63 protein-coding genes, 1 tRNA gene and 1 riboswitch (1 of these 65 running past the window's edge) are annotated in these 54,986 nt (G+C 50.9%); of the genes, 58 read left to right on the plus strand and 6 right to left on the minus strand.

Annotated elements, in window-relative coordinates:
- The 54 genes from PsWM33_RS13700 to PsWM33_RS13965 form a co-directional block, all read left to right on the plus strand.
- The coding region (locus PsWM33_RS13700) for an EF-Tu C-terminal domain-related protein (protein ID WP_446737451.1) at positions 1 to 188 on the plus strand (188 nt) is incomplete at its 5' end.
- Positions 189 to 299: 111 nt separating this feature from the next.
- Positions 300 to 375: transfer RNA gene (locus tag PsWM33_RS13705), tRNA-Trp, on the plus strand.
- 119 nt (positions 376 to 494) lie between these two features.
- Positions 495 to 686 carry a preprotein translocase subunit SecE gene (secE, locus tag PsWM33_RS13710; RefSeq protein WP_057464836.1) on the plus strand — a complete coding sequence of 64 codons (192 nt, stop codon included), beginning with the start codon at positions 495 to 497 and terminating at the stop codon, positions 684 to 686.
- Between the two features lie 39 nt (positions 687 to 725).
- On the plus strand, positions 726 to 1,259 hold the full coding sequence (gene nusG, locus PsWM33_RS13715; protein WP_057464835.1) for a transcription termination/antitermination protein NusG: 534 nt from the start codon (positions 726 to 728) through the stop codon (positions 1,257 to 1,259).
- Positions 1,260 to 1,380: 121 nt separating this feature from the next.
- Entirely contained in the window at positions 1,381 to 1,809 is a 429-nt protein-coding gene (gene rplK / locus PsWM33_RS13720) for a 50S ribosomal protein L11 (RefSeq protein ID WP_057464834.1), read from the plus strand.
- Between the two features lie 6 nt (positions 1,810 to 1,815).
- A complete protein-coding gene (gene rplA / locus PsWM33_RS13725) occupies positions 1,816 to 2,511 on the plus strand; it encodes a 50S ribosomal protein L1 (RefSeq protein ID WP_063297947.1) in 696 nt (231 codons plus the stop codon).
- 341 nt (positions 2,512 to 2,852) lie between these two features.
- Complete coding sequence (gene rplJ / locus PsWM33_RS13730; RefSeq protein ID WP_063289485.1) at positions 2,853 to 3,371, plus strand: 50S ribosomal protein L10; 519 nt, start codon at positions 2,853 to 2,855, stop codon at positions 3,369 to 3,371.
- Between the two features lie 60 nt (positions 3,372 to 3,431).
- Complete coding sequence (gene rplL, locus PsWM33_RS13735; RefSeq protein ID WP_063289484.1) at positions 3,432 to 3,800, plus strand: 50S ribosomal protein L7/L12; 369 nt, start codon at positions 3,432 to 3,434, stop codon at positions 3,798 to 3,800.
- 202 nt (positions 3,801 to 4,002) lie between these two features.
- A complete protein-coding gene (gene rpoB / locus PsWM33_RS13740; RefSeq protein WP_057464830.1) occupies positions 4,003 to 8,145 on the plus strand; it encodes a DNA-directed RNA polymerase subunit beta in 4,143 nt (1,380 codons plus the stop codon).
- Between the two features lie 101 nt (positions 8,146 to 8,246).
- Positions 8,247 to 12,449: a DNA-directed RNA polymerase subunit beta' gene (rpoC, locus tag PsWM33_RS13745; RefSeq protein WP_063289483.1), complete on the plus strand. Its 4,203-nt coding sequence runs from the start codon at positions 8,247 to 8,249 to the stop codon at positions 12,447 to 12,449.
- Between the two features lie 222 nt (positions 12,450 to 12,671).
- Positions 12,672 to 12,974 carry a hypothetical protein gene (locus tag PsWM33_RS13750; RefSeq protein ID WP_057464828.1) on the plus strand — a complete coding sequence of 101 codons (303 nt, stop codon included), beginning with the start codon at positions 12,672 to 12,674 and terminating at the stop codon, positions 12,972 to 12,974.
- Positions 12,975 to 13,184: 210 nt separating this feature from the next.
- Positions 13,185 to 13,934 carry an SDR family oxidoreductase gene (locus tag PsWM33_RS13755; RefSeq protein ID WP_206599005.1) on the plus strand — a complete coding sequence of 250 codons (750 nt, stop codon included), beginning with the start codon at positions 13,185 to 13,187 and terminating at the stop codon, positions 13,932 to 13,934.
- Positions 13,935 to 14,515: 581 nt separating this feature from the next.
- Positions 14,516 to 14,887, plus strand: coding sequence for a 30S ribosomal protein S12 (gene rpsL, locus PsWM33_RS13760; protein ID WP_057464826.1), 372 nt, complete (start codon positions 14,516 to 14,518; stop codon positions 14,885 to 14,887).
- Between the two features lie 16 nt (positions 14,888 to 14,903).
- Complete coding sequence (gene rpsG / locus PsWM33_RS13765; RefSeq protein WP_057464825.1) at positions 14,904 to 15,374, plus strand: 30S ribosomal protein S7; 471 nt, start codon at positions 14,904 to 14,906, stop codon at positions 15,372 to 15,374.
- 24 nt (positions 15,375 to 15,398) lie between these two features.
- Positions 15,399 to 17,474: an elongation factor G gene (fusA, locus tag PsWM33_RS13770; protein ID WP_063300622.1), complete on the plus strand. Its 2,076-nt coding sequence runs from the start codon at positions 15,399 to 15,401 to the stop codon at positions 17,472 to 17,474.
- 48 nt (positions 17,475 to 17,522) lie between these two features.
- A complete protein-coding gene (gene tuf, locus PsWM33_RS13775; protein WP_063289481.1) occupies positions 17,523 to 18,698 on the plus strand; it encodes an elongation factor Tu in 1,176 nt (391 codons plus the stop codon).
- Positions 18,699 to 18,767: 69 nt separating this feature from the next.
- A complete protein-coding gene (gene rpsJ / locus PsWM33_RS13780) occupies positions 18,768 to 19,076 on the plus strand; it encodes a 30S ribosomal protein S10 (RefSeq protein ID WP_008547405.1) in 309 nt (102 codons plus the stop codon).
- 21 nt (positions 19,077 to 19,097) lie between these two features.
- A complete protein-coding gene (gene rplC / locus PsWM33_RS13785) occupies positions 19,098 to 19,814 on the plus strand; it encodes a 50S ribosomal protein L3 (protein ID WP_057463439.1) in 717 nt (238 codons plus the stop codon).
- Complete coding sequence (gene rplD / locus PsWM33_RS13790; RefSeq protein ID WP_057463438.1) at positions 19,814 to 20,431, plus strand: 50S ribosomal protein L4; 618 nt, start codon at positions 19,814 to 19,816, stop codon at positions 20,429 to 20,431. Before rplC ends, rplD begins: the two co-directional genes overlap by 1 nt.
- Positions 20,431 to 20,724 (plus strand): 50S ribosomal protein L23, encoded by a 294-nt coding sequence (locus PsWM33_RS13795; RefSeq protein ID WP_057463437.1) that lies wholly within the window; start codon positions 20,431 to 20,433, stop codon positions 20,722 to 20,724. The genes rplD and PsWM33_RS13795 overlap by 1 nt, the downstream gene beginning before the upstream one ends.
- Positions 20,725 to 20,737: 13 nt before the next feature.
- Positions 20,738 to 21,571, plus strand: a complete 834-nt coding sequence (gene rplB / locus PsWM33_RS13800; protein WP_057463436.1) for a 50S ribosomal protein L2 — start codon at positions 20,738 to 20,740, stop codon at positions 21,569 to 21,571.
- Positions 21,572 to 21,583: 12 nt separating this feature from the next.
- A complete protein-coding gene (gene rpsS, locus PsWM33_RS13805) occupies positions 21,584 to 21,862 on the plus strand; it encodes a 30S ribosomal protein S19 (protein WP_057463435.1) in 279 nt (92 codons plus the stop codon).
- 2 nt (positions 21,863 to 21,864) lie between these two features.
- Positions 21,865 to 22,245 (plus strand): 50S ribosomal protein L22, encoded by a 381-nt coding sequence (gene rplV, locus PsWM33_RS13810; RefSeq protein WP_057463434.1) that lies wholly within the window; start codon positions 21,865 to 21,867, stop codon positions 22,243 to 22,245.
- Positions 22,245 to 22,961: a 30S ribosomal protein S3 gene (gene rpsC / locus PsWM33_RS13815; RefSeq protein WP_057463433.1), complete on the plus strand. Its 717-nt coding sequence runs from the start codon at positions 22,245 to 22,247 to the stop codon at positions 22,959 to 22,961. Before rplV ends, rpsC begins: the two co-directional genes overlap by 1 nt.
- Before the next feature lie 43 nt (positions 22,962 to 23,004).
- Positions 23,005 to 23,418: a 50S ribosomal protein L16 gene (gene rplP, locus PsWM33_RS13820; RefSeq protein WP_057463432.1), complete on the plus strand. Its 414-nt coding sequence runs from the start codon at positions 23,005 to 23,007 to the stop codon at positions 23,416 to 23,418.
- A gap of 23 nt (positions 23,419 to 23,441) precedes the next feature.
- Positions 23,442 to 23,642 (plus strand): 50S ribosomal protein L29, encoded by a 201-nt coding sequence (gene rpmC / locus PsWM33_RS13825; protein WP_063289479.1) that lies wholly within the window; start codon positions 23,442 to 23,444, stop codon positions 23,640 to 23,642.
- A gap of 10 nt (positions 23,643 to 23,652) precedes the next feature.
- Complete coding sequence (gene rpsQ / locus PsWM33_RS13830) at positions 23,653 to 23,895, plus strand: 30S ribosomal protein S17 (RefSeq protein WP_057463454.1); 243 nt, start codon at positions 23,653 to 23,655, stop codon at positions 23,893 to 23,895.
- A 58-nt stretch (positions 23,896 to 23,953) separates the two neighbouring features.
- Positions 23,954 to 24,322, plus strand: coding sequence for a 50S ribosomal protein L14 (gene rplN, locus PsWM33_RS13835; protein WP_057463430.1), 369 nt, complete (start codon positions 23,954 to 23,956; stop codon positions 24,320 to 24,322).
- Entirely contained in the window at positions 24,322 to 24,639 is a 318-nt protein-coding gene (gene rplX, locus PsWM33_RS13840; RefSeq protein WP_057463429.1) for a 50S ribosomal protein L24, read from the plus strand. The genes rplN and rplX overlap by 1 nt, the downstream gene beginning before the upstream one ends.
- Positions 24,632 to 25,189, plus strand: coding sequence for a 50S ribosomal protein L5 (gene rplE / locus PsWM33_RS13845; protein ID WP_057463428.1), 558 nt, complete (start codon positions 24,632 to 24,634; stop codon positions 25,187 to 25,189). The genes rplX and rplE overlap by 8 nt, the downstream gene beginning before the upstream one ends.
- Positions 25,190 to 25,222: 33 nt before the next feature.
- Positions 25,223 to 25,528, plus strand: coding sequence for a 30S ribosomal protein S14 (rpsN, locus tag PsWM33_RS13850; protein ID WP_057463427.1), 306 nt, complete (start codon positions 25,223 to 25,225; stop codon positions 25,526 to 25,528).
- Positions 25,529 to 25,540: 12 nt separating this feature from the next.
- The gene (rpsH, locus tag PsWM33_RS13855) at positions 25,541 to 25,939 is read left to right on the plus strand and encodes a 30S ribosomal protein S8 (protein ID WP_057463426.1); all 399 of its coding nucleotides are present in this window, start codon (positions 25,541 to 25,543) and stop codon (positions 25,937 to 25,939) included.
- A gap of 44 nt (positions 25,940 to 25,983) precedes the next feature.
- On the plus strand, positions 25,984 to 26,517 hold the full coding sequence (rplF, locus tag PsWM33_RS13860; protein ID WP_063289478.1) for a 50S ribosomal protein L6: 534 nt from the start codon (positions 25,984 to 25,986) through the stop codon (positions 26,515 to 26,517).
- Positions 26,518 to 26,528: 11 nt separating this feature from the next.
- Entirely contained in the window at positions 26,529 to 26,882 is a 354-nt protein-coding gene (gene rplR, locus PsWM33_RS13865; RefSeq protein ID WP_057463424.1) for a 50S ribosomal protein L18, read from the plus strand.
- A gap of 41 nt (positions 26,883 to 26,923) precedes the next feature.
- Positions 26,924 to 27,487 (plus strand): 30S ribosomal protein S5, encoded by a 564-nt coding sequence (gene rpsE, locus PsWM33_RS13870; protein ID WP_063292674.1) that lies wholly within the window; start codon positions 26,924 to 26,926, stop codon positions 27,485 to 27,487.
- A 37-nt stretch (positions 27,488 to 27,524) separates the two neighbouring features.
- On the plus strand, positions 27,525 to 27,719 hold the full coding sequence (gene rpmD, locus PsWM33_RS13875; protein WP_057463423.1) for a 50S ribosomal protein L30: 195 nt from the start codon (positions 27,525 to 27,527) through the stop codon (positions 27,717 to 27,719).
- A gap of 19 nt (positions 27,720 to 27,738) precedes the next feature.
- The gene (gene rplO, locus PsWM33_RS13880; protein WP_063300623.1) at positions 27,739 to 28,206 is read left to right on the plus strand and encodes a 50S ribosomal protein L15; all 468 of its coding nucleotides are present in this window, start codon (positions 27,739 to 27,741) and stop codon (positions 28,204 to 28,206) included.
- Between the two features lie 48 nt (positions 28,207 to 28,254).
- Positions 28,255 to 29,595: a preprotein translocase subunit SecY gene (gene secY, locus PsWM33_RS13885; protein ID WP_063292673.1), complete on the plus strand. Its 1,341-nt coding sequence runs from the start codon at positions 28,255 to 28,257 to the stop codon at positions 29,593 to 29,595.
- Positions 29,592 to 30,164 (plus strand): adenylate kinase, encoded by a 573-nt coding sequence (locus PsWM33_RS13890; protein ID WP_063300624.1) that lies wholly within the window; start codon positions 29,592 to 29,594, stop codon positions 30,162 to 30,164. Before secY ends, PsWM33_RS13890 begins: the two co-directional genes overlap by 4 nt.
- A 221-nt stretch (positions 30,165 to 30,385) precedes the next feature.
- On the plus strand, positions 30,386 to 30,754 hold the full coding sequence (rpsM, locus tag PsWM33_RS13895) for a 30S ribosomal protein S13 (RefSeq protein WP_063289475.1): 369 nt from the start codon (positions 30,386 to 30,388) through the stop codon (positions 30,752 to 30,754).
- A 65-nt stretch (positions 30,755 to 30,819) separates the two neighbouring features.
- Positions 30,820 to 31,209, plus strand: a complete 390-nt coding sequence (gene rpsK, locus PsWM33_RS13900) for a 30S ribosomal protein S11 (RefSeq protein ID WP_054664941.1) — start codon at positions 30,820 to 30,822, stop codon at positions 31,207 to 31,209.
- A 74-nt stretch (positions 31,210 to 31,283) separates the two neighbouring features.
- Positions 31,284 to 32,312, plus strand: a complete 1,029-nt coding sequence (locus tag PsWM33_RS13905; RefSeq protein WP_057463419.1) for a DNA-directed RNA polymerase subunit alpha — start codon at positions 31,284 to 31,286, stop codon at positions 32,310 to 32,312.
- A gap of 82 nt (positions 32,313 to 32,394) precedes the next feature.
- Complete coding sequence (rplQ, locus tag PsWM33_RS13910; RefSeq protein WP_057463418.1) at positions 32,395 to 32,829, plus strand: 50S ribosomal protein L17; 435 nt, start codon at positions 32,395 to 32,397, stop codon at positions 32,827 to 32,829.
- A gap of 336 nt (positions 32,830 to 33,165) precedes the next feature.
- The gene (locus PsWM33_RS13915; RefSeq protein WP_063300625.1) at positions 33,166 to 35,364 is read left to right on the plus strand and encodes a methyl-accepting chemotaxis protein; all 2,199 of its coding nucleotides are present in this window, start codon (positions 33,166 to 33,168) and stop codon (positions 35,362 to 35,364) included.
- A gap of 264 nt (positions 35,365 to 35,628) precedes the next feature.
- Positions 35,629 to 37,074, plus strand: coding sequence for a DegQ family serine endoprotease (locus tag PsWM33_RS13920; protein ID WP_063297929.1), 1,446 nt, complete (start codon positions 35,629 to 35,631; stop codon positions 37,072 to 37,074).
- Positions 37,075 to 37,128: 54 nt separating this feature from the next.
- The gene (locus tag PsWM33_RS13925) at positions 37,129 to 38,439 is read left to right on the plus strand and encodes a replication-associated recombination protein A (RefSeq protein ID WP_063300626.1); all 1,311 of its coding nucleotides are present in this window, start codon (positions 37,129 to 37,131) and stop codon (positions 38,437 to 38,439) included.
- A gap of 233 nt (positions 38,440 to 38,672) precedes the next feature.
- Positions 38,673 to 41,069, plus strand: coding sequence for a patatin-like protein (locus PsWM33_RS13930; RefSeq protein ID WP_063297928.1), 2,397 nt, complete (start codon positions 38,673 to 38,675; stop codon positions 41,067 to 41,069).
- 53 nt (positions 41,070 to 41,122) lie between these two features.
- A complete protein-coding gene (crcB, locus tag PsWM33_RS13935) occupies positions 41,123 to 41,503 on the plus strand; it encodes a fluoride efflux transporter CrcB (RefSeq protein ID WP_063297927.1) in 381 nt (126 codons plus the stop codon).
- A gap of 180 nt (positions 41,504 to 41,683) precedes the next feature.
- Entirely contained in the window at positions 41,684 to 42,733 is a 1,050-nt protein-coding gene (locus tag PsWM33_RS13940) for an RluA family pseudouridine synthase (protein ID WP_063292669.1), read from the plus strand.
- A gap of 28 nt (positions 42,734 to 42,761) precedes the next feature.
- Complete coding sequence (locus PsWM33_RS13945; protein WP_063300627.1) at positions 42,762 to 43,442, plus strand: HAD-IA family hydrolase; 681 nt, start codon at positions 42,762 to 42,764, stop codon at positions 43,440 to 43,442.
- Positions 43,442 to 44,236: an ATP12 family chaperone protein gene (locus PsWM33_RS13950; protein ID WP_063300628.1), complete on the plus strand. Its 795-nt coding sequence runs from the start codon at positions 43,442 to 43,444 to the stop codon at positions 44,234 to 44,236. The genes PsWM33_RS13945 and PsWM33_RS13950 overlap by 1 nt, the downstream gene beginning before the upstream one ends.
- A gap of 253 nt (positions 44,237 to 44,489) precedes the next feature.
- A complete protein-coding gene (gene bfr / locus PsWM33_RS13955) occupies positions 44,490 to 44,975 on the plus strand; it encodes a bacterioferritin (protein WP_063300629.1) in 486 nt (161 codons plus the stop codon).
- Positions 44,976 to 45,210: 235 nt separating this feature from the next.
- Positions 45,211 to 45,696 carry a bacterioferritin gene (bfr, locus tag PsWM33_RS13960; protein WP_063300630.1) on the plus strand — a complete coding sequence of 162 codons (486 nt, stop codon included), beginning with the start codon at positions 45,211 to 45,213 and terminating at the stop codon, positions 45,694 to 45,696.
- A 174-nt stretch (positions 45,697 to 45,870) separates the two neighbouring features.
- Complete coding sequence (locus PsWM33_RS13965; protein WP_063300631.1) at positions 45,871 to 47,403, plus strand: acyl-CoA carboxylase subunit beta; 1,533 nt, start codon at positions 45,871 to 45,873, stop codon at positions 47,401 to 47,403.
- Between the two features lie 102 nt (positions 47,404 to 47,505).
- Here PsWM33_RS13965 and PsWM33_RS13970 read toward each other — a convergent pair whose 3' ends face one another.
- The 6 genes from PsWM33_RS13970 to folB form a co-directional block, all read right to left on the minus strand.
- Positions 47,506 to 47,805, minus strand: a complete 300-nt coding sequence (locus tag PsWM33_RS13970) for a hypothetical protein (protein WP_063300632.1) — start codon at positions 47,803 to 47,805, stop codon at positions 47,506 to 47,508.
- Positions 47,806 to 47,926: 121 nt separating this feature from the next.
- Positions 47,927 to 48,217 (minus strand): hypothetical protein, encoded by a 291-nt coding sequence (locus tag PsWM33_RS13975; RefSeq protein ID WP_057463405.1) that lies wholly within the window; start codon positions 48,215 to 48,217, stop codon positions 47,927 to 47,929.
- A gap of 116 nt (positions 48,218 to 48,333) precedes the next feature.
- Positions 48,334 to 48,624, minus strand: coding sequence for a hypothetical protein (locus PsWM33_RS13980; protein ID WP_063297921.1), 291 nt, complete (start codon positions 48,622 to 48,624; stop codon positions 48,334 to 48,336).
- Between the two features lie 551 nt (positions 48,625 to 49,175).
- Positions 49,176 to 49,496: a hypothetical protein gene (locus PsWM33_RS13985; RefSeq protein WP_153039843.1), complete on the minus strand. Its 321-nt coding sequence runs from the start codon at positions 49,494 to 49,496 to the stop codon at positions 49,176 to 49,178.
- Positions 49,497 to 49,510: 14 nt separating this feature from the next.
- The gene (locus PsWM33_RS13990; protein ID WP_063297942.1) at positions 49,511 to 49,813 is read right to left on the minus strand and encodes a hypothetical protein; all 303 of its coding nucleotides are present in this window, start codon (positions 49,811 to 49,813) and stop codon (positions 49,511 to 49,513) included.
- A gap of 137 nt (positions 49,814 to 49,950) precedes the next feature.
- Positions 49,951 to 50,331 carry a dihydroneopterin aldolase gene (folB, locus tag PsWM33_RS13995; RefSeq protein WP_063297920.1) on the minus strand — a complete coding sequence of 127 codons (381 nt, stop codon included), beginning with the start codon at positions 50,329 to 50,331 and terminating at the stop codon, positions 49,951 to 49,953.
- Between the two features lie 248 nt (positions 50,332 to 50,579).
- Between folB and PsWM33_RS14000 the strand changes: the two genes are divergently transcribed.
- From PsWM33_RS14000 to PsWM33_RS14015, 4 genes are all read left to right on the plus strand, one after another.
- Positions 50,580 to 52,592, plus strand: coding sequence for an acetyl-CoA carboxylase biotin carboxylase subunit (locus tag PsWM33_RS14000; protein WP_063297941.1), 2,013 nt, complete (start codon positions 50,580 to 50,582; stop codon positions 52,590 to 52,592).
- Positions 52,593 to 52,633: 41 nt separating this feature from the next.
- Complete coding sequence (locus PsWM33_RS14005) at positions 52,634 to 53,290, plus strand: HAD hydrolase-like protein (protein WP_063297919.1); 657 nt, start codon at positions 52,634 to 52,636, stop codon at positions 53,288 to 53,290.
- Between the two features lie 24 nt (positions 53,291 to 53,314).
- Positions 53,315 to 53,737, plus strand: coding sequence for a gamma-glutamylcyclotransferase family protein (locus PsWM33_RS14010; protein ID WP_063300633.1), 423 nt, complete (start codon positions 53,315 to 53,317; stop codon positions 53,735 to 53,737).
- Between the two features lie 133 nt (positions 53,738 to 53,870).
- Positions 53,871 to 54,020, plus strand: a riboswitch (FMN riboswitch).
- A 133-nt stretch (positions 54,021 to 54,153) separates the two neighbouring features.
- Positions 54,154 to 54,986, plus strand: partial view of a DMT family transporter gene (locus tag PsWM33_RS14015; protein ID WP_057463399.1) — the 5' portion only. Its footprint extends 67 nt past the window's final position; 833 of the gene's 900 nt are visible here — the first part of the coding sequence; its start codon is at positions 54,154 to 54,156; the stop codon falls past the right edge of the window.

The raw sequence follows: 54,986 nt of genomic DNA on the forward strand, positions 1-54,986 counted from the left end.
TCCGTACGACTGACGTGACTGGTGTTGTTTCTCTGCCAGAGGGCACAGAAATGGTGATGCCTGGTGATAACGTTGCAGTCTCTGTTGAGCTGATCGTTCCGATCGCTATGGAAGATGGTCTTCGTTTCGCTATCCGTGAAGGCGGTCGTACCGTCGGCGCTGGTGTGGTAGCAGAAATCATCGAATAAAGGCTTTTAAAGTCTTTACATATCGTACCGCGGTGGTTATTGCGGTACGGTTCCTTCCAGTGAGTTGATTATTGGTCGGAAAAAGGTTTTGTCCCATGCTTGGGACTTTGTAGGGGTATAGCTCAGTTGGTAGAGCGACGGTCTCCAAAACCGTAGGTCGCGGGTTCGAGCCCTGCTGCCCCTGCCATCTCTTTGGTTGAGAAAAATCTTGATTAATCGAAGTTGGTGGCATATGAAGAGTTTTTCAGGGATAGGGTGCGTGGAAGAATCTACGCGCCCACCTGTCGTGTAATGGGCCGGGACCGGATGGCAAAAACCAATCCTTTTACATTTATCCAGCAAGTTCGTTCTGAAACTGCGAAGGTAACTTGGCCGACGCGTAAGGAAACTGGCGTGACCACCTTGATGGTCTTCGTGATGGTTTTCCTGGCGGCGATGTTCTTTCTTGCTGCTGACCAGCTGATGAGCTGGGGTATCAGTTTACTGCTTGGCTTCTAAATAGCCTTACAGGCATTTCTAGTAGGAACAGGATTTAAGATGGCTAAGCGCTGGTATATTGTGCACGCTTATTCGAACTTCGAGCGTAAAGTTGCTGAAGCGATTAAAGAAAGAGCTCAGCAGCAGGGTCTTGAAGATTCATTTGACGAAGTTCTGGTTCCGACCGAGAAATTCGTAGAGGTACGTCGCGGTCGCAAAGTTGATGCTGAGCGTAAGTTCTTCCCAGGATACGTTCTGGTGAAGATGGAGATGAGCGACGATGCTTATCACCTGATCAACGATACGCCGAAAGTTTCTGGCTTCCTCGGTAACGACAAGAAGCCGATGCCGATCTCTGAGGCTGAAGCGCAGCGTATTCTTAATCAGGTTCAGGAAGGTGTCGAAGCTCCGAAACCTTCTGTCAGCTTTGAAGTTGGTGAACAGGTTCGCGTCAGCGATGGCCCGTTTGCTTCCTTCTCTGGTCTCGTCGAGGAAGTCGATGAGGAACGGGCACGTCTGAAAGTGACAGTGTCCATCTTCGGCCGGGCTACCCCGGTTGAACTTGAATACGGACAGGTCGACAAAGTCGGTTAAGTCCGGGATGGGGCGGCAGGTGAAGCGCACTTTCGTCGGTGTGCTGGAAGCCAGACCGCCCGCTCTCTTATCCAGTGAAATGCGCTAAGCGTGATTTCACAGATCCATTCTGGAGAGAATTATGGCGAAAAAGATTGACGGCTACTTAAAGCTTCAGGTGCCAGCAGGTTCTGCTACACCATCCCCACCAATTGGTCCTGCGCTGGGTCAGCGCGGGCTGAACATCATGGAATTCTGTAAGGCGTTTAACGCTAAGACCCAGGATGTTGAGAAAGGTGCTCCTTGCCCAACCATCATTACTTATTACTCCGATAAGTCTTTCACTTTTGAAGTTAAGACAGCTCCGGCTTCTTTCTTCCTTAAGAAAGCTGCGAAAGTCAAATCTGGCTCAGCAACTGCTGGTCGCGGTACCATCGCGTCCGTGACTAAAGCTCAGGTTCGTGAAATCGCAGAAGCTAAGATGAAAGATCTCAACGCTAACGACATCGAAGCAGCAATGCTGATGATCGAAGGCTCCGCCCGTTCCATGGGTCTGGAAGTTACGGAGTAAAGTATCATGGCTAAAGTAGGTAAGCGCATTAAAGCTGCTCGCGAAGGTATTGATCGTAACAAAGAGTACGCAGTAAGCGAAGCTCTTGGTGTTGTTAAGTCTGGCTCCACTGCCAAGTTTGACGAAACCATCGAAGTTGCAATCAACCTTGGTGTTGACCCACGTCACGCAGACCAGATGGTTCGTGGTGCATGTGTTCTTCCAAACGGTACCGGTAAAACTGTACGCGTTGCTGTATTTGCTCGTGATGCGAAAGCTGATGAAGCAAAAGCTGCTGGCGCAGACATTGTTGGTGCTGAAGAGCTGGTTAAAGAAGTTCAGGGCGGTACCATCAACTTCGATACCGTCATCGCAACTCCTGACATGATGCCACTCGTTGGTCGTCTTGGTAAAGTTCTCGGTCCTCGCGGCATGATGCCTAACCCTAAGGTTGGCACTGTGACCCCTGACGTGACCAAGGCTGTTAAAGACGCCAAAGGTGGTTCTGTACAGTTCCGCGTTGAAAAAGCTGGTATCATTCACGCTGGCGTTGGCAAAGCTTCTTTTGAAGCTTCCAAGCTGGAAGAGAACGTGAAAGCGTTCGTTGATGCAGTGATCAAAGCTAAGCCATCAGGTGCAAAAGGTACGTACGTTAAGCGCGTAGCCCTTTCATCCACGATGGGACCTGGCGTGAAGGTTGATCTTGGTTCTATTACCGAGTAAACACCTCGCCTATAAGAGTTACCTCCCGCTTTCATGTGGGAGGTTTTACCGCTGAAAGACTGTTATGGTCCTTCGGCATCCCTGTCCGAGACTGCAGGTGCCAACGTTTGTTGGTTTAAGTTTTTGATAAGAAAGGCCTGCATAGATGGAGAAGAACTGATTTGGTTGATATGCAAAATGCAATTCAACCTTGCGGTTCGAACCAAATTGCCTTGCTGCGTCTCTCCGGCGCGTAAGGGGACAGGACCCTAATCGTCGTTGTCGAGGTTGGGTTAGCCCAACTTTGATGCGGCAAAGGCAAACCGGCGGCAATGAGAATTGCTGCCAACTGGAGAAGGCAAGTGGAAAGAGCGGATAAGCAAAAGTTCGTCAGCGATTTCAACGAAGTGTTGTCGAACACTGGCGTTGCAGTTGTTGCGCACTATGCGGGCCTTTCAGTTTCTCAGATGACTCAGCTGCGTGCTGATGCTCGTGAAGCTGGTGGTACCGTAAAGGTTGCTAAAAACCGCCTTGTCAAGCTTGCCCTTCAAGGCACTGAACTAGAGCATATCAGCGACCTGTTCACAGGCCCAACTGTCATCGTCTACTCTGACGATCCAGTTGCTGCGCCTAAGGCTGCTGCTAATTTCGCTAAGGCTAACGAAAATTTCGTAATCCTTGGTGGTGCTCTTGGTTCAACTAACCTGGATACTGCTGGTGTTAAAGCACTGGCAGCGATGCCGTCTCTGGACGAGCTTCGTGGCAAGCTGGTGGGTATGCTTCAGACCCCAGCGACCCGTATGGCCATGGTTACGAGCGCACCGGCCGGGCAACTTGCTCGCGTCTTCAATGCGTACGCCGAGAAGGACCAAGCCGCGTAAGGCGGAACCACATAATTTTTGTCAAAACCGAAAACGGTTCGAACAACAAGGTACTGAAAAATGGCTGATCTCTCAAAGATCGTAGAAGAACTCTCCGCACTGACCGTTATGGAAGCTGCTGAGCTTTCCAAGCTGCTCGAAGAAGAGTGGGGCGTATCTGCTGCTGCTCCTGTAGCTGTTGCTGCTGCTGGTCCAGCTGCTGAAGCTGCTGAAGAACAGACTGAATTCGACGTGATCCTGGCTGATGCTGGCGCGAAGAAAATCAACGTGATCAAAGAAGTGCGTGCGATCACGGGTCTTGGCCTGAAAGAAGCTAAAGAGCTCGTAGAAGGCGCTCCAAAAGCTGTTAAAGAAGCAGTTTCTAAAGACGAAGCTGCTGAGCTGAAAAAGAAGCTCGAAGAAGCTGGTGCAAAAGTAGAACTCAAGTAATCCTGAGTTCTTCAGATATTGGTCCCGGAGTAATCCGGGACCTTTTCCGTACCCTGGCGGGTTTCCCGGCCGGGGTAAACGTCCCAACGGGGGAGGGTGCCTGAACAGCGCCCTATTGTGGACGGTTCTGAGAAGCTACGTTTTCTGCCATGCAGGGCGTCGTTTTTCTGAACCGTCACCTTGAGTGATACGAGGAGCGACAATGACGCAGACGTTCAACGGTCGCAAGCGGGTCCGTAAATACTTCGGATCCATCCGCGATGTAGCGGCTATGCCAAACCTTATCGAAGTGCAGAAGGCGTCTTATGACCAATTCTTGCAAGTTGATAAGGTTGAAGATAACCGCGTTGACGAAGGCCTAGAGGCCGTATTTAAGTCCGTATTCCCCATTTCGGATTTTGCAGGCAATTCCCTTCTTGAATTCGTAGATTACGAATTCGAAGCACCAAAGTATGATGTGGAAGAGTGCCGCCAGCGTGATATGACTTACGCTGCGCCACTGAAGCTTACGCTTCGCCTCATCGTGTTTGATGTGGATGAAGATACTGGCGCAAAATCGGTTAAAGACATCAAAGAACAAGATGTCTACATGGGCGATATTCCGTTCATGACCGATAACGGTACCTTTGTGATCAATGGTACAGAACGCGTTATCGTGTCTCAGATGCACCGTTCCCCGGGTGTATTCTTTGACCATGACAAAGGTAAGACCCACTCTTCCGGTAAACTTCTGTTTGCTGCACGTGTGATCCCTTACCGTGGTTCATGGCTCGATATCGAATTCGATGCTAAGGACATTGTCCACGCACGTATCGACCGCCGTCGTAAGATCCCTGTGACATCTTTGTTGATGGCGCTTGGTCTTGATAGCGAAGAGATTCTCAATACCTTCTATAACCGTATCGACTACGTACGTAACGGCGAAAACAGCTGGTCCGTACCGTTCGATGGTGCTCGACTTAAGGGTACTAAAGCAACTGCCGATATGGTTGATGCTGCCAGCGGTGAAGTGGTTGTTGAAGCTGGTAAGAAAATTACCGCTCGCACAATCCGTCAGTTGACTGAAAAGGGTGTTAAATCTCTTAAGGGTACTGATGATGATCTGTTTGGCCAGTACCTTGCCGAAGACATTGTTGATACGCGTACTGGTGAGATATATGCTGAAGCTGGTGAAGAGCTGACTGAAAAGCTTCTTCATGAGTTGATCGAGCGTGGCTACCACGATCTGCCTGTTCTGGATATCGACTACGTTAACGTTGGTCCTTTCATCCGCAACACGCTGGCTGCTGACAAGAATGACGGCCGCGAAGGTGCTCTGTTTGACATCTACCGCGTTATGCGTCCTGGTGAGCCGCCAACCATTGAGACTGCAGAGGCTATGTTCCAGTCTCTGTTCTTCGATGCTGAGCGCTACGACCTTTCCGCGGTTGGCCGCGTGAAGATGAACATGCGTCTTGACCTTGAGTGTGAAGATACTGTTCGTGTTCTGCGTAAAGACGATATCCTATCAGTGATCAGCCTGCTGCTTAATCTTCGTGATGGCCGCGGCGAAATCGATGACATCGATAACCTTGGTAACCGTCGTGTTCGCTCCGTTGGCGAACTGATGGAAAACCAGTACCGTGTTGGCCTGCTGCGCATGGAACGTGCGATCAAGGAGCGTATGAGCTCCGTTGAGATCGACACTGTGATGCCTCAGGATCTGATCAACGCAAAACCTGCTGCAGCAGCTGTACGTGAGTTCTTCGGTTCTTCCCAGCTGTCTCAGTTTATGGATCAGACCAACCCACTCTCTGAAGTGACGCATAAGCGTCGTCTTTCAGCGCTTGGGCCTGGTGGTTTGACCCGTGAGCGCGCAGGCTTTGAGGTTCGTGACGTTCACCCAACACACTATGGTCGTATCTGCCCGATTGAAACACCGGAAGGTCCGAACATTGGTCTGATCAACTCACTGGCAACTTTTGCACGTGTGAACAAGTATGGCTTTATTGAAAGCCCATACCGCCGTGTTATTGATGGCCTTGTGACGAAAGACGTTGTCTATCTCTCCGCTATGGAAGAGAGCAAGTACTACGTTTCTCAGGCGAACGCTGAGATGAACGAAGATGGTAGCTTCGTGAACGACCTGGTTCAGTGTCGTCATGCGGGTGAAAACATCTTGGTCACCTCTGATCGCGTTGATCTGATGGATGTGTCTCCTAAACAGCTGGTTTCCGTTGCAGCCTCGCTCATTCCGTTCCTTGAGAACGATGATGCGAACCGCGCACTGATGGGTTCCAACATGATGCGTCAGGCTGTGCCGCTCGTTCGTGCACAGGCTCCATTTGTTGGCACCGGTATGGAACCAATCGTTGCTCGTGACTCTGGCGCTGCTATTGGCGCACGTCGCGGCGGTGTGGTTGACCAGGTTGATGCAACACGTATCGTTATTCGTGCGACTGAAGATCTGGATCCTTCCAAATCTGGCGTAGATATCTACCGCCTGATGAAGTTCCAGCGTTCCAACCAGGATACCTGTATCAACCAGCGTCCGCTGGTGAACGTAGGTGACCGGGTTCGTAAAGGCGATATCATTGCAGACGGTCCTTCGACTGATCTGGGTGATCTGGCGCTTGGCCGTAACGTTATGGTCGCGTTCATGCCTTGGAACGGCTACAACTTTGAGGATTCCATCCTGCTGTCCGAGCGCATCGTTCGCGATGACGTCTTCACCTCCATCCACCTCGAAGAATTCGAAGTGATGGCGCGTGATACGAAGCTTGGCCCTGAGGAAATCACTCGCGATATTCCTAACGTTTCTGAAGAAGCGCTGAAGAACCTTGATGAAGCCGGCATTGTTTATGTTGGTGCTGAGGTGAAACCAGGCGACATTCTTGTTGGTAAGATCACTCCAAAGGGCGAGAGCCCAATGACACCAGAAGAAAAACTTCTGCGTGCGATCTTCGGTGAGAAAGCTTCTGACGTTCGCGACACATCCATGCGTCTGTCTCCAGGTGTATCCGGTACTGTTGTTGAAGTTCGTGTATTCAACCGCCACGGCGTTGAAAAAGACGAACGCGCAATGGCTATCGAGCGCGAAGAGATTGAACGTCTTGCGAAAGACCGCGACGACGAACAGGCAATTCTTGACCGTAACGTCTATGGCCGTCTGGCTGAGATGATCATGGGTCATGTGACTGTTGGTGGTCCGAAGAACTTCCGCAAGGGTGTTGAGATCGACGGAAACGTTCTGAACGAATTCCCACGTTCTCAGTGGTGGCAGTTTGCTGTCGAAGACGAGCAGCTGATGAGCGAGCTGGAAGCGCTTCGTGGTTCTTATGATGAGAGCCGTAAGCGTCTGGAACAGCGCTTCATCGACAAGGTTGAGAAGCTGCAGCGTGGTGATGAGTTGCCACCTGGCGTGATGAAGATGGTTAAGGTCTTCGTTGCGGTTAAGCGTAAGATTCAGCCTGGTGATAAGATGGCTGGTCGTCACGGTAACAAGGGTGTGGTTTCCAAAATCAACCCATGTGAAGACATGCCATTCCTGGATGACGGTCAACACGTTGATATCGTTCTGAACCCACTCGGCGTTCCATCCCGTATGAATGTTGGTCAGATTCTTGAAACACACCTTGGCTGGGCTTGTGCCGGCATGGGGCAGAAGATCGGCGAGCTTTACGACGAATATCGTAAGTCTGGCGAGATCGAGCAGCTTCGTGGCAAGGTCGTTGAGATCTATGGCGACAACATCAAGGGTGAGCCGGTTCAGGAATACGACGACGAAGGTATTGCTAAACTTGGTGAGCAGCTGCGTCATGGCGTTTCCATCGCGACTCCGGTCTTTGATGGTGCACGTGAACCTGACGTTGTTGACATGCTGAACATTGCTGAGATGAAACCATCCGGTCAGTCTACATTGTATGACGGACGTACCGGTGAACAGTTCGACCGTCAGGTCACTGTGGGTTACATCTACATGCTCAAGCTTCACCACTTGGTTGACGATAAGATCCACGCGCGTTCTATCGGACCTTACTCTCTTGTTACTCAGCAGCCGCTGGGTGGTAAGGCGCAGTTCGGTGGTCAGCGCTTCGGTGAGATGGAAGTGTGGGCGCTTGAAGCTTATGGCGCAGCGTACACCTTGCAGGAAATGCTCACTGTTAAGTCTGATGACGTGGCAGGTCGTACCAAGGTTTATGAAGCTATCGTCCGGGGTGACGACACATTTGAGGCGGGTATTCCTGAGAGCTTTAACGTTCTCGTCAAGGAAATGCGTTCCCTGGGCCTCAATGTCGAGTTGCAGGATAAGGAACCGCGTCAGAAAGCCAATGATGACGCTGAAGCAATCGATGCCGCGGAATAAGACCTTTCAAGGTATTTCGCTGTAAGTCATGTATTCATGCCGGAAGAGGGGAGCCTGCTTATTAGCACGCTCCCCGACCTGCGCATTTTAGGAGAGAGCTGATGTCGCAAGAGGTCATGAACCTGTTCAATCAACAGGCTCCCGCACAGACCTTCGATCATATCCGCATCTCGATCGCCAGCCCGGAGAAAATTCTGTCCTGGTCGTTCGGTGAGATCAAAAAGCCGGAGACGATCAACTACAGAACTTTCAAGCCAGAGCGCGACGGGCTGTTCTGTGCTCGGATTTTCGGTCCTATCAAGGACTATGAGTGCTTGTGCGGTAAGTATAAGCGCATGAAATATAAAGGCGTTATCTGTGAGAAGTGTGGCGTTGAAGTCACCTTGTCCCGTGTACGCCGTGAACGTATGGGCCACATTGAGCTTGCTGCTCCTGTTGCGCATATCTGGTTCCTGAAGTCGCTGCCATCCCGTATCGGCATGCTGTTGGATATGACGCTTAAGGATCTTGAGCGCATCCTGTACTTTGAGAACTACGTTGTTATTGAGCCGGGCCTTACTCCTATGAAGCTGCGTCAGCTGCTTTCGGAAGAAGAGTTTGTTGCCGCTCAGGACGAATATGGTGAAGACAGCTTCACTGCTATGATTGGTGCTGAAGCGATTCGTGAGATCCTTGCCAGCATGGATCTGCAGCGTGAATCTGAAAAGATCCGTCAGGAAATTGCAGAAGCAACCACAGAGCTGAAGCCTAAGAAACTGGCGAAGCGCTTGAAGGTTGTTGAGGCGTTCATCGAGTCCGGAAACCGTCCTGAATGGATGATCCTGACCGTTGTTCCTGTGATCCCACCAGATCTGCGTCCGCTGGTTCCATTGGATGGTGGCCGTTTTGCTACGTCTGACCTCAACGATCTTTATCGTCGTGTGATCAACCGTAACAACCGTCTGAAGCGTCTGATCGAGCTTAAAGCGCCTGACATCATTATTCGTAACGAAAAACGTATGCTGCAGGAATCTGTAGATGCGCTGTTCGATAATGGTCGTCGTGGTCGTGTGATCCAGGGTGCTAACAAACGTCCTTTGAAGTCCCTTTCAGATATGCTGAAGGGTAAGCAGGGTCGTTTCCGTCAGAACCTTCTCGGTAAGCGCGTGGATTACTCCGGTCGCTCCGTTATTACTGTGGGTCCTGAACTGAAGCTGCACCAATGTGGTCTGCCGAAGAAGATGGCGCTTGAGCTGTTCAAGCCGTTCATCTACTCCCGCCTCGATGCAAAGGGTTATTCTTCCACTGTTAAACAGGCGAAGAAGCTCGTTGAAAAAGAGCGTCCGGAAGTTTGGGATATCCTTGATGAAGTGATCCGCGAGCACCCGGTTCTTCTGAACCGTGCGCCTACGCTTCACCGTCTTGGTATCCAGGCTTTTGAGCCTACCCTGATTGAAGGTAAGGCTATCCAGCTGCACCCACTCGTTTGTTCCGCGTTTAACGCTGACTTCGATGGTGACCAGATGGCTGTTCACGTTCCGCTTTCTCTGGAAGCGCAGCTTGAAGCCCGTACTCTCATGATGTCCACCAACAACATCCTGCACCCGGCGAACGGTGGTCCGATCATCGTACCGTCCCAGGATATTGTTCTTGGTCTCTACTACCTGTCCATTATGGCAGATGGTGAGCCAGGTGAAGGCATGGCCTTCGGTAACATGGGTGAGTTGCACCACGCGCTGGAAAACGGTGTTATTACTGTTCACTCCAAGATCCGTGGCCGCTTCAAGTCTGTTGATGAGCTGGGCAATCCAACCTCTGAAATCCATGAGACCACTCCTGGTCGTCTGATGATTGCAGAGCTGCTGCCGAAGCACTTCGAAGTACCGTTCGACGCCTGTAACAAGCTGATGACCAAAAAAGACATCTCCAAGATGATCGATACGGTTTATCGTGCTTGTGGCCAGAAAGAGACCGTTATCTTCTGTGACCGCGTTATGCAGCTTGGCTTCAAAAACGCATGTCGTGCTGGTATCTCCTTCGGTAAGGATGACATGGTTATCCCTGATGCCAAGGCGACACTCGTTGAAAGCACCACCACTTTGGTGACTGAATACGAACAGCAGTACAACGACGGTCTGATCACTCAGGGCGAGAAGTACAACAAGGTTGTTGACGCCTGGGCGAAGTGTACTGACAAAGTCGCTGATGAAATGATGGGCCGCATCTCTGCGACCGAGTTCGAAGAGGACACAGGTCGTCAGAAACAGATGAACTCTGTTTACATGATGGCTCACTCCGGTGCGCGTGGTTCTCCAGCGCAGATGAAGCAGCTCGGCGGTATGCGCGGTTTGATGGCGAAACCAGATGGTTCCATCATCGAAAACCCGATTATCGCGAACTTTAAAGAAGGTTTGTCGGTTCTCGAGTACTTCAACTCCACCCACGGTGCCCGTAAGGGTCTTGCCGATACGGCGTTGAAAACTGCGAACTCCGGTTACCTGACACGTCGTCTCGTGGACGTTGCACAGGACAGCATCATTCTTGAAGTTGACTGTGGTTCCACTGGTGGCATTACCGTTCAGCCAATCGTTGATGCTGGTAACGTGATCGCGACCCTTGGTATGCGTGTGCTTGGCCGTACTGCGGCTGAAGACATCCGCAACAACAAGACTGGCGAAGTGCTCGTTCCTAAGGGACGTATGATTGACGAGAAGGACGTGGAGCTTCTTGAAGCTGCCAAGGTCCAGATGGTCAAGATCCGCTCCGTGCTGACTTGTGAAACCAAGACTGGTGTATGTGCGACCTGTTATGGCCGTGACCTTGCACGTGGTACTCCGGTGAACATCGGTGAGGCTGTTGGTGTTATTGCTGCGCAGTCTATTGGTGAGCCTGGTACTCAGTTGACCATGCGTACGTTCCACATTGGTGGTACGGCACAGGTTGTTGATAGCTCCTTCATTGAATCCAACTTTGAAGGCACCGTGAAGATGCGCAACCGCAATGTGGTTCGCGACTCCGATGGCAACAACATTGTTATGGCACGTAACATGTCCATCATTATCGTAGATAGTGACGGTAATGAGCGTTCTACGCATCGTCTGACTTACGGTGGTAAAATCTTCGTTGACGAAGGTGACGTCATTAAGCGCGGTGATCGTATTTCTGAATGGGATCCGTACACTCGTCCGATCCTGACAGAACTTTCCGGTCGTGTTGGCTTTGAAGATCTGGTGGATGGTTCTTCCATGCAGGAAACTGCTGATGAAGCGACCGGTATCACCAAGCGTGTTGTTATCGACTGGCGTTCTTCTCAACGTGGTGCTGATCTGAAGCCTGCGATGGTTATTCAGGACGATAGCGGTAAGATCAAGAAACTGGCTCGCGGTGGCGATGCTCGTTCCCTGCTTTCCGTTGACGCTATTCTGTCCGTACAGCCAGGTGACATGGTTTCTGCTGGTGACGTTCTTGCACGTATTCCTCTGGAATCTGCAAAAACGAAAGACATCACCGGTGGTCTGCCTCGTGTTGCAGAACTGTTCGAAGCACGTCGTCCGAAAGATCACGCGATTATCGCTGAGCTTGACGGTACGATCCGCTTTGGCCGAGATTACAAAAACAAGCGCCGCATCATCATCGATCCTACCGATGAGAGCCTGGAGCCTGTTGAGTACCTCATCCAGAAGAACAAGCACTTCCACCTGCAGGAAGGGGACACTATCGAGAAGGGTGAATACCTTGTTGATGGTAACCCGGCACCGCATGACATTCTTGCGATTAAGGGCGTAGAGGCACTGGCTGCCTTCCTCGTTAACGAGATCCAGGAAGTTTATCGTCTGCAGGGCGTGGGCATTAACGACAAGCACATCGAAGTGATTGTTCGTCAGATGCTCCAGAAGGTTGAGATAACTGATCCGGGCGAAACAGAGTACTTCTCTGGTGAGCAGGTCGATAAGATCGAATTTGATGCAGCTAACCAGCGTGCGATTGATAATGCACGTGATCCTGCCAAGGGTGTTCCAGTTCTTCTGGGTATCACGAAGGCAAGCTTGCAGACTCGTTCGTTCTTCTCTGCTGCATCGTTCCAGGAAACAACGCGTGTTCTGACTGAAGCAGCTGTCTTCGGCAAGATCGATCCACTGGACGGTCTGAAAGAGAACGTGATTGTTGGTCGTCTGATCCCAGCGGGTACAGGCGGGGCGATGAACCGCACTCGTAAGATTGCGACACTGCGTGATGATCTCATCCAGGACGCTCGCCGTTCAGCTTCTACTGCTGGCACTGCGGACTCCATGCTTGAAGATTTCAGCCGTGACGGTCAGTTCTAGTGAGCTGCAAAATCTAAATTGAGGTCAAGCCGCCCTTCGGGGCGGCTTTTCCGTTTATGGCGGATGGTTGCTTGTGGGTGACCTGCTGACCTGCCACTAACAAGAAAGACGCGTATCTGACTTTGGAAGCTGAGGCCCCTTGGCGGATACGTCTGGTGTTTGAATTGAAACGCATCCTTTCGGTCGGGCTGGACTGAGTGGGTGCGTGATGAAGGAAATAAAATGTCTGATCAGATTGAAGAAGAAAATGGTGATGACACCCCTCCAGTTGTCTACCTGATTATGGGCCGTGCCTGGAAAGAGGAAGACGGTGAAGAAGAAGATGGTCTTCCGTTCCACGTAATGGTGACCGCGCCTGATGACGATGGTGCAGTTCGCCGTGCCGTTGAAGCGTTGGGCGAACAAGGTTTCGTGGATGCAGCTCTTGATCAGCTGGGATACATCACGGAAACACCGGAGGAAGAGTTCTTCGTTCAGCCTTATAAAGACGCACTGGCAGGCAATGTTTCAGTGATCACGTTCTAAAAATTGAACTGATGATCCGATTTTGGATTTTGGAAAGGAGAGGGTGACCTCTCCTTTTTTGCGTTTGGGGAGAGGGGAGGTGTAAATGCCTCTCTGCTGGGACGCTTCAAATATGTAGCGACCTTTGCCCGACTTGTGAGTACAGTGATCTGTCGGCTTTGCACTTGAAGCCAGAGTTAAATGGAGCGAACGTTCTTGGGGAATGCTACTTTGAAGACTGTATTGGTAACAGGTGCCAGCAAGGGCATTGGTCAAGCCACCGCCGTTGCTTTTGCCAAGGCCGGATATGATGTCTGTGTGAACTATCATTTTGATGAGGCTGGAGCTGGTGAGACTGTCCGGCGATGCAAGGAGGTTGGCGTTCGCTCGATTGCTGTTGCTGCGGATGTTGCTGATCTTGAAGCCGTGCGTCAGATGTTTGTCATTTGTGATGATAGCCTCGGGCCGATCACTTGCCTCGTGAACAATGCTGGCATCATAGGAGGGGCGTCTTCCTTGGTAGACTTGGATAGCTCGGCGTTGGTTTCGACTTTTCAAACCAATGTGTTCGGCATGATCTATTGCATGCAAGAAGCAGCTAAACGCATGAGGACTGACCAAGGTGGTTCTGGTGGTGCGATTGTAAATATGTCTTCGATTGCCGCCATGATGGGGAGCCCAGGGGAGTATGTTCACTATGCCGCTTCAAAAGGTGCAGTGGAAACATTGACGGTTGGTGCGGGTAAAGAGTTTGGGCCCCTCGGTATTCGGGTGAATGCGATCCGTGTGGGAACAACTGCGACCGACATGCACCAGCGGGAGGGAAATCCTGATCGCCCGGCACTTGTTGCTGCTGCAACACCTCTTGGTCGTATAGCCGAGCCTTCAGATATTGCAGAGGCTGCTGTCTGGCTGGGATCATCCGGGGCAGGATTCGTGAGTGGGACGACACTGACGGTTGCCGGCGGCCTTGCTCCCTAACTGGGTGTGTTGGGTGCTTGAGACTTGAGGCGACGACGTGCCTTCGCCCTGTGGCAGTATTTGCACTTAAGGGGCGTAATTGAATTTGAGTTAAAGCTGTAAGAATCAAATGACCTGCGGAAATGACGATGAGTCAGAGTAGGGATGTGCTTAACTTCCTTTTAATCTTCAGAGTCAAACTGCAATGAACACTTAAGCGCCTCCAAATTTTGACGTCTTCCGCGAGGAAATTGCTGAATCTACGCGAATCTTGGGATACACCGTATGAATCTAAGAGTCTGGGGCCAAGAATCTCTTGGAAGGGACTTGACGAACAGTGTCCTGATGAGTAGGTTCCGGCAACCTTATGGCAAGCAGTAAGCAATGTCCTTCTCCTGAGGCGCCTCGCCTCGGAGTACTGAAGCTTAAACGTTGTCGGGTTCAAAGGCGAATACAAGTCGAATGCAAGACCGCGGATCCGTCCGTGGTCCTCTGGTTTCGCGGTGCCCTTCACGAATAATCGTTCGTGGATTTGGTGCGCATGCGTATGTCTACCAGAAACTGCGTCCGGTCGAAGAGCAAAAGTAGTTAAAGGGCAAATTATGCCAACGATCAACCAGTTGATCCGTAAGCCGCGTACAGTGCCGGCGAAGCGGAACAAAGTTCCAGCGATGGAAGCGTGCCCGCAGAAGCGCGGCGTGTGTACTCGCGTATATACAACCACTCCTAAGAAGCCTAACTCAGCGCTTCGTAAAGTGGCAAAAATCCGTTTGACCAATGGCTTTGAAGTTATTGGTTATATCCCGGGTGAAGGTCATAACCTCCAAGAGCACTCCGTTGTCATGATCCGTGGTGGTCGTGTAAAGGATTTGCCTGGTGTTCGTTACCACATCATCCGTGGCGTTCTTGACACCCAGGGTGTTAAAGATCGTAAACAGCGTCGTTCCAAGTATGGCGCTAAGCGTCCGAAATAATAGGATATAGACCGATATGTCCCGCCGTCACGCCGCTGAAAAGCGTCAAGTTATTCCGGATCCTAAGTTCGGAGATATCGTCGTTACTAAGTTCATGAACGCAGTAATGCTCGATGGTAAAAAATCCACCGCAGAACGCATCGTATACGGTGCATTCGATGCGATCGAATCTAAGGCTAAGGCTAGCCCACTCGAGATGTTCCATCAGGCGCTCGAAAACGTTATGCCACAGGTTGAAGTTCGCTCCCGTCGTGTTGGTGGTGCAACTTATCAGGTTCCAGTCGAAGTTCGTACAGAGCGTCGTCAGGCACTTGCTATCCGCTGGCTGATTTCTGCAGCTCGCGGTCGTAACGAAACCACAATGGTTGGTCGTCTGTCCGGTGAACTGCTGGATGCTGCGAATGGCCGTGGTAACTCCGTTAAGAAGCGCGAAGATACTCACCGGATGGCTGAAGCTAACCGTGCATTCTCGCACTACCGTTGGTAATCACCCTGGATAGAGGCTGACGCTATGTCACGTACGCACAAAATCGAGGACTACCGTAACTTCGGTATCATGGCTCACATCGATGCTGGTAAGACGACCACTACAGAACGTATTCTGTATTACACTGGTAAGTCCCATAAAATCGGTGAAGTTCATGATGGTGCAGCTACCATGGACTGGATGGAGCAGGAACAGGAGCGTGGTATTACCATTACTTCAGCTGCTACGACTGCCCACTGGAACGGTAAGCGTCTGAACATCATTGACACTCCAGGTCACGTTGACTTCACGATTGAAGTTGAACGCTCCCTGCGTGTTCTTGATGGTGCAGTTGCACTTCTCGATGCGAATGCTGGTGTTGAACCTCAGACTGAGACCGTATGGCGTCAGGCTGATAAGTACAACGTTCCACGCATGATCTTCGTCAACAAGATGGACAAACTCGGTGCTGATTTCTTCCGCTGTGTAGAAATGATCGAGAAACGTCTTGGCGCAACCCCAGCTTGTGTTCAGCTGCCTATCGGCGCTGAAAGCGAATTTGCTGGTGTTATCGATCTGCTGAAGATGAAAGCATTGGTTTGGAACGGTGAGGCTCTTGGAGCAAGCTGGGATGAGCTGGATATTCCAGAAGATCTCGCTGACCAAGCTGCTGAATACCGCGAAAAATTGATCGAGATCGCTGTAGAAGTAGAAGAAGAAGCTACTGAAGCATACTTGGAAGGCGAAATGCCATCCAACGAAAAGCTTCAAGAGCTTATTCGTAAGGGTACCATTGCTGGCAACTTCGTTCCAGTATTGTGCGGTACAGCATTCAAGAACAAAGGCGTTCAGCCTCTTCTTGACGCTGTTGTAGATTACCTTCCTAACCCGGTTGAAGTGCCGGCGATTAAAGGTATCGACGCTAAGACTGAAGAAGAAACCACTCGCGAATCTTCTGATGAAGAGCCGCTTGGTATGCTCGCATTTAAAATCATGAACGATCCGTTCGTTGGTTCTTTGACCTTCGCACGTATTTACTCTGGTGTGCTGTCTAAAGGTTCATCCGTGCTGAATACTGTTAAGGGCAAGCGCGAACGCGTTGGTCGCATGATGCAGATGCACTCAAATTCCCGCGATGACATTGATGTAGCCTATGCAGGCGACATTGTGGCTATCGCAGGCCTGAAGGACACGACCACTGGTGATACGCTTTGTGATCCTCTGAAGCCTGTTATTCTGGAACGCATGGAGTTCCCGGATCCGGTTATCGAGATCGCTGTTGAGCCTAAAACCAAAGGTGACCAGGAAAAGATGGGCCTTGCCCTGAACCGCCTGGCTGCTGAGGATCCGTCCTTCCGCGTGAAGACAGATGAAGAGTCCGGCCAGACAATCATTGCTGGTATGGGCGAACTTCACCTGGACATCCTTGTTGATCGCATGAAGCGTGAATTCAAGGTTGAAGCAAACATCGGTGCACCTCAGGTTGCTTACCGTGAAACCATTACCAAGTCTGCTGACGTGGATTATACCCACAAGAAGCAGTCCGGTGGTACTGGTCAGTTTGCTCGCATCAAACTCTCTATCGAGCCAAATGTTGTTGGTGAAGGTTTTGAGTTTGCTAACACGATTGTTGGCGGTAACGTTCCTAAGGAATACATCCCTGGTGTATCCAAAGGTATCGAATCCGTCATGTCCTCTGGTCCACTTGCTGGCTTCCCGATGGTCGACATTAAAGCTACCCTCACTGACGGTGCTTACCATGATGTTGACTCGTCTGTGCTCGCATTTGAGATCGCAGGTCGTGCTGGTTTCCGCGAAGCTGTGGCTAAAGCAGGTCCAAAGCTTCTGGAACCTATCATGAAGGTTGAGGTTGTCACTCCAGAAGACTATATGGGTGACGTGATTGGTGATTTGAATTCCCGTCGTGGACAAATCGCCGGTACCGAAAACCGCGGTGTCGTGACCGTTATCACTGCTATGGTTCCGCTGGCCAACATGTTTGGTTACGTGAACAACTTGCGTTCCATGTCCCAAGGACGTGCGCAGTATTCCATGGTGTTCGATCATTACGACCAAGTCCCGCAGGCTGTTGCTGACGAGGTTATGGCGAAATACGCCTAAACCTCATTAGACCAGTCAAAGGGATTCAAGAGAGAACGGAGAGATCCGATGGCTAAAGAAAAATTTGAACGTAATAAGCCGCACGTCAACATCGGCACAATTGGCCACGTTGACCACGGTAAAACTACACTGACCGCAGCGATTACTAAATCCTTCGGTGATTTTAAAGCATACGACGAAATCGATGGTGCTCCTGAAGAGCGTGCTCGCGGTATCACTATTTCAACAGCACACGTTGAATATGAAACCGAAGCTCGTCACTACGCACACGTTGACTGTCCAGGCCACGCTGATTATGTGAAAAACATGATCACTGGTGCTGCGCAGATGGACGGCGCGATCCTCGTTGTTAACGCTGCAGACGGCCCAATGCCTCAGACTCGTGAGCACATCCTGCTCGCTCGTCAGGTTGGTGTGCCTGCTCTGGTTGTCTTCATGAACAAAGTTGACCAGGTTGACGACGAAGAACTGCTTGAACTCGTAGAAATGGAAGTTCGTGAACTTCTGTCTTCCTACGAATTCCCAGGCGATGATATTCCAATCATTGCTGGTTCTGCACTTGCTGCTCTTGAAGACCGCGATGACGCGATCGGCAAAGACAAAATTGTAGAGCTGATGGCTGCAGTTGACGACTATATCCCAACTCCTGACCGTCCACGCGATCTGCCATTCTTGATGCCGATCGAGGACGTGTTCTCTATCTCTGGCCGTGGTACTGTTGTAACCGGTCGTGTAGAGCGTGGCATCGTTCACGTTGGTGACGAAGTTGAGATCGTTGGCGTTAAAGACACATCTAAGACCACTGTTACTGGTGTTGAAATGTTCCGCAAGCTGCTCGATCAGGGTGAAGCTGGCGACAACATCGGTGCATTGATCCGTGGTGTTGGTCGTGAAGATGTTGAGCGTGGCCAGGTTCTTTGTAAACCAGGTTCCGTTACTCCTCACACCAAGTTTAAGGCTGAGGCATACATCCTCACCAAGGAAGAGGGTGGACGTCACACTCCATTCTTCACCAACTACCGTCCACAGTTCTACTTCCGTACGACTGACGTGACTGGTGTTGTTTCTCTGCCAGAAGGCACAGAAATGGTGATGCCTGGTGATAACGTTGCTGTTTCAGTTGAACTTATCGTACCAATCGCTATGGAAGATGGTCTGCGCTTCGCTATCCGTGAAGGCGGTCGTACCGTCGGCGCTGGTGTTGTAGCTGAAATCATCGAATAAGAATTGAGTTCGAACTGCGGTTTGATCTTGTGTTAAACCGCAGTTGCCTTGCTCAGTTAAGGATTAGTCATGAACGGTCAGAATATACGGATCCGCCTGAAGGCGTTTGATCACCGTGTTCTTGACGCTTCCACTAAGGAAATCGTGAACACGGCGAAACGGACCGGCGCACAAGTGCGTGGACCAGTTCCGTTGCCGACGCGGATTGAGAAGTACACAGTACTTCGCGGACCGCATGTTGATAAAAAGAGCCGTGATCAGTTCGAAATGCGCACTCATAAGCGTCTTTTGGACATCGTCGACCCAACACCACAGACAGTAGATGCTTTGATGAAGCTCGACCTGGCTGCTGGCGTTGATGTCGAGATCAAGCTCTAAGTGCGGCAAGGGGACACAGTAATGCGTTCTGGAGTGATCGCACAGAAGGTGGGTATGACCCGTATCTATAACGCGGCAGGCGAACATGTGCCCGTTACAGTACTGCGTCTAGACAACTGTCAAGTTGTTGCTCACCGGACGGCAGACAAGAACGGCTACACTGCGCTTCAGTTGGGCGTAGGTGCGGCAAAAGTTAAGAACACGAACCGCGCGATGCGTGGCCACTTTGCAGTTGCAAAAGTTGAGCCTAAGCGCAAACTCGCTGAGTTCCGTGTTTCTGAAGAGAACTTGATCGAAGTTGGTGCTGAGCTTACAGCTGACCACTTCCTTAACGGTCAGTTCGTGGATGTAACCGGCACCTCTATCGGTAAGGGCTTTGCTGGTGCGATGAAGCGTCACAACTTCGGTGGTGGTCGCGCTTCTCATGGTGTGTCTGTTTCACACCGTGCGCACGGCTCTACCGGTCAGTGTCAGGATCCAGGTAAGGTGTTTAAAGGCAAGAAAATGGCCGGACACCTCGGTGCTGAACGCGTAACCACTCAGAATCTGAAAGTTGTACGTACTGACGTAGAACGTGGTCTGATCATGGTTGAAGGTTCTGTACCTGGCTCTAAAGGCGGTTGGATCCTGGTTCGTGATGCAATTAAGAAGGCTCTGCCAGAGAACGTTCCTGTACCAGGTGCATTCCGTCAGAACTCTGCTATTGCAGCGGCTGAAGCCGGGAAGGAAGGTGAGTGATGGAACTCGAGGTTAAAACCCTCGGCGGTAACGCAGCGGGTTCGATCACAGTGTCTGACGAGATCTTTGGTCTCGAGCCACGTATCGACCTAATCCAGCGTGTTGTTCGCTGGCAGCTTGCAAAGCGCCAGGCTGGTACACATAAAACTTTGGGTCGTTCCGAAGTTAATGGTACCACCAAAAAATTCGTACGCCAGAAAGGTTCTGGCGGCGCACGTCACGGTAACCGTAAAGCACCTCAGTTCCGTGGTGGTGGTAGGGCATTTGGTCCAGTTGTGCGTGAGCACGCTCATGAGCTTCCTAAAAAAGTTCGTGTTCTGGGTCTGAAGCATGCTCTGTCTGCAAAAGCAGCTTCTGGCAACCTTGTTGTTGTTGAAGACGCGAAATCAGCAGAAGCCAAAACCAAGGCTCTGAAGGATCAGCTCGGTTCTCTCGGATTGAACAGTGCGTTGTTCGTGGACGGTTCTGAAGTAGATGCAAACTTCGGTTTGGCTACTCGTAACATTCCACTCGTAGATGTACTGCCGGTACAGGGTATCAACGTTTACGACATTCTTCGTCGTGATACGCTGGTCCTGACCAAAGCGGCAGTTGCAGCTTTGGAGGAGCGCTTCTAATGAGCAAGCTCGTTCACTACGACAAAATCGTATCTCCGGTGATCACCGAGAAAGCTACTTTTGCCTCTGAAGAGAATAAGGTTGTTTTCAAGGTTGCTCTCACTGCAACAAAACCGGAAATCAAAGCAGCTGTTGAAGCGCTGTTTGGCGTAAAAGTCAAAGCAGTCAACACACTGGTTCGCAAGGGTAAAACCAAGCGCTTCAAAGGTGTTGTCGGCAAACAGAACGACTTCAAAAAAGCTGTGGTCACTCTGGAAGATGGTCAGTCCATCGACGTGACGACCGGTCTGTAAGGGGTAGGACAAAATGGCACTTAAGACATTTAATCCGACATCTCCTGGCCGTCGTCAGCTGGTCCAGGTAGACCGTTCTGATCTTTGGAAAGGCAAGCCAGTCAAGAAATTGACTGAAGGTCTGTCCAAGTCCGGTGGTCGTAACAACCACGGTCGTAAGACTGCGAACAACATTGGTGGTGGTCACAAACGTACCTACCGCCTGATCGACTTCAAGCGTCGTAAATTCGACGTTGTCGGTACTGTTGAGCGTCTGGAATACGATCCAAACCGCACCGCTTTCATCGCTCTCATCACTTATGATGATGGCGAGCAGGCATACATCCTTGCACCACAGCGTCTTGCTGCTGGCGATAAGGTTGTAGCTGGTGAAGCTGTGGATATTAAGCCAGGCAACGCTATGCCTCTGGCTTCTATTCCAGTGGGTACCATCATCCACAACATCGAGATGAAGCCAGGTAAAGGCGCGCAGATTGCTCGCTCAGCTGGTGCTTACGCTCAGATCGTTGGTCGTGATGCTGGTTACACAGTCATCCGTCTGCTTTCCGGTGAACAGCGTCGCGTTCTTGGCACCTGTATGGCTACCGTTGGTGCGGTATCCAACCAGGACCACGCGAACATCAACCTTGGTAAGGCTGGTCGTTCCCGTTGGCTGGGTCGTCGCCCACACGTTCGTGGTGTTGCGATGAACCCTGTCGATCACCCACATGGTGGTGGTGAAGGTCGCACCTCCGGTGGACGTCATCCGGTTACCCCTTGGGGCAAGCCGACCAAAGGCAAGCGCACACGCAGTAACAAGTCCAGCGATAAGTTTATCGTTCGGTCTCGTCACGCGCGTAAGAAGTAAGAGGAACGGATCGTGGCACGTTCGATCTGGAAAGGGCCGTTTATTGACGGTTACCTCCTGAAGAAAGCGGATAAGGTTCGTGAATCCGGCCGGAATGAGGTCATTAAGACCTGGAGCCGACGTTCTACCGTTCTGCCGCACTTTGTGGGGTTGACTTTTGGCGTCTATAACGGTCAAAAGCACATTCCTGTTTTGATCAGTGAAGACATGGTTGGGCACAAGTTGGGCGAATTCGCTCCTTCTCGTACCTACTACGGCCATGGCGCTGACAAAAAGTCAAAGAGGAAGTAGCGATGGGCAAGCAGAAGCATGAGCGGATGCTCCCAGACAACGAGGCAAAGGCGGTTTGCCGCATGCTGCGGGTTTCCCCGCAGAAGTTGAACCTCGTTGCTGCATCCATTCGCGGTAAGAAGGTTGGTACAGCACTTGCTGATCTTACCTTCTCCCGTAAGCGCATTTCAGGCGACGTCAAGAAGACCTTGATGTCTGCTATTGCTAATGCGGAAAACAACCATGATCTCGACGTCGACAATCTTGTCGTCGCCGAGGCTTATGTTGGCAAAGCGCTTGTCATGAAGCGTTTCCAGCCGCGAGCTCGTGGTCGTGTTGGACGGATCCTAAAGCCGTTTTCCAACCTGACTATCGTGGTTCGGGAAGTTGAGGAGACTGCCTGATGGGTCAGAAGATTAATCCAATCGGTTTTCGTCTTGGCATCAACCGTACCTGGGACTCTCGCTGGTTTGCTAGCAAGAACGAATACGGCGATCTTCTTCATGAAGATTTTCGCATCCGCGAATATCTGCTTAAAGAACTTAAGCAGGCTGCTGTATCCAAGGTCGTCATTGAACGTCCGCACAAAAAGTGCCGTGTAACTATTCACTCTGGTCGTCCAGGTGTTGTTATCGGTAAAAAAGGTGCAGACATCGAACGCCTTCGCAAGAAGCTGTCCGAGATGACAAATTCGGAAGTGCACCTCAACATCGTTGAAGTGCGCAAGCCGGAGACCGATGCAGCGCTTGTTGCAGCATCTATCGCTCAGCAGCTCGAGCGTCGTGTTGCTTTCCGCCGTGCCATGAAGCGTGCAGTTCAGTCTGCAATGCGTCTTGGCGCCCAGGGCATCCGTATTAACTGCGGTGGTCGTCTTGGTGGTGCGGAAATCGCACGTATCGAATGGTACCGTGAAGGTCGCGTGCCTCTGCACACTCTTCGTGCAGACATCGACTACGGCACTGCTACAGCACACACCGCTTACGGCGCGTGTGGCGTTAAAGTCTGGATCTTCAAGGGCGAAATCCTTGAGCATGACCCAATGGCTTCTGAACGTCGTGCGACTGAAGGTGGTGGCAAGAGCGAACGCCAAGGTGGCGGTCGGCGTGAGCGCGCTGCGTAAGCAGCGCCTTCACACGGCTTAACTATTAAAGCGAGAGAAAACGATGCTGCAACCAAAGCGTACTAAGTTCCGCAAGCAGCACAAGGGCCGCATCCATGGTAATGCCAAGGGTGGTACGGACCTCAATTTTGGTGCCTTTGGCCTGAAAGCCATGGAACCAGAGCGGATCACCGCTCGTCAGATTGAGGCTGCCCGTCGTGCAATGACCCGTTACATGAAGCGTGCGGGTCGCGTGTGGATCAGAATCTTCCCGGACGTTCCTGTGTCCTCCAAGCCGGCTGAAGTCCGCATGGGTAAGGGTAAAGGTTCTCCTGAGTACTGGGCGTGCCGGGTGAAACCTGGTCGCATCATGTTCGAAATGGACGGTGTGTCTGAAGATATTGCTCGTGAAGCAATGCGTCTGGCCGCTGCTAAACTCCCAATCAAGTGCCGGTTCGTCCAGCGCATTGGTGAGTAATCGGACATCGAAAGGAAAAGGCCATGAAGGCTAGCGACGTAAGAGCTAAGACCTCAGATGAGCTCAAGGCAAACCTGGAAGAACTGAAAAAAGAACAGTTCAACTTGCGTTTCCAGAGAGCAACTGGTCAGCTCGAAAACACCGCTCGTGTCCGTCAGGTTCGCCGGGACATTGCGCGGATCCAGACAGTCTTGCGCGACAAGCGCGTGTCTGACAACGCATAAGGAGCTAATGATGCCAAAGCGTATTTTGCAGGGTGTCGTTGTTAGCGATGCGAACGAAAAGACAGTAACGGTGAAGGTAGAGCGTCGCTTTACCCACCCTTTGCTGAAAAAAGTTGTGCGCCGTACGAAGAAGTATCGTGCACATGACGAAAATAATTCTTACAAGGTTGGCGACACCGTTCAAATTGAAGAGTGTGCTCCAATCTCTAAGAATAAGAAATGGACCGTTGTTTCTACGGAAGCAGCGAGCTAGTGAACGCATCCAGCATTTCTAACTTTTAGAGTGCTGAGAAAGAACAAGGCGACGAGTCATGATTCAGATGCAAACTAACCTCGACGTAGCCGATAATTCCGGCGCACGTCGTGTCATGTGCATCAAAGTGCTCGGCGGCTCCAAACGGAAGTATGCTGGCGTTGGCGACATCATTGTTGTCTCCGTCAAAGAAGCAATTCCTCGGGGTCGTGTAAAGAAGGGCGACGTGATGAAAGCGGTCGTCGTACGCACGGCTAAAGACATCCGTCGTGCTGACGGCAGTGTGATCCGGTTCGACAGCAATGCTGCCGTCCTGATCAACAACAACAAAGAACCGATCGGAACACGTATTTTTGGCCCAGTTCCTCGTGAACTGCGTGGCAAGAATCACATGAAGATCATTTCGCTTGCGCCGGAGGTGCTCTGATGCCCGCGAAGATCAAAAAGGGCGACAAAGTCGTCGTAATTGCCGGTCGTGACAAAGGAAAGACTGGGGAAGTTCTCCAGATGATTCCATCTGACAACCGCGCTGTCGTGCGTGGCGTTAACTTGGTGAAACGTCACCAGCGCCAGACCCAACAGAGCGAAGGTGGTATCATCACAAAGGAAGCTCCTATTCAGCTTTCCAATATTGCCATTGCTGATCCTAAGGATGGCAAGCCGACCCGCGTCGGTTTCACGACTAATGATGCAGGCGCCACTGTTCGTGTCGCTAAGCGTTCAGGAGACGTGATTGATGGCTGACGCTACTTACACTCCACGGCTCAAGGCGCACTACAATGATGTAGTGCGTGGTGAGCTTCAGGAGAAGTTTAACTACACCAATCCAATGATGATTCCTTCGGTCGAAAAGATCGTTTTGAACATGGGTGTTGGTGAAGCTGTTGGTGACAGCAAGAAGGCTCGTATCGCTGCTGAAGATCTTAGCTTGATTGCTGGTCAAAAGGCGGTTATTACCCGTGCTAGAAAATCTATCGCGACCTTCAAGGTTCGTGAAGATATGCCGCTGGGTACTAAAGTTACACTTCGTCGTAACCAGATGTTCGAATTCATGGATCGTTTGATCACAATCGCGCTTCCGCGTGTACGTGACTTTCGTGGCTTGAATCCGAAAAGCTTCGACGGACGTGGCAACTACGCTATGGGACTTAAAGAACACATTGTTTTCCCTGAAATTGACTACGATAAAGTAGATCAAATGTGGGGTATGGACATTGTTGTTTGTACCAATGCTAAAACCGATGACGAAGCGCGTGAACTGCTGCGCGCGTTCAACTTCCCGTTCCGCAAATAAAAGCGGTATACGGGAAAGGAACGAGGACAGACGATGGCGAAGAAAAGCGCGGTCGAGAAAAACAAGCGGCGCGTAGCTCTTGTTAGTAAATATGCTGACAAGCGTGCTGCCCTGAAGGCCATGGCCAAGGACGAGAGCTTGTCCCTGGAGGAGCGTTTCAATGCACGGCTGAAGCTTTCAAAGCTGCCGCGCAATTCCGCGCCTACACGGGTACGCAACCGGTGTGAAGTCACAGGTCGCCCACGCGGTTACTACCGCAAACTTAAGATGTCGCGTATTGCGCTTCGTGAGTTGGGTTCCCTGGGCAAGATCCCGGGTCTCGTGAAGTCGAGCTGGTAAGGAGTTACTGCTATGTCGATTTCCGATCCAGTCGGGGATATGATCACGCGCATCCGTAATGCGCAGATGCGTCGCAAATCTAAAGTAAGCACACCTGCTTCTAAGTTGCGCGCACACATCTTGGACGTTCTGATTTCTGAAGGTTACATCCGCGGTTATACCGCTGTTGACTTCGGTGCAGGCAAGTCTGAGCTTGAAATTGAGTTGAAGTATTTCGACGGTGAACCAGTGATTCGCACGATTGAGCGCGTATCTAAGCCTGGTCGTCGCGTATATTCTTCGGTCAAGAACATCCCACACGTTGCAAACGGCTTGGGTGTATCTATTCTGTCTACTCCTCAGGGCGTAATGGCAGACCACGATGCACGTGAGAAAAATGTGGGTGGTGAAGTACTTTGTCGCGTCTTCTGACGCGGCATTGCACGATTAACTAAAATAACAGACAGGTTGATCTTATGTCTCGAATTGGCAAGAAGCCAGTCCCCGTGCCAAGCGGGGTAACGGCAACGATCAACGGCCAGAATGTTATCGTTAAAGGCCCGAAGGGGGAACTCTCCTTCGTGGTCAACGATCTCGTTTCGGTCGATATGGCGGATGATGGTATCCGTCTTGATCCGCGCAACCAGTCAAAGACTGCGCGTTCTATGTGGGGTATGTCCCGCACCATGGTCGCTAACCTTATCACAGGTGTGACTTCCGGCTTCGAAAAGCAGCTGGCGATTACCGGTGTTGGTTACCGTGCACAGGTTCAAGGTAAGACCCTTAATCTTGCTCTTGGTTTCTCTCATGATGTCAAGTTTGACATTCCTGAGGGTGTAGAAATCAAATGTCCGAAGCCGACAGAAATTGTCATCAACGGCATTGACAAGCAGCAGATAGGGCAGGTTGCCGCGAACATTCGTGAATATCGCCCACCTGAGCCATACAAAGGCAAGGGTATTCGTTATGCGGACGAGTTCATCGTTCGTAAAGAAGGCAAGAAGAAGTAACGGTACGGACCATGGCGAATGGAAATTCTTTCGAACGTCGTCGCGCCCGTGTGCGCCGTTCGATCAAAAAGGTAGCGAACGGTCGTCCTCGGCTGTCCGTTTTCCGCTCATCCAAGCAGATTTACGCTCAGATCATCGACGATACCAAGGGTGTAACCCTTGCGTCCGCGTCTACCATTGAGAAAGACGTAAAAGTAGAAAACGGCGGCAATAAAGATGCTGCTGCTGCTGTAGGCAAGCTTATTGCTGAACGCGCTATTGCTGCTGGTATCAAAGAAGTCGTGTTTGATCGTGGTGGTTATATCTATCATGGCCGTGTTCAGGCCTTGGCAGATGCAGCACGTGATAGCGGTCTGAGCTTCTGATCAGCGCCTTTTGGTGCTCCTAGAGAACGGGAAACATTATTATGGCGAGACAGGATAACCGGGATCGTGACGAGCGCGACAGCGAATTTGTCGATAAGCTCGTTCACATCAACCGCGTCGCTAAAGTTGTAAAGGGTGGTCGTCGTTTCGGCTTCGCCGCTCTTGTAGTAGTTGGTGATCAGAAAGGCCGCGTTGGCTTTGGTCACGGTAAGGCTCGTGAAGTGCCAGAGGCCATCCGCAAAGCAACGGAAGCTGCTAAGCGTACTATGGTTCGTGTGCCACTTCGTGAAGGTCGTACTCTTCACCACGATGTTGAAGGCCGTCACGGCGCAGGTAAAGTTGTACTTCGTGCAGCACCTGCCGGTACCGGTATCATCGCTGGTGGTCCAATGCGTGCTGTGTTTGAGACACTTGGTGTCCAGGACGTTGTTGCGAAGTCCCTTGGTACTTCCAACCCGTACAACATGGTTCGTGCGACTTTCGATGCACTGAAAAAAGAAGACAGCCCGCGTTCTGTTGCAGCACGTCGTGGTCTCAAGGTATCTTCCTTGCAGGCTCGTCGTCGTGACAACGATGATGCGGCGCCAGTAAAGGCTGAGGCATAAGCCTCGCTTTTGCTGACTGAGAACAAGGGTTAGTGTCATGGCTAATACTGAAAAGACTGTAACAGTCGAACAGATCGGTAGCCCGCTTCGCCGTCCTGCTAGTCAGCGTGCTACGTTGATTGGTCTGGGGTTGAACAAGATGCACCGTCGTCGTACTCTGAAGGATACTCCAGAAGTACGCGGCATGATCCGTAAGGTTCAGCATCTGGTTCGCGTTTTAGACGAAGCATAAGCGGACCGGGAGAACTATCATGAAGCTCAACGAACTCCGGGATAACCCGGGTGCTGTTTCGGACCGAACCCGCGTAGGACGCGGTATCGGTTCCGGTAAGGGCAAGACTGGCGGCCGTGGTGTCAAAGGTCAGAAGTCCCGTTCGGGTGTTGCTATCAAGGGCTTTGAAGGCGGGCAGATGCCATTGCATCGTCGTCTTCCAAAGCGCGGCTTCACCAATATCTTTGCTAAGGACCTGAACATTGTGTCCTTGGGTCGTGTTCAGACAGCAATCGACGCTGGTAAGCTTGACGCTTCCGCGACGGTGACTGTTGAAGCACTTGTTGCAGCAGGCGTTGTTCGCCGCGTTCTGGATGGCGTACGCCTTCTGTCCGACGGTGAACTGAAAACTGCTGTAACTTTCGAAATTGCTGGTGCTTCCAAAACTGCTGTTACAGCAGTTGAAAAAGCAGGTGGCAAGGTCGTAATCAAGGAAGGCAAGGCTTAACAGCCTTGTCTTTTTTTCGGGGTGTATCCAAACTGACCGGAGCGCGGAATGGCTTCTGCTGCCGAGCAACTTGCTTCAAACCTTAACTTTTCTGCCTTTGCTAAAGCCGAGGAACTGAAGAAGCGGATCTGGTTCACGCTAGGCGCGCTTTTGGTTTATCGATTCGGAACCTATATCCCTCTGCCTGGAATTAATCCTGACGCGCTCGCACAGGCCTTCGGAAACGTACAAACTGGCATTGTTGGCCTGTTTAACATGTTCTCCGGTGGTGCTGTCGAGCGTATGGCTATTTTTGCCCTCGGCATCATGCCTTACATTTCTGCGTCGATTATCATCCAGCTTATGACTTCTGTTGTTCCTGCTTTGGAACAGCTGAAGAAAGAGGGTGAGCAAGGCCGGAAAAAAATTAACCAGTACACACGTTTTGGTACAGTGATTCTGGCAACCTTCCAGGCCTACGGTATTTCCGTTGGTCTTGAGGCTGGCGCGAACATTGTTATCGATCCGGGCTGGTTCTTCCGTATTGCAACAGTTCTTACCCTTGTTGGTGGTACTATGTTCCTGATGTGGCTGGGTGAGCAAATCACCTCTCGCGGCATTGGTAACGGCATTTCTTTGATCATTTTCTCCGGTATTGTTGCCGGGCTTCCTTCTGCGATTGCTTCCACTTTGGAACTTGGTCGTCAGGGCGCGCTCGCAACTCCAATCATTTTGGCAGTTATCATACTGTCTGTGGTGGTTATCGGCGTTATCGTCTTCATGGAACGTGCACAGCGACGTTTGCTGATTCAGTATCCACGTCGCCAACAGGGCAATAAGATGTTTGAGGGGAACACATCGTTCCTGCCACTCAAACTCAATACGGCTGGTGTTATTCCACCGATTTTTGCGAGCTCCTTGTTGCTGGTACCAGCGACTGTAGCCAGTTTCCAAACCGGTGATTCCACTGGTTCGATGGCGTGGTTGACAACAATCACTGCGCTGCTGGGACACGGTCAACCAGCCTACATGGCTCTTTATGCAGCATTAATCATCTTTTTCTGCTTCTTCTACACCGCGATTGTTTTCAATCCGTCGGAGACAGCAGACAACCTCAAGAAGCATGGTGGCTTCATTCCAGGAATTCGTCCAGGCGAACGTACTGCGCAGTACATTGACCATGTGCTAACTCGCATTACGGTTGTCGGTGCAATATACATTACTCTCATTTGTTTGTTGCCAGAGTTCCTGATCTCAGCAACGGGTGTTCCGTTCTACTTCGGTGGTACGTCTCTGCTCATTGTTGTTAGCGTCACCATGGATACCGTTTCTCAGATCCAGGGGCACCTTCTTGCTCATCAGTACGAGGGCTTGGTGAAGAAAACGAAGTTGAGGGGGAAACGTAGATGAGATTGATTCTTCTTGGCCCTCCTGGTGCTGGTAAAGGCACTCAGGCAGGTCGACTTGTTGCGGTGCATGGTATTGTCCAGCTTTCGACTGGTGACATGCTTCGTGCAGCTGTTGCAGCTGAAACCGAAGTCGGCTTGAAGGTCAAAGATGTTCTGACACGTGGTGACCTGGTTTCTGATGACCTGATTTGTTCCATCATTTCTGATCGTATTGATCAGGCTGATTGTGCAAAAGGCTTCATTCTGGACGGTTTCCCACGCACCATTGCTCAGGCAGACGCTCTTGGCGAACTGCTTGAGAAGAAGGACCAGAGACTTGATGCTGTTGTGCAGCTGAAGGTTGATGAAGGTATCCTTCTTGAGCGTATCGAAACACGTGCTCGTGAAAGCGCGGAAGCTCGATCCGATGACAATGCAGAGTCTTTGAAGAAACGTCTTGCAGTTTACAACGAGCAGACAGCCCCGCTTATCAAGTACTATGGTGAGCGGAACATGCTGATGGGCGTTGATGGCATGAAGTCCGTTGACGAGGTTGCTTCAGAGATCGATACGATTTTGAGCACGGTTTAATCCGTGCTTTTTGAAGGCAGGCGCTTGCGCTTGCCTTTATAATAAAGTATAGCCGGCGCACATCGACACCATAATCGATTGGCGCCGGTTTTCCTTGGGAAACCGAGGCTGATCTTTTTGCTGTGTGATGGTGCGCCCTCAACCTGCCTGGTTGTAGGTGTGTTATCGGCAAAAAAATGGGAGAGGGAACAAACGTACCCTCGTAATTGGAGAAAACAAACGTGGCACGTATTGCTGGCGTCAACCTTCCGACGAATAAGCGCGTAGTTATCGCGCTGCAGTACATTCATGGCATTGGTGCGAAGTTCGCGCAGGAAATCACCGAGAAAGTCGGTATTGCTGCAGAGCGTCGCGTCAACGAACTTTCTGATGCAGAAGTTCTGAAAGTCCGTGAAGCAATCGACGCTGAATACACCGTTGAAGGTGATCTTCGTCGTGAAACTGCAATGAACATTAAGCGTCTCATGGACCTTGGCTGTTACCGTGGCCTGCGCCACCGTCGTGGTCTGCCTGTCCGTGGTCAGCGCACTCATACCAACGCTCGCACCCGTAAGGGCCCTGCTAAAGCGATCGCTGGTAAGAAGAAATAACTAGCCGGTTATCCGGTGGAGCCGCCGGCTATACGGCGGTGTAGATATCGAAGTTAGGAAATATAATGGCTAAAGAATCGACGCGCGTGCGTCGTCGCGAACGGAAGAACATTTCTTCAGGTGTCGCGCATGTGAACTCTACGTTCAACAATACCATGATCACCATCACCGATGCTCAGGGCAATGCGATCTCTTGGTCGTCTGCCGGCGCGCTTGGCTTTAAGGGTTCTCGTAAGTCTACCCCTTATGCTGCACAGGTCGCTGCCGAAGACGCTGGTCGTAAGGCTGCTGAACACGGCATGCGTACTCTCGAAGTAGAAGTACGTGGTCCAGGTTCTGGACGTGAATCCGCTCTGCGTGCGCTTCAGGCTGCAGGTTTCGTTATTACATCTATCCGTGATGTAACTCCGATCCCGCACAATGGTTGCCGCCCACGCAAGCGTCGCCGCGTCTAACAGTTCGTTAGGCTAGTTTTCCACCCAGGCAAGGATTAGTTGACTTTTAGGTCAACGGGAAAGCCAGAGGGTTTATGAACGTGACTATTCAAAAAAATTGGCAAGAGCTTATCAAGCCAACTAAACTCGACATTCGTGCTGGCGATGATGCACGCTTTAAGGCTTCTGTGATTGCAGAACCTCTTGAGCGTGGCTACGGCCTGACTCTTGGTAACGCTCTGCGCCGCGTTCTGCTTAGCTCTCTTCAGGGTGCTGCAGTGACTGCGGTTCAGATTGATGGCGTTCTCCATGAGTTCTCATCAATTCCTGGCGTTCGTGAAGATGTGACTGACATCATCCTGAACATCAAGGAAATCGCGCTTCGCATGGAAGGCGAGGGACCAAAGCGTATGGTTCTGCGTAAGCAGGGTCCTGGTGCGGTCTACGCTGGCGATATTGAAACTGTAGGTGACGTTGAGGTTCTTAACCCAGGTCTGCTGCTGTGTAACCTTGATGAAGGTGCGGAAGTTCGCATCGAATTCACTGTAAACACCGGCAAGGGTTATGTTCCAGCTGCCGCTAACCGCCCAGAAGACGCTCCAATCGGTCTGATTCCGGTTGACAGCCTGTATTCTCCGGTTAAGAAGGTTTCTTATAAGGTTGAGAACACCCGTGAAGGTCAGGTTCTTGATTATGATAAGTTGACTTTGACTGTTGAAACTGACGGATCTGTGATCCCTGAAGATGCAGTAGCATTTGCTGCTCGTATCCTGCAGGATCAGCTGTCTATCTTCGTGAACTTCGAAGAGCCACAGCGTGAAGTTCAGGAAGACACAGTCGCGGAACTTGCGTTCAACCCAGCACTGCTGAAGAAGGTTGATGAGCTTGAGTTGTCTGTACGTTCGGCAAACTGCCTGAAGAACGACAATATCGTATATATTGGCGATCTCATTCAGAAGACAGAAGCAGAAATGCTTCGTACACCGAACTTCGGTCGTAAGTCTCTCAACGAGATCAAAGAAGTTCTGGCGCAAATGGGCCTGCATCTCGGTATGGAAGTGGCAAACTGGCCGCCTGAAAATATCGATGAGCTCGCTAAGCGCTACGAAGACCACCAATATTAAAGGAACAGGAACTGAGCGCGCTGCGTGAGGTTCCGGCGATCTGATGTACTAGATCGTAATTGACTTAACAAAGGAGAGGGCCATGCGCCACGGTAATTCCGGCCGCAAGCTCAATCGGACGTCAAGCCACCGTAAAGCGATGTTCGCTAACATGGCAGCTTCGCTCATCCAGCATGAGCAGATTGTTACGACGCTTCCGAAAGCAAAAGAGATGCGTCCAATCATCGAGAAGCTCATCACTCTGGGCAAGCGCGGCGACCTGCATGCACGTCGTCAAGCAATTTCCCAGATCCGTGACACTGCAATGGTAGCAAAGCTGTTTGATACCCTTGCAGAGCGTTATGCGGACCGTCAGGGTGGTTATTCTCGCGTGCTGAAAGCTGGTTTCCGTCATGGTGATAATGCACCAATGGCTGTTATCGAGCTGGTTGAGCGCGACGTAGAAGCTAAAGGCGCTGCAGATCGCGCACGCGCTGCTGCTGAAGAAGCTGCTGAGACAGCTGAAGCTGCTGCATAAGCTTTTCGCATAAGCGATTTGAAAAAGGGTGCCTTCGGGTGCCCTTTTTTGTTGCCTGAATGAAATTCACTCAAGAGCTCTTACTTTTTGCAGAACGAATCTGATGAAAAAGGTCGCGTTGCGTTAGTTTTGGCAGGTGGAACTGGATTGCTCGGGTCAGGTCGGTACTGCAACTTATGATAGTACAGCGTGCTTCCAGTTTTGTGAGAAAACACAGCTAAATCATATCGGTATTTCAATTTTTCTTCGATTTGAAAAGCATTTTAAATATTTGTTTTAAGCGGAGATTAACACTATAGCCCGACTATGCTCCCAACGTATTACTCGGGGGCAAATATGCGTTCTAAATCTGATGAGAGCGGCTCTGTATCCTCACCTAGAGTCAAAAATTATTTTAATCGTATTGCTGTTCGTCTTCCATTCATTATGGTTGGGCTTGCAATTATTGCGAGTGCCGTTGTGGCATTCCTTGGGTATACGCGTGCTGAGAGCGCGCTGACTGAAGCGAGCAAGACACAGCTCGTACTCGTGGCACAGGCTCGTCGGGATACTCTCGATGAAAAGCTGGAGCGCGTTGATAGCGATATCAAGCGTCTGGTCAAGAGTAGCGCTATGCGCGTTACCATGACCGACTTGCTGGCCTCCATGGATTCTCTGAGTGCAGATAAGGATGACATCCTTAGCTACTTCCAAAAGAGTGGCTCTTCTGTTGCTGATCGTCTGCAGCTGACTGGGAATGGTAACAAGACGCTTTATTCCTGGCGTCATGCTGTTGTTCATCCAGATTTTGTGGCGAGTGTAACCGGTGGAGGTTATGCGGACATCCTGATCATGGATGCAAACGGTCTGGTGATTTACTCTGCGACCAAGTCCTCTGAGTTTCTTGAGAGCGTGAAGGATAGCAAGCTATCCGGTACATTGCTCAGTCAGGAATTCAATAAGGCGGCGAAAGCCACTGAAGGCGATGTGGTCTATTCTGAGATTGCTCAATATGCGCCTGATGGAAATTCTGCATCCCTTTTGATTTCGGCTCCTGTGTTTGTTGAAGACTTCAATCAGGTCACCTTTAAGGGTGTGATCGCCATTCGTCTCGGCTCTGAGTTCTTCGATAGCGTTTTGCAAAATCGTGAGAACATGGGTGAGACTGGTCAGACCTATCTGGCACGCATTGATGGCACGATCCTTTCCAATCAGGTTTTGTCTGATGTGCCAACGGCGCTGGTGAAGAAAGATGATCCAGAGGTTGTTGCGAAAGTAGTTGAAGACCTGCAGGCGAACCTGGAAAGCAATGTTGGCTTTGCGGAAGTGAAGGAACAGTTTATTCTGGCCCTGCCACTTGGCTTTGAAAAACTGCCGACTGTTATTGTCGCAAAGACTGATGTGAGCGAAGCGCTGGCTGTTGTGCATGCACTCGCCAAAGAAATCATTATCAGCGGATTGGTTGTGTTGGCGGTTGTTGCTGCAATTGGCATCTTCATGGCACGTAGTCTGTCTACTCCGCTTAATCGCCTGTCATCCAATCTTAATAAGATTGCGAACGGTAATCTGGATGTGGAGATTATCTCTGCTCAGCGTAAGGATGAGATCGGCGATATTGGTCGAGCTGTTCAGTCTTTCCAGGCTGGTCTTGTCCGTGCAAGAGAGCTGGATGAGAAACAGGTGCGTGAGCAACATGAACAGGAAGAGCGCGTGAAACGCGTGGATGCCTTGAACGAGAACTTTGATATTGGCGTTCGAGACATCCTGACCACTGTGACTGACGCTGGCGGTAATCTGGAAACCACCGCGAAGAGTATGGCAAGCATCTCTGAGCAGACCAACACTGAGGCACAGACGGTGTCTTCTGCCTCTGAACAGTCCCTGATGAATCTTCAGGCTGTTGCTGGTGCTGCTGAAGAGCTTTCTGCAACTGTTGGTGAAATTGACCGCGAGGTCCGTCGTTCTGCTGACGTCTCCAAACAAGCGGCTGAGAAGGCTGCTGCGGCTGAGGTGTCTGTAAACGGTCTCATGGAAGCTGCGCAGCGCATTGGTGAAGTTGTGTCTCTCATCAATGATATTGCTGATCAGACCAACCTGTTGGCGCTGAATGCGACGATTGAGGCTGCTCGTGCAGGCGAAGCTGGTAAAGGCTTTGCGGTTGTTGCATCCGAAGTTAAGGGCCTTGCGAACCAGACTGGTCAGGCAACTGGCGAGATCAGTGTTCAGATCCAATCTGTTCAGGCTGAGACGGAGAAAGCCGTTGCGGCTATCAAGGAAATCAGCACGGTTATTGGTGACGTGAATGAAGCGGCGACTGCGATTGCAGGTGCTGTTCAGGAACAGGCTGTAACCGCAACAGATATCTCCAGCAACATTCAGCAGGTAACTTCTGGTAGCTCTGAGGTTGCTCAGGCTATTACCCGTGTGAGCATGATCGCAAGTGATGCGGGCCATGAAGCGGAAAACGTTCTTGGTGCTGCAAATCAACTGACACACCAGTCCGAAGAGCTGAAGAGCATGGTTGAAGAATACCTTGAGAATATCCGGGTAGCCTAAGTTCTGTCAGGTTTTATCGAGATGAGTAAGGCGCCGGGGTGACCCGGCGTTTTGCGTTTTGAGCAGGTGTGATCTTTTTAGTGCACTCAAACTGTTACTAGTTTGAAATCCACATGCAGTTTTCGGGGATACGAGCTCGCTGCTTAAAACCGACAGATTGGCCTTTTCATTTCCATATTGCAGACTTATCTGTAACCTGCTGCTCCCAAATTTTTTGAAAGAAAATCATTGTGAACTGGGGGCTCTTGCCGAAGGGATTTAAGAATGGGTCAAATCAGGAAGTCAGCTGCTCACCTGCTTTTTTGTGCAGTTCTTGGGACTACTGGCGTTGTGGCAACGCAAAGCACTGGTGCACTGGCCAGTGAAAAGACTGTTCCAACATCTCAAGCCGAGATTTCACTTTCCTTCGCTCCTATTGTGAAGAAGGTCGCGCCAGCGGTGGTGAATGTGTACGCAAGTCGTACCGTGCAAGAGCGCCGCAGAGTTTCTCCATTCTTTGATGATCCGTTCTTCCGTCGTTTCTTTGGTGAGCAATCCGATCGGTTCGCACCTCGTTCGCGCAGCCGCGTTCAAAGCTCTTTGGGCTCTGGTGTGATCGTTTCTGCTGATGGCACGATTATTACCAACCATCACGTTATCGCGGGCGCTGATGAGGTGCGTGTGGCACTTTCTGATCGACGTGAGTTTGATGCCGATATCATCTTGATGGATGAGCGCACAGATCTTGCCGTTTTGAAGGTGCGCAACGCAGAAGGGGCGTTCCCTGTTGTGCCGTTTGCCAACTCTGATGAACTTGAGGTGGGTGATCTGGTGCTGGCGATTGGGAACCCGTTTGGTGTTGGACAGACCGTGACGCAGGGTATTGTCTCCGCTGTTGCGCGAAATCAGGTCGGTGTCTCGGACTATCAGTTCTTCATTCAGACAGATGCCGCCATCAATCCGGGTAACTCGGGTGGGGCGCTGGTTGATCTAAACGGTCATCTTGTTGGTGTGAACACTGCGATCTTCTCGCGTTCCGGTGGCTCCAACGGTATTGGTTTTGCAATCCCTGCCAATATGGTGGAAGTGGTTGCTTCAGCTGCTGATGAGGGCGGTATCGTGCGCCGCCCGTGGGTTGGAACCAGTGTGCAACCAGTCAGCTCTGATATTGCTGCCAGCCTGGGGCTGGAGCGTCCTAGCGGGGTTCTCGTGACACGTATTCAGGAAGGAAGCCCAGCTGACCGTGCTGGTATTCGTGTCGGCGACCTGATCATGTCTGTTGGTGGCACTCAGGTGGATGATCCAGATGCTTATGGCTACCGTCTTGCTACAAAGAAAGTTGGTGGTGTCACGCGTTTTGAGATGCTGCGCGGTGGTGAGGCCTTTGCTGTCGAGATCAGCCTTGAGCGTGCGCCGGAAACTGTGGCTAGAGATGAAAGAGAGATCAAAGGGAACTCGCCATTTACTGGTGTACGGGTTATGAATCTTTCTCCTGCTGTGGCTGAAGAGTTGCGCATGTACAACGAGTTTTCAGGCGTTGTAATTGCTGATATTAAAGCTCGTAGTACTGCTGCCTATGTCGGCTTTAAACCCGGTGATATCGTGGTTGAGATCAATGGCGCTGAAGTTCAAAGCACCAAAGACCTTTCCAAGCTGACCGGCAAAAAGCAGCGCACCTGGAACATCACTTTCAAACGTGATGGTCAGCTACGACAGGTAAGTTTGCGATAATGCTGTTTTGAGAGTTTTACTCTCCAGAACAGTTTAGAGGAATGTTGAGAGACCATGAGTGATCTTTTTTCCGCCAATGGGATGGATCAGCTGGAAGACAGGCCGCTTGCAGATCGCATGCGGCCTCGTGTTCTGGAGGATGTTGTCGGACAAGGCCACCTTTTGGGTGACGCTGGTATTTTAAGCCGCATGCTGCGGTCCGGCTCTCTGGGGTCTCTCATCTTCTGGGGGCCTCCGGGTACCGGTAAGACCACGGTTGCCCGTTTGCTTGCAGATGCTACGGAACTGGAATTTGAGCAGATCTCTGCCATTTTCTCCGGTGTTGCTGATCTCAAAAAGTGTTTTGAGCGTGCTAGAGGACGTCAGATTTCCGGCAAACGGACTTTGCTGTTTGTTGACGAGATCCATCGCTTCAACCGCGCTCAGCTGGATAGTTTTTTGCCTGTGATGGAAGATGGCACCATCACTCTGGTGGGAGCAACGACTGAGAACCCGAGCTTTGAGCTGAATGCCGCGTTGCTGTCCCGTTCGCATGTGTTGACGTTCCATTCACTTGATGAAGATGCGCTGATTGATTTGCTCAAACGCGCGGAAGAAGTGATGGGGCGTGACTTGCCTCTGGATGAGGATGCGCGTCTATCACTCGTGCGTATGGCAGATGGTGATGGCCGGTCTGCATTGACTTTGGCGGAAGACGTTTGGCGTACGGCTGGCGATGACGAGATTTTCGACACGGAACGCCTTGCGGAAGTGGTGCAGCGACGTGCGCCGATCTATGACAAGACCAAGGACGGGCATTACAATCTCATCTCTGCGCTTCATAAGTCCATTCGCGGGTCGGACCCGGATGCGGCGCTCTACTGGATGTGCCGGATGCTGGAGGGCGGAGAAGATCCGCTATACATCATCCGCCGTTTGACAGTGATGGCTTCTGAAGACATTGGCATGGCTGATCCCAATGCGCTGGTGCAGGTGAATGCTGCACGTCACGCGTTTCAGCTGGTTGGGTCACCAGAAGGGGAGTATGCGCTGGCTCAGGCTGCGGTCTATCTGGCAACGGCCCCTAAATCGAATGCGTCTTATCTGGCTTATAAGGCTGCTCGCATGGATGCGCGGGAACATGGATCTCTTGTGCCGCCAAAGCACATGCTGAACGCACCGACCACGCTCATGAAGAAGATGGGGTATGGTGAAAGTTATCGCTACGATCATGATGAGCCAGATGCGTTTTCTGGTCAGGATTATTTCCCTGAGAAGATGGGTCGGCAAAAGTATTATGAGCCGAATGCTCGTGGGTTTGAGCGTGATGTTCAAAAACGGTTGAGCTATTGGGATCGCTTGAGAAAAGAGCGTGGCACTGCCTAGGGCCGTTTGTCTGGGTTCTCGTTGATACGCAATAGCAGAACTCGTTGTCTCGCCTTTTCTGAAAACTGGCGGTCACTTTTCAAGACTACACATAAACTACACGTAACTTTGTTTGGGTTTCCCGATTGCATTCGGGCATCCTAATTCGCACACTGACATCTGAGCTTGGTGCGTTCATTTATATCTGCGCATCATACTCTGACTTCTTTATTTAAGCGAATTCTGGTGCATGCATGAGGCAACTTGAGCTGAGATTGGGACTGGTGCTGTATGGCGGGGTTTCACTCGCCATCTACATGCACGGTGTCACCCGTGAACTCCTAAATCTTCAGCGTGCTTCCCATGCGTTGCATCAGTTGCGGCGGGACCGTGAGCGCGGTGTTGAGAGTGATGTCACTCTCGAAGGCTCAGCGAAATCCTATTTCGATCTTCTTGAAAGTTTTGGGCCACAGCTGGACCTGCGGGTTGTGATTGATGCAATCTCTGGCGCGTCTGCCGGAGGTGTGAATGCGATCATGCTGGCGCGGGCACTGGCGCATGATCTGCCGCTCAAGCATCACAGCGATCTATGGCTATCGCTTGCTGATGTTGACAAGCTGGCCAATGAAACATCCGGGGTCAGCAAACATGCCAAGCGGGTGCTGGCACCAATATTGGATAAGCTTTTGGTTTTCCTTGGGACTGATGTTCCTCAGAACAAGGAAACGCGCACCAAACTGCGAGATTTTATCAGTTCGCGTTGGTTTACGCCGCCGTTCTCAGGTGAGCGATACTCAGGGTGGCTGGTGGATGCGTGCCGCGCAATGGATGAAGAGGATCGCGGGGAGACGCTGATCCCTTACGGACAGCGGTTGGAGCTGTTCGTGACACTCACGGATTTTCACGGTGTGTTGCGGCGTATTGCGTTGCATGATCCCGAGTTTATTGAGGAGTTGGATCATCGACGTATTGTAAAGTTCAATGCCATTCATCGGGTGTCCAGCGGTTTGCATAGCCAGATGAGTGCGGAGTGTATTCCTGATCTGGTCTTTGCTGCTAGAGCGACCTCTAGTTTCCCTGGAGCCTTTCCGCCTATGAGTGCTGAGGAAATGGATGGCGTTCTTGAGCGTCAGGGTCTTGAGTGGAGCGGGCGTGAAGCGTTCCTAACCAACGTGCTTCATGCCAATTGCGATGCAGAAGGGGAGCGTATCTTCATTGATGGGTCGTTGGTGATGAACAAGCCCTTCGAACCGCTTATTGGTTCCATTGCACAACGACCTGCAGCTCGCGAAGTGGTGCGTCGTTTACTATATCTGGATCCGTTGCCCTTCTCGCACCGTGATGTGCCAGCAGAGCCAGAGCCTCCGGGGTTCTTTAAAAGCATTTTCGCATCGTTAGCTCACATTCCGCGGAATGAACCGATTGGAGATGAGCTGCAAGAGATTGAGCAGATCAACATGAAAGTGCGGCGGATTCAGGAAGTGGCTGAAGCTGCATTGCCGATGGTCCGCCATGAAGTGCAGCTGTTGCTTGAAAAGCATGGCAGCCTGCCGGAGACCGAGGGTGACTTCTCTGTTGTGCGGCAAGGGGCTGAGCTGGCGGCGATGGAGCAATCTGGTTTCGCCAATGCCGGTTATCTTCAGCTTCGTTTGGGGCATCTCGCCCACCGGGTTGTCTTGTTGATTTCCGAGCTTTCCGGCACACAGCAAGAGGGGTGCGTTGAAAAGGGCGAGGAGGTTGCTCTCTGGTCCTGGGAAAGCGTGGAAGAAGTGGTCGTGAATGCGTTGACCTTCTCCAAAGAAGAGGAGGGGGAAGCGCAGCGGGATCAGGCTAAGATACTTCGTGAGCTGAAGAGCCTTGATGTTGACTATCGCATTCGTCAGCTGCGGTTTTTGATCGAGCAGATCAACAAGTTCTATCACCATGAAGAGATTGCTGGGTCTGTTGAGTTTGCGCGCCATCTGGATGTGTTTAAGCGTGAACTTTATGGGCAGATTGCCAACTTGCGGAGCCGTTGGTCCGAGGAGTTTTATGGCACAGAGACCATCTACCTTGCGACGCTGCTGAAAGAAGTTTCGCCGCAGTTGGAGACAGTGCGCAAAGTGCTTGGGGTTCTCAGCCTTCGCATGGGCCTTGCCGACCTTGATAAACTGACAGATTCCATTGTGTTTGAGGGAGTTGGGAAGCTAGGTGATCTGAAGGCGGCACAAGGTATTCTTGAAGGTTATATCGGCTTTCCGTTCTTCGACACCAGTATGTTTCCGGTTCAGCAGGCGCTCGATGCTTTTGAACTTCGTAAGATTGAGGTGGGGCGCATCAGTCCAAAGGATGCGCAATTGCTTTGTCCTGGTGGCGTTGATTTGAAAGGCGCGCAATTGCAGATGTTTGGTGCCTTCTTCAACCGCGGATGGCGCGAGCATGATTATCTGTGGGGGCGGCTCAACGCTGCAGAGCGGCTGGTGAGGTTACTGCGGGATGTTTATCATCAGTGCCACGGGTCAGCTCTGCGGATTGCTCCTGGTGATGACATGAACCTGCGCGCGATATTCCTTGATATTCTGGATGAAGAAGAAGCGCACCTGGAGGATCATGAAGAGTTGGTGGAAGCTTGCCGTGAGAAGGTTGACGAGGTCTTCTCTAAGGGATGTTAGTTACTGTGCAATTTGTGCAAGACATGCCATTCAAAATCCGATAGGGAGAATGCATGAAAAATCTCATCCTGATAGCACTTGGTGGTGGGGCAGGAGCGGTTTGTCGGCATCTGGTTTCAATGGCCGGACTTCGTCTTCTAGGCCCTTCATTTCCGTGGGGCACTGTCACCGTAAACATTCTTGGTTCATTGCTGATGGGGATCTTTGTTGAGGTTCTTGCTCAGCGACTAAGCGCTTCTTCTGAGCTGCGTTATCTGATCGCGACGGGTTTCCTTGGTGGTTTCACCACCTTCTCAACCTTCTCGTTGGATGTTGCTGTGCTGTGGGAACGCGGAGAACCTATTGCGACCGCCGCTTATGTGTTGGTCTCGCTTATTCTTTCCGTTTCAGCCTTGTTTGTCGGTCTTTATCTCACACGGCAGGTTCTCACCTAATTTGCAAGTTGCCCGCAAAAACTCATAGAAACTTGATGGTTTTTCGTTTTTAGGGGCTGAATCTGCGTGAAAGACTTGCATGTTTTGCCTTCAGCTGCCAAATGAGCGCCAACGGATTTAATAGGAACGGCTGGCGCACCCTTCGTGCTGCCGCCGCGTTAGAAGTCAGGACCTTCACCCATGAGTGGCTCCCAGAACAAAGCAGCGCCGCAAAACAACGGTGGCAGCCCAGTTAAAATTGAGATGCGCCGCGTTGATGCCGACGAAGCAGGCATGCGTCTTGATCGCTGGTTTAAAGAAAACTTTCCGGAACTTGGTTTTGGCCGCTTGCAGAAACTGCTGCGCACCAAGCAGGTTCGCGTAGATGGTAAACGTGCAGAAAGCTCTACCCGATTGGAAAAGGGGCAAGAAGTCCGCATTCCACCGCTCGGTGTTGAGCTGGCTGCTGATGACCGCAAGAATGCCAGACCTCGTCCGCGCAAGTTGGTTGACAGTGACCGTGAAGCCATTGAGCAGATGATGCTCTTTGAAGATGCGCATGTGATGGTACTGAATAAGCCTGCTGGCCTTGCTGTGCAGGGTGGCTCAGGTTTGACGCGTCACGTGGATGGTATGCTTGATGCCTTCACCAACCAGAAGGGCGATAAGCCGCGTCTGGTACACCGTCTTGACCGTGAAACCTCTGGTATTTTGCTGGTTGCGAAGACCCGCCGTGCAGCTCAGGAGCTGACAAAGGCATTTCGTCATCGCAACACGCGTAAAATCTACTGGGCGATGGTTGCTGGCGTGCCAAAGCCGCGTCAGGGGCGTATCTCGACCTATCTGGCGCGTGATGAGGGCGAAGAGCGTATGCGTGTTGCCCGTCATGGTGATGATGAAGCACAGCATGCAGTCAGCCTTTACAATGTGGTTGAGCAGTCCGGTCAGAAGCTTTCTTGGGTGTCATTGAAGCCTGTAACTGGCCGTACGCACCAGCTTCGTGCCCATGCTGCGCATATTGGTTGCCCTATCGTCGGTGATCCAAAGTACTTCAATATCAAAAACTGGGAGCTGCCCGGTGGCATCCAGAACAAGCTGCATCTGCTGGCTCGCCGGATTATGATCCCGCATCCGTCAGGTAATGGTGTGATTGATGTTTCTGCTCCGCTGCCATCACATATGCAGCAAACCTGGAACTTGCTTGGTATGGATGTGAAGGACTATGATCCGGACATCAATGAACCAGAATAAGTAATAGCAAAGTTACGGGCTGATCTTCATGTATCTCATTGTGTTTGATTGCGACGGCACGCTTGCGGATAGCCAAGACAATATCATGATTGGTTTTACTGCAGCGTATCGGTTTGTCGATCTGCCTATGCCATCGCGAGATGAAATTCTTGCAACGGTTGGTTTGACACTGGATGTGGCGTTTGAGCAATTGCTGGGGCGAAATGACCCGGGCTTGATTGAGCAGATGGTCAAGGGATACCAGCAGATCGTCTGGGAAATGCGTTCCAAGGGGCGTGATTATGATCCTCTTTATGAGGGCGCGCTTGATGCTTTGCGAGAGTTGGATAGCCGGGAGGATGTGCTTCTTGGTATCGCAACAGGCAAGCATTCCCGCGGTATGAAACACCTGATCAACTTGCATGAGCTGGAAGGGCTTTTCACCACCATGCAGACAGCAGATGTTGCGCCATCCAAGCCGAATCCAGGTATGATTTTTCAGGCTATGAGCGAAACTGGTGTTGATCTGAAAAATACGATTATGATTGGTGATACGACTTTCGATATGCACATGGCGCGCAATGCGGGTGTGAAATCTGTCGGAGTTACATGGGGTTATCACAGCGCTGAAGATGTGAAGAGCGCTGGAGCCACCTATGTTATCAATCAGTTTAAGGAACTCATTCCGGTGCTTAATGAGCACTTCAACTGGAATAAGGAAGTTGCATAATGCGTGACATTTTTGAGCAGATTGCAGATGACATTGCAAAAGGGCCTGTTGATGCTGTTCAGGCTGCACGTGAGCACACCAAACGGAACTTGCCGAAACGCTTTTATGAGCGTGTGAGCGTTGAGCTGAAAGATGACGTCTTCGCTGTTCTGCTGGATGGACGCTCCATTAAAACACCTGGTCGCAATGCGCTGGTGTTTAAGGATGAAGTGATTGCTGAAGGCGTGGCTGCCGAATGGGAGCTGCAGGAAGAAGAGATCGACCCGGCGACGATGCCGCTGACGCGTATTGCCCATTCTGCGATTGATGCCGTTGAAGACAAGTTTGCGGAAGTTGCGGATGAGATCACACGGTATGCCGGAAATGATCATTTGTGTTACCGCGCAGATTCCCCTGCAGAACTGGTCACTCGCCAGAAAAATCAGTGGGACCCAGTCTTGGATTGGGCGGAGAAGTTGTTTGCTGGTCGCTTCAAGTTCGTTGAAGGGATTATGCATGTTGCGCAAGATGAGGCGGTGACAACAGCCTATCGTACGCAACTGGACAAATATGATGCGCTTCAGTTGACTGCGATCCATACTGTGACGTCCATTAGTGGCTCTGCATTGCTGGCGCTGGCGTTGGCTGAAAAAGCCTTTGAGGCGGATGTTGTCTGGTCTGCTGCTCATGTTGATGAAGATTGGAACATTGAGCAGTGGGGGCAGGATGAAGAGGCTGCCCGTATTCGCCGTTTCAAAAACGACGAGTTCAACGCATCAGTGCTTATTCTCGTTGGAGCACCAGAAGAAAGCTAAGCGCTTATTCTTTGAGAAGTTGTCTTAAGGCGCGGCTTTCGGCTGCGCTTTTTTGTTGGTGATGTGGCTTCTCCTGATATCGTAGAAAGAAATCAATAGTTTGTAGTATGTGGTCAAGTGGAATTTGTTTGCCGTATTACCATCGAATCTGTTGAACTAGGCACTCCTGCTGCACATATGGGTTCAGGGCTCTCGTAATAACGAGAACATCGCCAAATACTGCCCTAATCAAGAATATTGAGGAATTCCGCCGATGAAACATAATGAGAAAGTTATTGAGCGGCTTAATGAAGCTCTGAAACTGGAGCTTGGTGCCGTCAACCAGTATTGGCTGCATTACCGCCTGCTGGATGATTGGGGTTTTGGAAAGCTGGCGCAGAAAGAGCGCGAAGAATCCGTTGAAGAGATGCAGCATGCCGACAAGCTGATTGAGCGCATTCTCTTCCTTGGCGGTCATCCAAACTTGCAGACCGTTGGTGCTTTGAAGATCGGCACCAACCTGAAAGAAGTTTTGGAAGCGGATCTTGCTGGTGAACATGAAGCTCGCATCTCTTATAAGAAGAGCCGTGAGATTTGTCATGCTGAAGGTGATTACGTCACCATGAAGTTGTTTGATGATTTGCTGGCTGATGAAGAAGGTCACATCGACTTCCTCGAAACTCAGCTGGATCTCCTTGCGAAAATTGGTGAGCAGCACTACGGCGCATTGAATGCGAACCCGGCTGATACTGGCGAATAAGATCGCGTAACTGCTTGTTTTGATTAGAAAGAGCTGTCCTGTTGGGCGGCTCTTTTTTGTTGGGTTAAAGTTGTTTGTTTTAGACTAGCGCTTCATTAGGAACGATAGGGGATTTGGGTTGGTGGCGGGTTAGGCTGATCTATGTTTACTGGATCACAACTCGTTTTAGGGTAGGTTCAAAACGAGTTGTGTTTCACCTGCATTCCCTAAGGAGCAGTGCTTGCACTGAGAACTCATGAGAGCAAAAGACGGTGTCATTGAACGTTTGAACAAAGCCATTTCCATGGAACTTGGAGCTGTCAATCAATACTGGGTGCATTTCAGACTTCTTGAAGATTGGGGTTATACCAAACTCGCAAAGAAAGAGCGGGCTGAATCGATTGAAGAAATGCATCATGCGGATCGGTTGGTGGAAAGAGTTGTCTTTTTGGAAGGGCACCCAAACCTGCAGCATATTGCGCCCTTACGCATCGGGTCCTCAGTGAAGGAAGTGCTGGAAGCTGATCTGGCAGGGGAACGTGAAGCGATTGTGTATTACGGCGAATCTCGTGTGTTTTGTGAGCAGCAAGGTGACTTCGTGACAATGGCTCTTTTTGACAGTTTACTGGCAGATGAAGAAGGCCACTGTGATTTCCTTGAGACCCAATTGGAGCTTCTTGAGCAAATAGGCGAAGAAAAATATGGATTGCTCAATGCTGGCAGTGCTGATGAGGCAGAGTGAGTTTTAGCTGTCAAAGCATCAAAGAATGCTTGGTTTACCGAGGGTTATTGGTTGTTGGGTTGAGGCGATGATCGGTTGCATCACATGAGGCTTCTCAATCCAACGGCTTACTAGTTTTTGTGCGTAGGGGCGTGCTAGGAGATAACTCAGTTAGATTGGGAGCTGAGATATCTTATGAAGGAAGTTCTAGCTGAATTAGAAAAAAGACGTGATGAAGCGCGGCTTGGTGGGGGACAGCGCCGAATTGATGCGCAGCACAAACGCGGAAAACTCACCGCACGAGAGCGCATTGAAATTCTGCTAGATGAAGGTTCCTTCGAAGAATTCGATATGTTCAAGCAGCACCGCTGTACCGAGTTTGGTATGGTGGAAACGCACTTCCCAGGTGATGGTGTTGTTGCTGGTTGGGGAACAATCAACGGTCGTACCGTTTACCTCTTCTCGAAAGATTTCACTGTGTTCGGCGGCTCTCTCTCTGAGACTCACGCAGAAAAGATCATGAAGATCCAGGATATGGCGCTGCAGAACCGCGCACCCATCATTGGGATCTTTGATGCAGGTGGTGCTCGTATTCAAGAAGGTGTTGCTGCGCTTGGCGGATATGGTGAAGTGTTCTGGCGCAACATTCAGGCATCTGGCGTTATCCCGCAGATTTCTGTGATTATGGGACCTTGTGCTGGTGGTGATGTTTATTCGCCAGCCATGACCGATTTCATCTTTATGGTGCGCGATACCTCCTACATGTTCGTCACTGGTCCTGATGTTGTGAAAACAGTGACCAATGAGACTGTGACGGCTGAGGAGTTGGGCGGCGCGAGCATTCATACGACCAAATCCTCCATCGCAGATGGTGCGTTTGACAATGATGTAGAAGCGTTGCTGCAGATTCGTCGTTTGGTGGATTACCTGCCGATGAACAATCAGGCTCCGCTGCCTGAACTTTCCGTTTATGATGATCCATCTCGTTTGGATGAGAGCCTCAATACGCTGGTTCCGGATAATCCGAACAAACCGTATGATATGCGGGAACTGATCCTAAAGACTGTCGATGAGCAGGACTTCTTTGAGATTCAGGAAAGCTTTGCCGGAAACATTATCACTGGCTTTGGCCGCGTCGAAGGTCGTACAGTTGGTATTGTCGCCAACCAGCCGATGGTTCTTGCGGGTGTTCTGGACAGTGATGCAAGCCGTAAGGCTGCGCGTTTTGTCCGATTCTGTGACTGCTTCAACATTCCACTGGTCACCTTCGTTGATGTTCCGGGTTTCTTGCCAGGAACTGCTCAGGAATATGGTGGGCTGATCAAGCATGGTGCAAAGCTGCTGTTTGCTTATGGCGAAGCGACAGTTCCGAAAATTACTGTGATCACGCGTAAAGCCTATGGCGGTGCATATGACGTGATGAGCTCCAAGCATATTCGTGGTGATATGAATTATGCATGGCCATCTGCTGAGATTGCTGTGATGGGTGCAAAGGGTGCCGTTGAGATCCTCTATCGTAATGAGCTGGGTGATTCTGAGAAGATTGCCGAGCGCACCAAGGATTATGAAGACCGGTTTGCGAACCCGTTTGTTGCTGCGGAGCGTGGCTACATTGATGAGGTGATCATGCCGCAGTCTACACGGATGCGCATTTCGAGAGCACTGGCGATGCTGAGGACCAAGAACCAACAGATGCCTTGGCGCAAGCACGACAACATTCCGCTCTAAGGACTGTTGTCTGATCGAGCTGAATAACAAAAAAACCCGGCCTTCGTGAGAAGTCCGGGTTTTTTTGATGGGAAGGGGGACTAACTTGGGGCGAGTTAGGTCTTATCTTTCGTCGTTTTCGACCACGCAGGTGTAACCAATGAGGGAGTGGTTGGAGTCTTTTGTAACAACGTAGGCGCGCTGTGTTTCTTCGCTTGGGCTACAGTAAGAGCCATTTGCTACGTAACGGTCATAAAGGCCAGGACCTGTGGAGAGAATGATCGCACCTTTTTCTTGCACCAGAGACTTTACCTGAGACCCTGTGAGGTCAGTTGTATTGGTGCGTGGAGCGTTCATAGCCTGAGCAACAGAAGCAACAGAGACGAGGCTGAGGACGGAAAGGGTCAGAGCGATCTTTTTCATTTGTTTAGCTTTCGGTTTCTTAATTCTTATGGGAATTGGGGGAGTGAAAGACTAGGAGGCAGAGCCTTTCCCTGGGACGTGATGATGGGTGACGTGCGTCTAACTTGGGGCGAGTTAGATTTTAGTTGTTTTTGTTGTCAACCACGCAGGTGTAACCAATGAGGGAATGGTTGGAGTCTTTGGTCACAACATAGGCGCGCTCTGTTTCTTCATGTGTTGCGCAGTAGGAGGCGTTTGCAACATAGCGGTCGTAAAGACCTGGGCCGGTTGCCAGAACGATTGCACCTTTGTCCTGTACGAGTGATTTTGCTTGGGAAGCGGTCAGGTCACCAGTGTTCACCAGAGCAGCCTGAGCGATGGAAGCAGCAGATACGAGGCCGAGTACGGATAGGGTCAGAGCGATCTTTTTCATTGGTCTTACTTTCAATTTTTAATTTGTGTTATTTGGGGAGAGAAAGACTTGGGAGGAACAGTCTTTCCCTAAGAGGCTGATGGGGGAGGCCCTCTAACTTGAGGCGTATTAGAGGCTTAGTTATCTCTGTTTTCGACGACGCAGGTGTAACCGATGAGGGAGCTGTTGGAGTCCTTGGTTACGACGTAAGCGCGCTGTGTTTCTTCGTGTGAGGCGCAGTAAGAAGCGTTTGCAACGAAGCGGTCATAGAGGCCTGGGCCAGTTGCGAGGACGATTGCGCCTTTGTCCTGTACGAGTGACTTTGCCTGGGAGGCAGTCAGGTCACCGGTGTTTACCAGAGCAGCCTGAGCGATAGAAGCAGCAGATACGAGGCCAAGTACGGATAGGGTCAGAGCGATCTTTTTCATTTGTTTTACTTTCAGTTCTAGTCATTTTCAGAGCGAAAGACCGGGAGGAGCAGTCTTCCTGATGGGGGTTTGCCGATGTTGGTTGTTATTTCGGCGTGTCTTTTCAATTTAGACTGATACAAGGCAACTCCGTGCCGCCTTATATCTTGTAACTTGTAGTTATATTGTTTTTGTTCAAGCTTATTTTTGTTGTATGCTTTGTGTTTTGGTGTTTGTGGTTTGTTGTTGTTCGTTGATGATTGTATGTTTACTGGAAATTTTTGAGTAAGATGTGTTTTGGAACACAAAATTTTCTTTTCACAACTCTGAATTTTGGCCGATAACGAATTCGTGTGTTCGTGTTCTTGGGGATTACTTACCTGTCTGTGATCAAGCGCACATTTTTGCTTGATGGTGGTGCAGAAAGGAGTTCTCAACCGCTTGTTGGTCATGCTGAACAGGCAAGGTGAGTTTCGCAGGATGTGGATGAAGGATTCGAATGTGGGTAACTGCAGCTGCGTTTTGTGGTGCAACTGCAGTGTATTTGCTCGAAACGTGGATCTTCAGAGGACTCAGTCGAAGATATCGGAGCCGAATGGTCCTTCGCCGCTGTTGTAACCCGGTTCACATGAATAGCCGATGAAACAGCGCTTCTGGTCTTTCGTGGGAACCCAACGGCTCATCAAGCGTTCGTAAGGCTGGCAGAACTGGAGTCCTGCGACGAACCGATCGTAGGTACGGACGCCAGTGCTCAATACAATGCCGCCGGCGCGTTGCACGACAGAGCGGGCTTCCAGACAGGACATTTGCCGAGTATCAGGCCGTGCCTGTGCAGTGGTGGAAACTATGAGGGCCAGAGTGCTCGAAAGAACGAGTAATGTTGATATCCGCATAGTCTCCTCCTTTGTTACTGGTTCTGCCGTGTGCGTGGTGAGCAGCGATAACCGATCTGGCAGGAGTTGTTGTCTTTGGTCTGGGCCCACTCTCTGCGAAGCACTTCGTTGTGCAGGCAATACCTGATGTTGCTTACAAAGCGCTCATAGGTTCGCGGGCCTGTGGTCAGGACGACGCCTCCACGGCTGTTGACCAGCTGCTTGGCCTGTTCACAAGTCAGGCTCCTTGCATCCGGGCGCGCCTGAGCATTGGCTGAGGCTACCCACAACAGAGTTATGAGACTACTGGCAATAATGGTGGTGGAGGCATTACGCATGGGATCAGTTGCCTTACAAAGCAGATGTTGATGCAGGCGTGAACGCCGCAGTTCCATATGTTTTGAAGGCAATAGCCCAAAAGTGCGAGTATCAAGGTGAGCGGTGGTTAGCCGGTTCTAAAGAAGATGCCGTTGATTTAACTTTTTGCTGCTGGCCGTGTACGTGTGACTTCTACGCCAAACCCGCCTGTATGAACCGGCACTGGCGCAGAGGGTTTATTCACTCTCACAGTGATCTTGGAGATTTGCTGATCCATTGCGAAAACGGCCTCACAGATAGCTCCGGCAAGACGTTCCAGCAGATTGAAGCGGGAGTTGGTCACAACATCCTCGACAGTTTTCGCAAGGGTGCCGTAGCAGATGGTGTCTTCGTAGTCATCTGAAACAGTTGCCTTTTCAAAATCGGCCCAACAGGTCAGATCAATGATAAAGCGTTGACCCAATTTGGCTTCTTCATCATGGAGACCATGGAATGCATAGAAAGACAGGCCTTCCAGAAAAATCTTGTTTTCATTCATTGTTTGGCTCCTGAGGACTTTCTGACTGTTGGAAAACTGTGTTGCCAGAGGTGAGAGAGAAACTCAACGCATTTTAGAAGATAATGCTCTTTATTCGGGTGAAAGTCCGTCAAAATTTAGATGCTCTGCGCATCCATTGCCCCTACGAAAGTGCGATGGTTCTTCGCCCTATTGTGAGGTTGCGGAAGTGCGTAGAGATGCCTACAACCCTGCACTGTAAATAAAGAAGGTGTGTATGTGGGATGGGCATGTTTTCAAAGATTCTGATCGCAAACCGTGGGGAAATCGCTTGCCGTGTTATCAAAACGGCAAAAACGATGGGGATCAAAACGGTTGCTGTTTACTCCGATGCGGACCGGGATGCGCTTCATGTGGAGATGGCTGATGAGGCCGTTCACATTGGTGAGCCGGCTGCAGCGAAATCATACCTTGTGATCGACAAGATTATTGAAGCATGTAAGCAGACCGGTGCTGAGGCTGTTCATCCAGGTTATGGCTTTCTTTCCGAACGCGCAGAATTCTGTGAGCGTTTGAAGCAGGAAGGCATTGTCTTTATCGGCCCCAATCCAAAAGCGATTGAGGTGATGGGAGATAAGATCACCTCCAAGCGATTTGCGGCGGAAGCTGATGTTTCCACTGTACCTGGATATATGGGGCTGATTGAAAGCCCTGAAGATGCCAAGCGGATTGCCTCTGAGGTTGGTTACCCGGTGATGATTAAGGCCTCCGCTGGTGGCGGTGGTAAAGGCATGCGTATTGCCTGGAATGATGAAGAGGCCATGGATGGCTTCGAGCGCGCAAAGTCTGAAGCTATCAGCTCCTTTGGCGATGATCGTATCTTCATCGAGAAGTTTATTGAGAACCCGCGCCATATTGAAATTCAGGTGCTGGGCGATAAACACGGCAATGCGGTTTATCTGGGTGAACGCGAATGTTCCATTCAGCGTCGTAACCAGAAGGTGATTGAAGAAGCGCCGTCTCCTTTGCTGGACGAAGAAACTCGCCGCAAGATGGGTGAGCAGGCAGTCGCGCTTGCCAAGGCTGTTGACTATGACAGTGCGGGTACTGTTGAGTTTGTTGCTGGACAGGATAAGAGCTTCTTCTTTCTTGAGATGAACACCCGCCTTCAGGTGGAACATCCGGTGACTGAACTGATCACTGGTGTGGATCTGGTTGAGCAGATGATCCGTGTTGCAGCTGGTGAAGAGCTTTCTTTGAAGCAGGAAGAGGTCAAGCTGAATGGTTGGTCTGTTGAAAGTCGTATCTATGCTGAGGATCCGTACCGCAACTTCCTGCCATCCATTGGCCGCCTGACGCGCTATCGTCCGCCTGCAGAAGGTGATCACGGTGCTTATGTGGTGCGTAATGATACTGGCGTGGTGGAAGGCTCTGAAATCTCCATGTTCTACGATCCGATGATCGCAAAACTGGTGACCTATGCGCCGACACGAGCTGAAGCGATCGAAGGCATGAGCACTGCACTTGATGAGTTTCAGGTGGATGGCATCCAGCACAACGTGCCGTTTCTTGCATCTCTCATGAAGCATCCGCGCTGGCGTTCGGGTCAATTGGCAACCGGCTTTATTGCTGATGAATATCCTGATGGGTTTGAGCCAGCTACTCCTGATGCTGAGGCTCGTAATGTGTTGGCGTCAGTTGCTCTTTCCATGCATCTGATCGAGCGTGAGCGTCTGGATCACTTGCCGGGTCGCCTGCGTCCGCATCATGGCGGTGTGCGCCGTGAGTGGGGCGTTCTCATCAATGGTGAGAAGCTGGATGCTGAATTGATTGAAGGCATGGCGGCAACACCACTTGATATTGATGTGTGTGTTGAGGGTGGTGCTCGCGAACGCGTTGCGTCCTCCTGGGTTCCGGGCGATATGCTTTGGAAAGGTCACGTTGGTGATCGTGCTGTAAGTGCCCAAGTGCGGTCTGTTGAGAATGGCTACCAGCTGGACTGGCAAGGCTATTCTGTTGTTGCCAAGGTGATGACGCCTCGCAATGCTGAGCTTGCAGCACTGATGCCTGAGAAAGTTGCACCGGATACATCCAACCTGTTGCTTTGCCCAATGCCGGGCCTTGTTGTTTCTCTTCATGTAGAAGAAGGGCAGGAAGTGAAAGCTGGAGAGCAGCTGGCCATTGTTGAAGCCATGAAAATGGAAAATGTGCTTCGGGCCGAACGCGATTGTGTGGTAAGCGCTATCAAGGCTGCACCGGGTGACAGTCTGGCAGTTGATGCTGTTATCATGGAATTTGAATAAGGAGTTGGTGCGAAGCCAATTCCTATGTTGAGGATTTGGCTTTGCGCACTCTGCTTTTTGATCTAGATGGAACGCTGACAGACCCTTTTGTCGGCATTGTAACGAGCGTTCAATACGCGCTTGAAAAGCTTGGCCTCGACGTTCCTCCCGCTGAAGATCTTGCTTTCGTCATCGGGCCGCCTCTCACAGAAACCTATCGCCAACTTCTGAATACGGAAGATGAAGAGCTGATCCTTGAGGGTATTCGCCTTTATCGTGAGCGTTTCACCACCGTTGGGCTTTATGAAAACGTGCGTTACGATGGGATCATTGAGCTGCTGCAGGCTGCTAAGGATCGCGGAGATCGCTTGTTTGTTTGCACATCCAAACCTTGGGTTTATGCGGAAAAGATTGTCGCGCACTTTGAGATGGATGGTTTTTTTGAGAAAACCTATGGCTGCGAGTTGGACATGACCCGTGGCAACAAGGTGGACCTTTTGGCCTATCTGTTGGAACAAGAAAATCTGGACGCCTCTCAGTGTCTTATGATTGGTGATCGCAAGCACGACATTATCGCAGCGAAGGAAAATGGCGTCCGCTCCGTTGGTGTGCTTTGGGGCTATGGCTCTGAAAGTGAGCTTGCTGATTGCGGAGCTGATATAGTGGTTGCTTCGCGTGAAGAGCTTGCCGCTCACCTTGCTGACAGTCTTGTCGCCTGACCTTCTTTGTAATGAGTTGAATTGATGCCGATTTATTTCGCTTATGGCCGCTTGATGAACCCGAAAACCATGGCAAGTCGTTGCCCGCAAGCCAAAGCGCTGAGGCCAGCTTCCATGGATGGCTATCGCTTTATCGTGACGTCTGAAGGCGTTCCTTCCATGGTGAAAGCGCCGGGGAAGCGTGTTCACGGTGTTCTGTGGGATTGCCGCATTGGAGAAATTACAATTGTGGATGGCGCAGAGGCGCTTTTCCGCAAGGGTCTGGACAAGGTCTTTCTTCCGGTTCGCAGCGGTGGGCAGAATAAATCTGCCATTATGTATATGAGCCGCACTGTGCGGACGGGTAAGCCTCACGTAAAAGCGTGGGAAGGTGTTTTAGAAGCTGCAGAACACTGGGATTTTCCCGAGACATACCGTGAGGAATTGCGCCAGTGGGATCTGCGATAGCAGCTCTCCTGGCATCAAGTTGTGAGGCAGTATTGGGGTGACAGTCCGTTCACAAACGCGTTTTCAGTTAGACTGAAAGACAACTCGCAATTTCCTGAGAATCTGTTAGAAATCAGGTCTCCCTATGATGGGAGATAATTCTCAGGGCGGGGTGTAATTCCCTACCGGTGGTGATGGGCCTTCGTGCCATAAGTCCGCGAGCGCCTTCCATATTCAGGAAGGGTCAGCAGATCCGGTGAGAACCCGGAACCGACGGTTATAGTCCGGATGAAAGAGAATGTGGGTGAGGGGCGTTTTGAAACGCACTGTTTGCTTGCGCGTCCTGATTCAATGAAACGTGGCTGTTGTTGGCCCTTTGGATCAGAAAGATTTCTTATGTTTATTCCGTTTTTATCTCGTGAATTTGAGGTGCGTGTATGAGTTCATCACGCAGTTCTACTCGTGCGTCCGCAGCTGTTGTGGGCGCAAGCTGGATGGTTTTTGCCGGTGCTGCTTTTGCTATCACCAATTCTGCCATGCAGTATCTGACGATGGTGCAGGGATTGAGTTCTACCAGTGCAACCTTCTGGCAATACCTGATCTCGCTTGTTGCTATGCTACCAGTGATCTGGCGCATTGGTGTTGACGGATTGCACACAGAACAATTGGCGCTGCATATCTTCCGCGTCTTTCTGGCAGCGCTGGGCGTTCAGTTCTGGGTGGCTGGTTTGGCGAATGGTGTGCCAATCTGGCAGGCAATTGCGCTTTTGATGACCTCTCCGTTCTTCGTGACCATTGGAGCAGCGTTGTTCTTGCGTGAGACAGCAAGCAGGCAGCGCTGGGCGGCGACAGCTGTCGGCTTTGTGGGTGGCATGATTATTCTGAGTCCTTGGGATGATGCCTTTCAGCTGGTTGCTTTCCTGCCGATTATCGCTGCTCTGCTGTGGGGTTCTTCTATTCTTTGTATGAAGAAGCTGGAAGAACGTGAGAGCCCGCAATCTGTTACGCTCTATCTTCTTCTACTGCTGACACCAGTTAATTTCGTCCTGGCTTTCTTGGCTCCAGGTGGTTTGGCAATGCCAGTTGGCATGAACATGTGGTGGTTGATTATTCTGGCGGGGCTTTTGGGGGCGATTGCGCAAGGCTCATTGGCTATGGCCTATGAGAAGGTCGATGCAGCTTATTTGCAGCCGTTTGACCATCTCAAGCTGCCGCTTAATGTGCTTTGTGGATTTCTTATTTTCGGCTGGGTACCACCGGGCAACTTGTG

The sequence above is a fragment of the Pseudovibrio sp. WM33 genome (genome assembly GCF_001623165.1).
Taxonomy (GTDB): Bacteria; Pseudomonadota; Alphaproteobacteria; order Rhizobiales; family Stappiaceae; genus Pseudovibrio.

What these genes read in the sequence shown, in the direction of transcription:
- secE (WP_057464836.1), top strand. Translation starts at nt 495, where the DNA reads ATGGCAAAAACCAATCCTTTTACATTTATCCAGCAAGTTCGTTCTGAA.
- nusG (WP_057464835.1), top strand. Translation starts at nt 726, where the DNA reads ATGGCTAAGCGCTGGTATATTGTGCACGCTTATTCGAACTTCGAGCGT.
- rplK (WP_057464834.1), top strand. Translation starts at nt 1,381, where the DNA reads ATGGCGAAAAAGATTGACGGCTACTTAAAGCTTCAGGTGCCAGCAGGT.
- rplA (WP_063297947.1), top strand. Translation starts at nt 1,816, where the DNA reads ATGGCTAAAGTAGGTAAGCGCATTAAAGCTGCTCGCGAAGGTATTGAT.
- rplL (WP_063289484.1), top strand. Translation starts at nt 3,432, where the DNA reads ATGGCTGATCTCTCAAAGATCGTAGAAGAACTCTCCGCACTGACCGTT.
- rpoB (WP_057464830.1), top strand. Translation starts at nt 4,003, where the DNA reads ATGACGCAGACGTTCAACGGTCGCAAGCGGGTCCGTAAATACTTCGGA.
- rpoC (WP_063289483.1), top strand. Translation starts at nt 8,247, where the DNA reads ATGTCGCAAGAGGTCATGAACCTGTTCAATCAACAGGCTCCCGCACAG.
- PsWM33_RS13750 (WP_057464828.1), top strand. Translation starts at nt 12,672, where the DNA reads ATGTCTGATCAGATTGAAGAAGAAAATGGTGATGACACCCCTCCAGTT.
- rpsL (WP_057464826.1), top strand. Translation starts at nt 14,516, where the DNA reads ATGCCAACGATCAACCAGTTGATCCGTAAGCCGCGTACAGTGCCGGCG.
- rpsG (WP_057464825.1), top strand. Translation starts at nt 14,904, where the DNA reads ATGTCCCGCCGTCACGCCGCTGAAAAGCGTCAAGTTATTCCGGATCCT.
- fusA (WP_063300622.1), top strand. Translation starts at nt 15,399, where the DNA reads ATGTCACGTACGCACAAAATCGAGGACTACCGTAACTTCGGTATCATG.
- tuf (WP_063289481.1), top strand. Translation starts at nt 17,523, where the DNA reads ATGGCTAAAGAAAAATTTGAACGTAATAAGCCGCACGTCAACATCGGC.
- rpsJ (WP_008547405.1), top strand. Translation starts at nt 18,768, where the DNA reads ATGAACGGTCAGAATATACGGATCCGCCTGAAGGCGTTTGATCACCGT.
- rplC (WP_057463439.1), top strand. Translation starts at nt 19,098, where the DNA reads ATGCGTTCTGGAGTGATCGCACAGAAGGTGGGTATGACCCGTATCTAT.
- rplD (WP_057463438.1), top strand. Translation starts at nt 19,814, where the DNA reads ATGGAACTCGAGGTTAAAACCCTCGGCGGTAACGCAGCGGGTTCGATC.
- PsWM33_RS13795 (WP_057463437.1), top strand. Translation starts at nt 20,431, where the DNA reads ATGAGCAAGCTCGTTCACTACGACAAAATCGTATCTCCGGTGATCACC.
- rplB (WP_057463436.1), top strand. Translation starts at nt 20,738, where the DNA reads ATGGCACTTAAGACATTTAATCCGACATCTCCTGGCCGTCGTCAGCTG.
- rplV (WP_057463434.1), top strand. Translation starts at nt 21,865, where the DNA reads ATGGGCAAGCAGAAGCATGAGCGGATGCTCCCAGACAACGAGGCAAAG.
- rpsC (WP_057463433.1), top strand. Translation starts at nt 22,245, where the DNA reads ATGGGTCAGAAGATTAATCCAATCGGTTTTCGTCTTGGCATCAACCGT.
- rplP (WP_057463432.1), top strand. Translation starts at nt 23,005, where the DNA reads ATGCTGCAACCAAAGCGTACTAAGTTCCGCAAGCAGCACAAGGGCCGC.
- rpmC (WP_063289479.1), top strand. Translation starts at nt 23,442, where the DNA reads ATGAAGGCTAGCGACGTAAGAGCTAAGACCTCAGATGAGCTCAAGGCA.
- rpsQ (WP_057463454.1), top strand. Translation starts at nt 23,653, where the DNA reads ATGCCAAAGCGTATTTTGCAGGGTGTCGTTGTTAGCGATGCGAACGAA.
- rplN (WP_057463430.1), top strand. Translation starts at nt 23,954, where the DNA reads ATGATTCAGATGCAAACTAACCTCGACGTAGCCGATAATTCCGGCGCA.
- rplX (WP_057463429.1), top strand. Translation starts at nt 24,322, where the DNA reads ATGCCCGCGAAGATCAAAAAGGGCGACAAAGTCGTCGTAATTGCCGGT.
- rplE (WP_057463428.1), top strand. Translation starts at nt 24,632, where the DNA reads ATGGCTGACGCTACTTACACTCCACGGCTCAAGGCGCACTACAATGAT.
- rpsN (WP_057463427.1), top strand. Translation starts at nt 25,223, where the DNA reads ATGGCGAAGAAAAGCGCGGTCGAGAAAAACAAGCGGCGCGTAGCTCTT.
- rpsH (WP_057463426.1), top strand. Translation starts at nt 25,541, where the DNA reads ATGTCGATTTCCGATCCAGTCGGGGATATGATCACGCGCATCCGTAAT.
- rplF (WP_063289478.1), top strand. Translation starts at nt 25,984, where the DNA reads ATGTCTCGAATTGGCAAGAAGCCAGTCCCCGTGCCAAGCGGGGTAACG.
- rplR (WP_057463424.1), top strand. Translation starts at nt 26,529, where the DNA reads ATGGCGAATGGAAATTCTTTCGAACGTCGTCGCGCCCGTGTGCGCCGT.
- rpsE (WP_063292674.1), top strand. Translation starts at nt 26,924, where the DNA reads ATGGCGAGACAGGATAACCGGGATCGTGACGAGCGCGACAGCGAATTT.
- rpmD (WP_057463423.1), top strand. Translation starts at nt 27,525, where the DNA reads ATGGCTAATACTGAAAAGACTGTAACAGTCGAACAGATCGGTAGCCCG.
- rplO (WP_063300623.1), top strand. Translation starts at nt 27,739, where the DNA reads ATGAAGCTCAACGAACTCCGGGATAACCCGGGTGCTGTTTCGGACCGA.
- secY (WP_063292673.1), top strand. Translation starts at nt 28,255, where the DNA reads ATGGCTTCTGCTGCCGAGCAACTTGCTTCAAACCTTAACTTTTCTGCC.
- PsWM33_RS13890 (WP_063300624.1), top strand. Translation starts at nt 29,592, where the DNA reads ATGAGATTGATTCTTCTTGGCCCTCCTGGTGCTGGTAAAGGCACTCAG.
- rpsK (WP_054664941.1), top strand. Translation starts at nt 30,820, where the DNA reads ATGGCTAAAGAATCGACGCGCGTGCGTCGTCGCGAACGGAAGAACATT.
- PsWM33_RS13905 (WP_057463419.1), top strand. Translation starts at nt 31,284, where the DNA reads ATGAACGTGACTATTCAAAAAAATTGGCAAGAGCTTATCAAGCCAACT.
- rplQ (WP_057463418.1), top strand. Translation starts at nt 32,395, where the DNA reads ATGCGCCACGGTAATTCCGGCCGCAAGCTCAATCGGACGTCAAGCCAC.
- PsWM33_RS13915 (WP_063300625.1), top strand. Translation starts at nt 33,166, where the DNA reads ATGCGTTCTAAATCTGATGAGAGCGGCTCTGTATCCTCACCTAGAGTC.
- PsWM33_RS13920 (WP_063297929.1), top strand. Translation starts at nt 35,629, where the DNA reads ATGGGTCAAATCAGGAAGTCAGCTGCTCACCTGCTTTTTTGTGCAGTT.
- PsWM33_RS13925 (WP_063300626.1), top strand. Translation starts at nt 37,129, where the DNA reads ATGAGTGATCTTTTTTCCGCCAATGGGATGGATCAGCTGGAAGACAGG.
- PsWM33_RS13930 (WP_063297928.1), top strand. Translation starts at nt 38,673, where the DNA reads ATGAGGCAACTTGAGCTGAGATTGGGACTGGTGCTGTATGGCGGGGTT.
- crcB (WP_063297927.1), top strand. Translation starts at nt 41,123, where the DNA reads ATGAAAAATCTCATCCTGATAGCACTTGGTGGTGGGGCAGGAGCGGTT.
- PsWM33_RS13940 (WP_063292669.1), top strand. Translation starts at nt 41,684, where the DNA reads ATGAGTGGCTCCCAGAACAAAGCAGCGCCGCAAAACAACGGTGGCAGC.
- PsWM33_RS13945 (WP_063300627.1), top strand. Translation starts at nt 42,762, where the DNA reads ATGTATCTCATTGTGTTTGATTGCGACGGCACGCTTGCGGATAGCCAA.
- PsWM33_RS13950 (WP_063300628.1), top strand. Translation starts at nt 43,442, where the DNA reads ATGCGTGACATTTTTGAGCAGATTGCAGATGACATTGCAAAAGGGCCT.
- bfr (WP_063300629.1), top strand. Translation starts at nt 44,490, where the DNA reads ATGAAACATAATGAGAAAGTTATTGAGCGGCTTAATGAAGCTCTGAAA.
- bfr (WP_063300630.1), top strand. Translation starts at nt 45,211, where the DNA reads ATGAGAGCAAAAGACGGTGTCATTGAACGTTTGAACAAAGCCATTTCC.
- PsWM33_RS13965 (WP_063300631.1), top strand. Translation starts at nt 45,871, where the DNA reads ATGAAGGAAGTTCTAGCTGAATTAGAAAAAAGACGTGATGAAGCGCGG.
- PsWM33_RS13970 (WP_063300632.1), bottom strand. Translation starts at nt 47,805, where the DNA reads ATGAAAAAGATCGCTCTGACCCTTTCCGTCCTCAGCCTCGTCTCTGTT.
- PsWM33_RS13975 (WP_057463405.1), bottom strand. Translation starts at nt 48,217, where the DNA reads ATGAAAAAGATCGCTCTGACCCTATCCGTACTCGGCCTCGTATCTGCT.
- PsWM33_RS13980 (WP_063297921.1), bottom strand. Translation starts at nt 48,624, where the DNA reads ATGAAAAAGATCGCTCTGACCCTATCCGTACTTGGCCTCGTATCTGCT.
- PsWM33_RS13985 (WP_153039843.1), bottom strand. Translation starts at nt 49,496, where the DNA reads ATGCGGATATCAACATTACTCGTTCTTTCGAGCACTCTGGCCCTCATA.
- PsWM33_RS13990 (WP_063297942.1), bottom strand. Translation starts at nt 49,813, where the DNA reads ATGCGTAATGCCTCCACCACCATTATTGCCAGTAGTCTCATAACTCTG.
- folB (WP_063297920.1), bottom strand. Translation starts at nt 50,331, where the DNA reads ATGAATGAAAACAAGATTTTTCTGGAAGGCCTGTCTTTCTATGCATTC.
- PsWM33_RS14000 (WP_063297941.1), top strand. Translation starts at nt 50,580, where the DNA reads ATGTTTTCAAAGATTCTGATCGCAAACCGTGGGGAAATCGCTTGCCGT.
- PsWM33_RS14010 (WP_063300633.1), top strand. Translation starts at nt 53,315, where the DNA reads ATGCCGATTTATTTCGCTTATGGCCGCTTGATGAACCCGAAAACCATG.